Raw genomic sequence first — 57,671 nt, 5'->3', positions numbered from 1 at the left:
CAATGCACCTCCGCAGGTTCACGTTTGGCCGGTGCCGAAGGCTTTCCCGGCGCGGCGTCTTCGAGCAGCGCATCCGCCACCAGCTCGGCGATGTCCTTGATCAGTGGACGCGGTTCGACCACGCCTTCAAGCATCGCGGTGCACTGTGGACAACCCACGGCCACCAGTTCGGCGCCGGTTTCGCGGATGTCTTCCATGCGCATGTCAGGAATCCGCTGCTTGCCCGGAATGTCAGTGATCGGCGCACCGCCGCCGCCGCCGCAGCAGCGCGAACGGAAACCGGAGCGTTGCATTTCCTTGATCTCGATGCCCAGGGCGCGCAGCACTTCACGCGGCGCCTCGTATTCGCCGTTGTAGCGACCGAGGTAGCACGGGTCGTGATAGGTCACGCTGCTGCCTTTGTGCTGGCCGAGGTTCAAGGCACCTTCGCCAATGATCTCGGCCATGTAAGTGCTGTGGTGCTGCACGAGGTAGTTGCCGTCGAAGGCGCAGTACTCGTTTTTCAGTACGTGGAAACTGTGCGGGTCGCAGGTGACGATGCGGTTGAAGGTGTACTTGGCCAGGGTCTGGATGTTGCGTTTGGCCAACAGCTGGAAGGTCGCTTCGTCGCCCAAGCGTCGTGCCACGTCACCGCTGTCGCGTTCTTCAAGCCCCAGCACCGCGAAGTCGACCTTGGCCGCTTTCAGCACTTTGACGAAGGCACGCAGGGTGCGCTGGTTGCGCATGTCGAAGGCACCGTCGCCAACCCAGAACAGCACGTCGGTGGATTTCTTCTCGCTGAGCAGGTTCAGGTTCAAATCCGCTGCCCAGTTCATCCGCCCGCCCGGCGCGAAGCCGCCAGGGTTGTCGGTGGCAATCAGGTTTTCCAGGACTTCGGCGCCCTTGTTCGGGGTCGCACCTTTTTCCAGGGTCAGATGGCGGCGCATGTCGACGATGGCGTCGACGTGCTCGATCATCATCGGGCATTCCTCGACGCAGGCACGGCAGGTGGTGCAGGACCACAGGGTTTCAGCGTCCACCAGACCGTTGACGATCGGTTGATGCGGATTGCCGGCGTGCTCGCCAATCGCCTTGCCCGGATACGGGCTGCCGGCGAACTTGGCGTCGGTACCACCGGCCAGGCCAACCACCATGTCCTGAATCAGTTTTTTCGGGTTCAGCGGCTGGCCAGCGGCGAACGCCGGGCACGCCGCTTCGCATTTACCGCACTGTACGCAGGCGTCGAAACCGAGCAGTTGGTTCCAGGTGAAATCCTTGGGTTTTTCCACCCCCAGTGGCGCGTTCGGATCATTCAGGTCCAGCGGTTTCAAACCGGTGGAACGACCGCCACCAAAACGCTCGGCGCGACGGTGCCAGGCCAGATGCAAGGCACCGGCGAAGGCGTGCTTCATCGGCCCGCCCCAGGTCATGCCGAAGAACAGTTCCGACACGCCCCACAGCACGCCGACACCGAGGATCGCCGCCACCACCCAGCCACCGAAGTTTTCCGGGAGGATGCCCGCCACCGGCAGAGTCAGCAGGAAGAACGATGCCGAGAACGCCAGCAGGCTTTTCGGCAGGCGCATCCATGGGCCTTTCGACAAACGGGCCGGTGGGTTGCGCCGACGCATGTACACAAAGATCGCGCCGACGAACATCACTGCCGTCATCAACAGCAGCGCATAGCCGAGGATGCGGTTATGCAGGCCGAAACCATGAACCAGAATCGCCAGCACGATGGATGCCACCGCGCCACCCGCCGTAGCGACGTGGGTGTTGGCGATGTATTTGTCCCGCGCGACAACGTGGTGCAAATCGACCATGTAGCGTTTGGGCATGGCGAACAAACCGCCGATCAGGTCGACTTTCGAAGCCCGGCCCTGACGCCACATAGCCACCCGCCGCAACGCGCCCAGGACAGCCAGGCCCAGGGCAGCGAACAACAGGATTGGAAGAAGGGTGTTCAACATGGTGAAGCTCCCACCAGTACATCTTGGAGAAACACGGTCGGCGTAGGAGCTGCCGAAGGCTGCGATCTTTTGATCTTCAGGTCTGGCGATTTTCAAAGATCAAAAGATCGCAGCCTGCGGCAGCTCCTACAGGGGGCGCGTCAGTGGCTTAGAAATCCTTGCACAACCGCAACGCGTCATAGATCGCCGCGTGGGTGTTGCGCTGGGCCACGCAGTCGCCGATGCGGAACAGCAAGTAGCCGTCGCCCGCCTGACTCAGCGAAGGCTGAGGCTGAATCGCGAACAAAGCTTCGATGTCCATCTGGCCTTTGTTGCGCGAGCCTTCCTTCAGCGCGTAGTAGATCTCTTCGTCTGGACGCACGCCGTTTTCGACGACCACCTGGTCCACCACCCGCTCCTCTTTGGCGCCGGTGTATTCGTTTTCCAGGACCGCCACCAGCTTGTCGCCTTCGCGGTAGACCTTCTCCAGCATCATGTCCCCGGTCATGATCACTTCTTTCGGGTACATGCTGCGGTAGTACGTCGGGAACGATGTACCGCCGATGGCCACGCCCGGTTTGATGTCGTCGGTGACGATCTCGACCTGGCTGCCCTTGTCGGCGAGGAAGTCGGCCGTCGACATCCCGGTGAACTCGCAAATGGTGTCGTAGACCAGCACGTTCTTGCCTGGCGCAACCTTGCCGTCGAGGATGTCCCAGCTGCTGACCACCAGGCCTTCAGCCGCGCCCCAGTGCTCGTTCTGCTCCAGGAACGGATGGCCGCCGACGGCGAGCACCACCACATCCGGACGCAGGTCCAGAATCGTCGCCGCATCCGCCGCCACGCCCAGGCGCAGATCGACTTTCAAACGTGCCAGTTCCAGCTGGAACCAACGGGTGATGCCGGCGATCTGGTCGCGCTGCGGGGCTTTCGACGCGGTAGTGATCTGCCCGCCGATGAATTCTTTCTTCTCGAACAGGGTCACGTCGTGGCCACGTTCAGCCGACACGCGAGCGGCTTCCATCCCGGCAGGACCGGCACCGACCACCACGACTTTGCGCTTCACGCCGGTCGATTTCTCGATGATGTGCGGCACGCCCATGTATTCACGGGAGGTCGCGGCGTTCTGGATGCACAAGACGTCCAGGCCCTGGTACTGACGGTCGATGCAGTAGTTGGCGCCGACGCATTGTTTGATCTGGTCGACCTGGCCCATCTTGATCTTGGCGATCAGGTGCGGGTCGGCGATGTGGGCGCGGGTCATGCCGACCATGTCCACGTAGCCGCCTTCCAGAATACGGGTCGCCTGGTTCGGGTCCTTGATGTTCTGCGCGTGCAGCACCGGGGCCTTCACCACTTCCTTGATACCGGCGGCCAAATGCAGGAATGGCTCCGGTGGATAACTCATGTTCGGAATCACGTTGGCCAGGGTGTTGTGGGTGTCGCAACCCGAACCCACGACACCGATGAAGTCGATCATGCCGGTGTCGTCGTAGTACTTGGCGATCTGCTTCATGTCCTCATGGCTCAGGCCATCAGGGTGGAACTCGTCACCGCAGATACGAATGCCGACGCAGAAGTCCGGACCGACTTCCTTGCGCACAGCCTTGATCACTTCCAGACCGAAACGCATGCGGTTCTCGAAGCTACCACCCCATTCGTCGGTCCGCTTGTTGACTCGCGGGCTCCAGAACTGGTCGATCATGTGCTGGTGCACGGCAGACAGCTCGACGCCGTCCAGGCCACCGGCCTTGGCCCGTGCTGCTGCGCTGGCATAGTTGCCGATCACCCGCCAGATTTCTTCCGGCTCGATGGTTTTGCAGGTCGCGCGGTGCACCGGCTCACGGATGCCCGATGGCGAGAGCAAGGTTGGCCAATGCTCGCCGTCCCAACGGGAGCGACGCCCCATGTGGGTAATCTGGATCATGATCTTGGCGCCATGCTTGTGCATGGCATCGGCCAGGTTCTGGAAGTGCGGAATGATCCGGTCGTCGGCCAGGTTGACCGACTTCCACCAGCCTTGCGGGCTGTCGATGGCCACGCTGGAGGAACCGCCGCAAATCGCCAGGCCGATCCCGCCCTTGGCTTTCTCTTCGTAATACTTGACGTACCGGTCGGTGGTCATGCCGCCGTCGGTGGCGTAGACCTCGGCGTGCGCGGTGCTGAGCACGCGGTTGCGGATGGTCAGTTTGCCGATCTGGATCGGCTGGAACATTGCTTCGAAAGCCATGGCGGGGTCCTCGACTTACAACGGCTTGACGGTGAACAAACCGTCGTCGTGGCCTTCTTCGGAGCCACCGTAGACTTGTTCGGCGACCGTGCGGATCTTGCTGCCGCGAGCGGCCAGGATCTGGTCCATGGCGCCGGCGAACCAGCCGGTGAACATGTAGTCGACCTTGCGCCCGACCTTGCCGTACACGTAGACGAATGCGGAGTGTTCGAGCTTGACGCTGGCGGTGCCTTTGTCGAGGTCGATGTCCTGAATCTTGAACAAGCCCCAGCCGCGTTGCGACAGACGCTTCATGTAGTGCTCGAACACCGCGACGCCTTCCAGGCCGTGGCATTCAGCTTCTTTTTCACACCAGTGCCAAGCGGACTTGTAGCCGGCCTTGTAGAGGATTTCGGCGTAAGCGTCGGCGCCCAGCACTTCCTCGATGCCCATGTGGTTGTTGACGAAGAAATGGCGCGGCACATACAGCATCGGCAGGGCGTCAGAGGTCCAGACACCGGTTTCGCTGTCGACTTCGATTGGCAATTGCGGGGCGATCTTGGCCATGGAAACTTAACTCCAGAAAATTCGTTGTGTTGCCCCCGGCACGGACGGCCGGGGGAAAGGATTCTTCAGATGCGGCGGCTTATTCGCCCCAGACGTCCTTGAGGACGTTGACCCAGTTCTCGCCCATGATCTTGCGCACCACCCGCTCGGAATGGCCGCGTTTGAGCAGGGTCTCGGTCAGGTTCGGGAACTCGCCCACGGTGCGGATACCCAGCGGGTTGATGATCTTGCCGAAGCTGGTCAGACGGCGGGCGTAGCCCTTGTCATGGGTCAGGTATTCGAAAAAGTCCTGGCCATGGCCCTGGGTGAAGTCGGTGCCGATGCCGATGGCGTCTTCGCCGACGATGTTCATGGTGTATTCGATGGCTTCGGCGTAGTCGTCGATGGTCGAATCAATGCCCTTGGCCAGGAACGGCGCGAACATGGTCACACCGACAAAACCGCCGTGATCGGCGATGAACTTCAGCTCTTCGTCGGATTTGTTGCGCGGGTGAACTTTCAGACCCGACGGCAGGCAGTGGGAGTAGCAGACCGGCTTCTTGGATTCGAGGATGACTTCTTCGGACGTTTTCGAGCCGACGTGGGACAGGTCGCACATGACGCCGACACGGTTCATCTCGGCGACGATTTCGCGACCGAAACCCGACAGGCCGCCATCGCGCTCGTAGCAACCGGTACCGACCAGGTTTTGGGTGTTGTAGCACATCTGCACGATACCGACGCCGAGCTGCTTGAAGACCTCGACGTAGCCGATCTGGTCTTCAAACGCGTGAGCATTCTGGAAGCCAAAGAGGATGCCGGTCTTGCCCTGTTCCTTGGCCTTACGGATATCGGCGGTGGTGCGCACCGGAATCACCAGGTCGCTGTTCTCGCGGATCAGCTTCTGGCTGGCGGCGATGTTGTTGACAGTGGCCTGGAAGCCCTCCCACACCGACACGGTGCAGTTGGCCGCGGTCAGACCGCCCTTGCGCATGTCTTCAAACAGCTCGCGGTTCCACTTGGCAATAATCAGCCCGTCGATAACGATGCTGTCGGCGTGCAATTCGGCTGGGCTCATCAGGCTGTCCCCTATTAGCGATTCATGCGCCGAATCGTCTGCCGGCGCTTTGGGGCCAGCATATGCCTGAGGGACGGGGCAGCCGGGTGCAAAAACGACAGGGGGTTTGCCGAAAGCGTCAATCCGCGACAAAGGGTCGTCAACAGGCTTCATCGCCTACCTATCCAACGTCGCCCGCTTGGGCCAGAATTCGTCGCATCACTGGATGTTTCACTGGATTAAGGGCGGCGACGCAATGAAATCGATCTTCCTGGCTTTGGCACTGATAGCGACCGGCGTACAAGCAGCTGAAGAGGCCGACAACACCCCCTGCGACGCCGTCGAAAACGACGTCCAGACCCTGGAATGCTCGGTCTACAGCAGAACCACCGCCGAGCAATTGCTCAAAGACAACTACCAGAGCCTGACCGAGCGCATGCACACGGCCTACGGCAAGAATCCCGCGCAACTGACCGATATCACCGCCAAGCTCAAGGCCGCTCAGCAGCAATGGTTGAAGACCCGGGATGCCGATTGCGCGGTTGAAGCATTTCCGGCGACCAGTGGTAGCAAGGCATTCACCATTGCGCAGAATGATTGCGTGGCGAGGATGAGTGACGAGCGGTCGGAGTTTTTGGAGTCGATTGGGCAGGAGTAAAAAACATAGAAAAGGAGATTAATTTGATTCCCCACGAAGTAGTCAGCCGCATCGTCGATGGAGCACTCCCTATTCGCGCCTGGCGCGAACACCTGAACCTTACACAGGATGAAGTGGCCAAACGTATGGGCATCTCCCAACCGGCATTCGCCCAGCAGGAGACGGTTGCCAAGCCCCGCAAGGCCACCCGTGAGAAAATCGCCGCAGCATTTGGCATCACCGCCAATCAACTTGAGTTGTAAGCTGCACGCCAGCATCGGGAAAAGGGTTTGAAATGAAAATCTGCGGTATCGAAATCAAAGGCAGCGAAGCGATCATCGCCGTGGCCTCCCTCGACGATCAGGCCCTGAGCCACGTCGCCCTGGCCACCAAGAAAATCGCCCTCGACGATGACGACGAAGCCGCGAACGTCAAGGTCTTTGCCGCTCAGGTGGCGTCGTTTGTTCGGGAGAACTCCATCGACCGCATTGCGATCAAGAAGCGCAGCAAGAAAGGTGAGTTCGCCGGGGGGCCGACCACGTTCAAGATCGAGGGGGTTTTTCAGCTGCTGGAAAACTGCGAGGTGACGCTGCTGTCGCCGCAGACGATCAATGCGCAGAACAAGAAGTTCGACTTCGCCCTGCCGGATACGCTGAACAAGTATCAGCATGAGGCTTACAAGGCGGCGTGCTCGGCACTGATCAAGAAGTAAAAGTGAAAGTAGATCAAATGTGGGAGCGAGCCTGCTCGCGATTGCGGTCAGTCCATTCCAGTTGATGTCGACTGATCCACCGCTATCGCGAGCAGGCTCGCTCCCACATTTTGTTTTGCGTTTAGCTCATACCAGCTCTCGCCCATCCCCCAACCGTCGTCGATCCTCCCGCGGGCACCGCTCAAACCTCGCCCGATAACTGCGGGTGAAATACGACGGCGATTCAAACCCGCACGCGATGCTCACTTCCAACACACTCATGTTCGTCTGACGCAACAACTGCCGCGCCTTCTCCAGCCTTAAGCGCAGATAGAAATTGCTCGGCGTGTCGTTCAGGTGCAGGCGAAACAGGCGTTCCAGCTGACGCCGGGTGACCTTGATCGATTCCGCCAACTCCAGGGTACTGAGCGGCGGTTCGCTGTGCTGTTCCATCTCCCCGATCACCTGCACCAGTTTCTTGTTGCTGATGCCATACCGCGTGGCGACTTCCATGCGTTGGTGATCTTTGCGCGGGCGGATGCGCCCGAGTACGAATTGTTCGCTGACCTGGATTGCCAGTTCCGGGCCGTGGGCCTGGCCGATGAGGTCGAGCATCAGGTCGATGGAGGCCGTACCGCCAGCGGAGGTGATGCGTCGGCGATCGATCTCGAACAGTTCCTGGGTGACGCTCAGCTGCGGGTAGGACTCCTTGAACGCGTCGATGGCTTCCCAGTGCAGGGTCAGGCGATGGCCGTCGAGCAGGCCGGCTTCGGCGAGGACGAAGCTGCCGGTGTCGATGGCGCCGAGCGTCACGCCTTCGTTGTCCAAGCGACGCAACCAGTGCTCCAGTGCCGGAGTGGCGAACTTCAGCGGCTCGAAACCGGCGACCACCAGCAAGGTCGCGCCTTTCTTCAGGGGTTCCAGCGCTGCATCGGCGTTGACCGACATACCGTTACTGGCCAGCACCGCCCCGCCATCGACGCTCAAGACATGCCAGCGGTACAGCTCGCCGCGAAAGCGATTGGCGACCCGCAGCGGCTCGATGGCCGAGATGAACCCGATCGCCGAAAAACCCGGCATCAACAAGAAGTAGAAATCCTGGGACATGGAGCGCACTCGATGGCAGGTAGCGAGAGGGCGGGAAGCGTGTGGACGTTGATACGCCACTTGCCGACGGCATTCAAGTGCGCAGGTCGCCGCAGTGCAAGAGCTGGTCGCCGCAGTGCGTTTTCACGGGCCTTGAGCTGCGTAACTTGGCATCACCGGCGCATCAGACACCGGAACCCACAATAACGACCTGCCGAGGAACCCACCATGAAACGACTGATCAGCAGCTGTGTTCTTGCACTCAGCGGTACCGCTTTCTTGAGCGCCAGCGTCATGGCCGCCGAACCCGCCGCGTGCCAGAACGTGCGCATGGGTGTAGTGAACTGGACCGACGTGATCGCCACCAGCGCCATGACCCAGGTCCTGCTCGATGGCCTCGGCTACAACACCAAACAGACCAGCGCCTCCCAGCAAATCATCTTCGCCGGGATCCGCGACCAGCGCCTGGACATGTTCCTTGGCTACTGGAACCCGCTGATGACCCAGACCATCACCCCGTTCGTCGACGGCAAACAGGTCAAAGTGCTTGAAGCGCCAAGCCTCAAGGATGCTCGCGCCACCCTCGCCGTACCGACTTATCTCGCTGACAAGGGCCTGAAAACCTTCGCCGATATCGCCAAGTTCGAAAAAGAATTGGGCGGCAAGATTTACGGCATCGAGCCTGGCTCGGGTGCCAACACCCAGATCAAGGCGATGATCGCCAAAAACCAGTTTGGCCTGGGCAAGTTCCAGCTGGTCGAGTCCAGTGAAGCCGGCATGCTTGCGGCGGTGGATCGCGCCGTGCGGCGCAAGGAAGCCGTGGTGTTCTTCGGCTGGGCGCCGCACCCGATGAACGTCAACGTGCAAATGACTTATCTCACCGGCAGTGAAGATGCCCTCGGCCCGAACGAAGGCATGGCCACCGTGTGGACGGTCACCGCGCCGAAATACGCCGAGCAATGCCCGAACATTGGTCGTTTGCTGAGCAACCTGACCTACAGCGCCGAAGACGAGAGCCGGATGATGCAGCCGCTGCTCGATCACAAAGACGCCTTCGAATCGGCCAAGCAATGGCTCAAGGATCACCCGCAAGACAAGCAACGCTGGCTCGAAGGCGTGACCACCTTCGACGGCAAACCGGCCGCTGAAAACCTGAAACTGACCAGTAAATAAACCGATTGAAACACCGATTCGCAGCCTGATACGGGCTGCGAACGGAATCGTCACGCCCCAAGCCATACCCCAAAATCACGCCTGTAAGGAACCGCCTCATGAACCACGACGTCATCATCACCTGCGCACTCACCGGTGCTGGCGACACGACCGCCAGAAGCCCACACGTGCCGGTCACCCCGAAACAAATCGCCGCGGCCGCCGTGGAAGCCGCCAAGGCGGGCGCCACCGTGGTCCACTGCCATGTTCGCGACCCCGAAACCGGCAAGTTCAGCCGTGACGTGGCGCTGTATCGCGAAGTGATGGAGCGCATCCGCGAGGCCGACGTCGACATCATCGTCAACCTCACCGCAGGCATGGGCGGCGACCTGGAAATCGGTGCGGGCGAGAACCCGATGGAGTTTGGCCCGAACACCGACCTGGTCGGTCCGCTGACCCGTCTGGCCCACGTCGAAGAATTGCTGCCGGAAATCTGCACCCTGGATTGCGGCACCCTGAACTTCGGTGACGGCGACACCATTTACGTGTCCACCCCGGCTCAGCTACGTGCTGGCGCCAAACGCATTCAAGAGCTGGGCGTTAAGCCTGAGCTGGAAATCTTCGACACCGGTCACCTGTGGTTCGCCAAGCAGATGATCAAGGAAGGCCTGCTCGATAACCCGCTGTTCCAGTTGTGCCTGGGCATCCCGTGGGGCGCTCCGGCCGATACCACCACCATGAAAGCCATGGTCGACAACCTGCCAGCCGACGCGGTCTGGGCCGGGTTCGGCATCGGTCGCATGCAAATGCCGATGGCTGCGCAAGCGGTGCTGCTCGGCGGCAACGTGCGGGTCGGTCTGGAAGACAACCTGTGGCTGGACAAGGGTGTATTGGCGACCAACGGCCAACTGGTCGAGCGTGCCTCGGAAATCCTCAGCCGCCTCGGCGCCCGTGTTCTGACGCCAGCTGAAGGCCGGGCAAAAATGGGCCTGACCAAGCGCGGTTAAGCCTTACACACTTTCCCCCTGTGGGAGCGAGCCTGCTCGCGATAGCGGTTTACCTGCCTCAATTGATGCATCGGATGTACCGACGTCATCGCGAGCAGGCTCGCTCCCACAGTTTTTTCCGAGCCAAATTCAGGAATTGACCATGAGCTTTATCACCGAAATCAAAACCTTCGCAGCGCTGGGCAGCGGTGTCATCGGCAGCGGCTGGGTATCCCGCGCCCTCGCCCATGGCCTTGATGTAGTGGCCTGGGACCCGGCGCCCGGTGCCGAAACGGCCCTGCGCAAACGCGTGGCCAATGCCTGGGGCGCGCTGGAGAAACAAGGCCTGGCCCCCGGTGCGTCGCAGGATCGGCTGCGCTTTGTCGCCACCATCGAAGAATGCGTTCGCGATGCGGATTTCATCCAGGAAAGTGCTCCAGAACGACTGGAACTGAAACTGGAACTGCACAGCAAAATCAGCGCGGCGGCCAAGCCCAATGCGCTGATCGGCTCCAGCACCTCGGGCCTGCTGCCGAGCGAGTTCTATGAAGGCTCAACCCACCCGGAACGCTGCGTGGTCGGGCACCCGTTCAACCCGGTTTACCTGCTGCCCTTGGTGGAAGTGGTCGGCGGCAAAAACACTGCGCCAGAAGCGGTGCAAGCGGCGATGAAAGTCTATGAATCCTTGGGGATGCGACCGCTGCATGTGCGCAAGGAAGTACCAGGATTCATCGCCGACCGGTTGCTCGAAGCGCTGTGGCGTGAGGCGCTGCATCTGGTCAACGACGGCGTGGCGACCACTGGCGAAATCGACGATGCGATTCGCTTTGGCGCGGGTCTGCGCTGGTCGTTCATGGGCACCTTCCTGACTTACACCCTGGCGGGCGGCGATGCAGGCATGCGGCACTTCATGGCGCAATTCGGGCCGGCGTTGCAGTTGCCCTGGACGTATCTGCCGGCACCGGAGCTGACCGACAAATTGATTGATGATGTGGTGGAGGGCACCAGCGAGCAGTTGGGCAAGCACAGCATCTCGGCGCTGGAGCGCTATCGTGATGACTGCTTGCTGGCAGTGCTGGAGGCGGTGAAGACCACCAAAGAGAAGCATGGGATGGCGTTCGCAGACTAAACGCCCCACCACCTGTAGGAGCGAGGCTTGCCCGCGAAGGGAGCGATGTGGTCTGACTGAGACACCGCGCTATCGTTCTTCGCGGGCAAGCCTCGCTCCTACAGGTTTCCAACCATTTCGGATGTGACGACATGCCCACCCTCACCACCTACCAAACCAAAATCATCCCCGACTGGGTCGACTACAACGGCCACCTGCGCGATGCCTTCTATCTGCTGATTTTCAGCTACGCCACCGACGCGCTGATGGATCGGCTGGGCATGGACAGCAATAACCGCGAAGCCAGCGGCAACTCGCTGTTCACCCTCGAACTGCACCTCAACTACCTGCACGAAGTGAAGCTCGATGCCGATGTCGAGGTGCATACCCAAATCATCGGCCACGACCGCAAGCGTCTGCACCTCTACCACAGCCTGCATCTGGTGGGCGGTGACAAAGAGCTGGCGGGAAACGAGCAAATGCTGCTGCACGTTGACCTCGCCGGGCCGCGTTCCGCACCGTTCAGCGAAGAAACCTTGAGCAAACTGAAGGCCATTGTCGCCGAGCAAACCGATCTGCCCGCCCCCGCCTGGATCGGCCGAGTGATCGCTTTACCCCCCGAAAAATAACAAGGAGCTCGCCATGAACACCGCCGCCGCTTTTGCCGATTTCCGCACCTACCCATTGATTAGCGCGTTGACCGCCGTGCGTACCCTGGCGGACCGAATTCAAGTGACATGGGCGGACGGTCGGGTCAGCCCTTTTCATCATCAATGGCTGCGGGACAACTGCCCGTGCCCGCACTGCGTCTACACGGTGACCCGCGAGCAAGTGCTGGAAATCGTCGATGTCGCAGAGCACCTGACGCCTGAAAACGCCACGGTCGATGCCCAAGGTTGCCTGTGTGTCGATTGGCAGGGCGGCCACCTCAGCCGCTTCGATCCGGGCTGGCTACGGGCTCACGCCTATGACGATGAGTCCCGCGCTGAACGCCAGGCCGGCAAACCGAAAGCCAGGCTTTGGCACAGCGATTTGCAACTACCAGTATTCGAATACCAGGCCCTGATGGAGAACAACGACGCCTTGCTGCAATGGCTGCTGGCCGTGCGCGATACCGGCCTGACTCAAGTGCGCGGCGTACCCACCGAGCCGGGTTCATTGAAGCTGATCGCCCAGCGGATTTCGTTCATCCGCGAGAGCAATTTCGGCGTGCTGTTCAATGTGCAATCCAAGGCCGATGCAGACAGCAATGCCTACACCGCCTTCAACCTGCCGCTGCACAGCGATCTGCCGACCCGGGAGTTGCAACCGGGGCTGCAATTTCTGCATTGTCTGGTCAATGACGCCGATGGTGGCGAGAGCATTTTCGTCGACGGTTTTGCCATCGCCGAAGCCTTGCGCCAGGAAGATCCCGAGGCGTTTCAAGCCTTGTGTGAAATCCCCGTGGAGTTTCGCAACAAGGACCGCCACAGCGACTACCGCTGTCTGGCGCCGATCATCGCCCTGGATGCGTTCGGGCAGGTGTCGGAAATCCGCATGGCGAACTTTCTGCGTGGGCCGTTCGATGCTTCGGTGGAACAGATGCCCAGGCTGTATCGCGCTTACCGACGCTTCATTGCAATGACCCGCGAGGCGCGCTTCCGGGTGATGACGCGGCTCAATCCAGGCGAACTGTGGTGCTTCGACAACCGCCGCACTCTCCACGCCCGCAATGCTTTCGATCCCGCTACTGGTGCCCGGCATTTCCAGGGGTGTTATGTGGATCGTGATGAGTTGTTGTCGCGCATCCTTGTGTTGCAACGCTAGACCGCGTCATCGTTCATCGCGAGCAGGCTCGCTCCCACATTGGATTTGTGTCGTACACCAATATGAGACCGCTGCAGATCACCTGTGGGAGCGAGCCTGCTCGCGATGGCGGTCGCCCAGACACCACATTTCCTGCTGAGTCATAGACAAAAAAAGCCCCGATCAAGCCGTGACAGGATCGGGGCAGAGGGTACTGTTGAGGAGCTGTTGCGCGAGGGTGACCAAACCTTCGTGAAGCCAGCTGAATCCAGTGTGCCCACTCTTCCCGCTCGCAAGTTAGCCGAAAACGACCTGTTCATAGGTAATGCGGCCATTGCGACAAATCGTCCTTGCCGCCATCCCCGGCCCCTACCAGAATCGAGCCACGACACCGTTCCCTGAAGAAGGATTGCGTCATGATGCACGCCGATTTGATTGACCAGGAAGACCTGTTGGGCCAGCTGAAATCGTTGGGTTTTCAAGTGCCCAATGGCGCTACAGCCGAGCAGGCTTGCGAGTGTGCAGTGCGAGGCTTGAACGATGAGCGGGCGATGACGCTGCGGACCATGGTCAAGCAGATGTACACCAGCAGCGCGACCATCCTGCCGGCCGTGCGCCAGGCGATCGACAAGCAATTACTGCCCGCGTTGGCGGAGTATCAGCAAAGCCGTCGTGCCTGACAGGACGCCTTCGCGGGCAAGCCCGCTCCCACAGTGGTTTTGCGTCGTATACACAATTGATGCATCGACACAGAACCTGTGGGAGCGGGCTGCCCGCGATGAAGGCGCCTCGGTTTAAAGCCTTACGCTGGCAAAAGTCGACTCATTACGCGCCTGGCTCAACGCCGACAGAGGCCCGGACAACGGTGACAGCACCAAGGCTTGCGGCAGCGGCATCATCGCTACCTGCTGAGTCGTATTGGAACCTACACGTTCGTCACGCGGCGGAATGCCGAAGTATTCGCGGTAGCACTTGGAGAAGTGCGGCGTGGACACGAAACCACATACCGACGCCACTTCGATGATCGACATTGGCGTTTGCTTGAGCAGCTGCCGGGCGCGGATCAGGCGCAGTTTCAGGTAGTAACGCGACGGCGAGCAGTGCAGGTATTTCTGGAACAGCCGCTCCAGCTGACGACGCGACACGGCGACGTACACCGCCAGTTCGTCGAGGTCGATCGGCTCTTCGAGGTTGGCTTCCATCAACGCCACGATTTCCTGCAACTTCGGCTGGTTGGTGCCAAGCATGTGCTTGAGCGGCACGCGCTGGTGATCCTGCTCGTTGCGGATGCGCTCGTAGACGAACATTTCCGAGATCGCGGCCGACAGTTCACGACCATGATCGCGGCTGATCAGGTGCAGCATCATATCCAGCGGCGCGGTGCCGCCAGAGCTGGTGAAACGGTTGCGGTCGAGGGTGAACAGCCGTGTGCTCATCGCCACACGCGGGAAAGCTTCCTGCATCGACGCCAGGCATTCCCAGTGCACGCTGCAATCGAAACCGTCCAGCAGACCGGCGCACGCCAGGGCCCAACTGCCGGTGCAGACCGCGCCGAGACGACGGGACTGACGCGCCTGGCTTTGCAGCCACGACACGTGCTCGCGGGTCACGGTACGCTGAATGCCGATACCACCGCAGACGATGACGGTGTCCAGGGGAGGCGCTTTGTGCATGGAGGCGTCGGGGGTGATCTGCAGACCGTCACTGGCCCAGACCTGACCGCCGTCGACGGTGAGTGTGGTCCAGCGATACAGCTCGCGGCCGGACAATTGGTTGGCCATGCGCAGAGGTTCTACTGCGGAGGCCAGAGAAATAAGCGTGAAATTGTCCAGCAGCAAAAAGCCGATGGATTGAGGCGCACGGTTCTGGGGTTGGGCCCCGGAGTTGAACGTCGTCATCGCGGTATCTCCTCACACAAAGCGGGTGATGGCCTCAGGCGGAGGCTCTTTTTATTGCCATCGTTCTCGCGAGGGAGACGGGCTTTGTAATGACAGAGCAATTGCCATGCCTAAAATTGAATGCGCGTTCAATAACTCCTGAAAACGACGTCGCGATGTGTCTATATAAGCCACGCCGAGAGAGGGAGTAATAAGTGCCATCAAGGGTCGCAAACGCTCTGCCCCGTTGCGCGTGAGCAAATCGGTAGCACTTGTGGGAACAGGGCTGCGACGCTCCAGGGAAGAGTGTCACCGCAAGCACGGGTGACGGACGGTCAGGCTTGAATTGGATCCCCGACCTTGCGCGAGTCGCTTGTCTGTTTACGACGCGCCAAAAGGTGGCGCGTTTTGAATCGGGTGTTCACTTAGCGCGCAGTTTTGACTGGTCTGGCCCCTTCGCGGGCAAGCCTCGCTCCTACAGGATTGATGTCGATCATAAAAATATCGGCAAGCCCCGCTTTTGTAGGAGCGAGGCTTGCCCGCGATGGGGTCAACGGGGTCTCAGCACTCAACCGCGCTAACGGCCAACCCACCCCGCGATGTCTCTTTATATTTGTCGTGCATGTCGGCACCGGTATCACGCATGGTGCGGATCACCCGGTCCAGCGAGATAAAGTGCTGACCGTCGCCGCGCAATGCCATCTGCGCCGCATTGATGGCTTTTACCGCGGCAATCGCGTTGCGCTCGATGCACGGCACTTGCACCAAACCGCCCACCGGGTCGCACGTCAGGCCGAGATTGTGTTCCAGGCCGATTTCCGCCGCGTTGCACAGCTGCTCCGGGGTAGCACCGAGAATCTCTGCCAAACCGGCCGCCGCCATGGCGCAGGCTGAACCGACTTCGCCCTGGCAACCGACTTCGGCACCGGAGATCGAAGCGTTCTTCTTACACAGAATCCCCACCGCCGCGGCACTGAGGAAGTAATCGACCACATTGGCGTCGGTCACTGCTTCGCTGAATTTCATGAAGTAGTGCAGCACCGCTGGAATGATCCCGGCCGCGCCGTTGGTCGGCGCTGTAACCATGCGCCCGCCGGCGGCATTTTCTTCGTTGACCGCCAGGGCGAACAGGTTGACCCACTCCATGGCACTCAGCGTCGAGCCGATCACGTTGGGCTTGTTCAGTTCCTGCAGGCTGCGGTGCAGTTTGGCCGCGCGACGACGTACATTCAGGCCGCCGGGCAGGATGCCTTCGTGCTTGAGGCCTTGCTCGACGCAATCTTGCATGGCGCGCCAAAGCTTCATCAGGCCGCTGCGAATTTCCTCTTCGCTGCGCCAGACTTTCTCGTTGGCCATCATTAACTCTGCCACGCGCAGGTTGTGCTGCTTGCAGAGACTGAGCAGCTCGACGGCACTGGAAAAGTCGTAAGGCAGCACGGTGCGATCCAGGTCCACCACGCCGCTGGCAGCCTGTGCCTCATCGACAACAAAACCGCCGCCGATGGAATAGTAGGTGTCGCGATGCAGCTCACCCTGATCGCCCTCGACAATCAGGGTCATGGCGTTGGGATGGAATGGCAGGTTTTCGTCGATCAGGCGCATGTCCCGGGCCCAGATGAACGGCACCGACAAACGGCCGTCGAGCAACAGCGTATGGGTTTCGCGCAGGGTGTCGATGCGAATGCCGATTTGCGACGGATCGATCGCGTCCGGCCACTCGCCCATCAGCCCCATGATCACGGCGTTATCGCTGCCGTGACCGATGCCGGTGGCCGACAACGAACCATAAAGCTGAACTTCGACGCGCCTTACTTGTTCCAAAAGACCCTGCTCACGCAAACCTTGCACGAACAGCGCCGCCGCTCGCATAGGCCCGACGGTGTGTGAACTGGAAGGGCCGATGCCGATTTTGAACAGGTCGAAAACACTGATAGCCATTACTGCTGAACTCCTGGATGTGCCTGCTCCAGACGCAAAAGCGCCCAGTGACGGAGCTGCTACGCTCAAGCTGCAATCCGCCGAGATGGCCGCATCATCAGGCTTTTGCCATGTCGTTCGACGTCTCACACCGACGCACTCATGCCCACTAGCGCCGCAGGCCGCTCACGCTGTGTTTTCGCCGTTTTTTTGCGAATCAGAGGGGCAAAACGGGCTGAAAAAAGCTGTAAACGACGTTACCGACACTGGATGCGACCATCCCTGTACTGGTTACGACGCACCCTGTAGGCGTCAGATTTTCACTGGTACATGATCGTATCGACTCGATTGCAAGGCGCCGTGGTAGAGCTGTCTCCAAAACGCCATCCAACCGCAACACATAAGTGCGGTGGTCCAGTCGGAACACTGCCAAAAAAAACACCAAGGAGTCCCCCCTATGAAAGGTTCCCCATCGTTGTTGTTGGCCGCCATGCTGAGTCTGCCGTTCCTGGCTCAAGCCGCAGAACCGGCACAATGCAGCACCGTAAATTTCTCCGATGTCGGCTGGACGGACATTACCGCCACCACCGCCACCACCAGCGTCGTTCTCGATGCCCTGGGCTACAAGACCAAAACCACGATGATTTCCGTGCCGGTGACCTACAAGTCCCTGGCCGACGGCAAGAACATGGACGTCTTCCTGGGTAACTGGATGCCGACCATGGAAAACGACATCAAGGCTTACCGTGATGCCGGCACCGTGGAAGTCGTGCGAACCAACCTCACCGGCGCCAAGTACACCCTCGCCGTACCGCAGGCGCTGTACGACAAAGGGCTGCATGACTTCGCCGACATCGCCAAATTCAAAAAAGAACTCGACGGCAAGATCTACGGCATCGAGCCGGGTAACGACGGCAACCGTCTGATCCAGAGCATGATCGACAAGAACGCCTTCGGTCTCAAAGACGCCGGCTTCAAAGTCGTCGAGTCCAGCGAAGCGGGCATGCTGTCGCAAGTCGACCGCGCTCAGAAACGCGATACCGCCGTGGTATTCCTCGGCTGGGCACCGCACCCGATGAACAAGCGTTTCAAAATCCAGTACCTGACCGGGGGCGATGATTTCTTCGGCCCGGATTTTGGTGCCGCCACCGTTGCGACCAACACTCGCAAGGGGTATACCCAAGAGTGCAGCAACGTAGGCCAATTGCTGAAAAACCTGGAATTCACCGTCGACATGGAAAGCTCGCTCATGGGCAATATCCTGGACGACAAGATGAAGCCTGAAGCGGCCGCCAAGGCCTGGCTGAAAAAGAACCCACAGGTGCTCGATACCTGGCTCGCTGGCGTGACCACCATTGACGGTAAACCTGGCCTGGAGGCCGTGAAAGCCAAGCTCGCACAGTAAAATCGCTTACGCCGGGCGGGCTAGCCCGCCCGGGCTGTTTATTTCCTTGCATGCGGACGTTCACTACCATGCTGATTGATCAGAAAATACCCTTAGGCCAGTACATCGCGGGCTTCGTTGAATGGTTGACGCAACACGGCGCCAGCACTTTCGACGCAATCGCGGTGACACTGGAAACGATGATCCACGGCGTGACTTTTGCGCTGACCTGGTTCAACCCGCTGGCATTGATCGGCCTCATCGCGCTACTGGCACACTTCATCCAACGCAAATGGGGCCTGACCGTTTTTGTCATCGCCTCCTTCCTGCTGATCCTCAATCTGGGGTACTGGCAGGAAACCATGGAAACCCTCGCCCAGGTGTTGTTCGCCACCCTGGTCTGCGTGGTCATCGGCGTGCCGTTGGGCATCGTCGCCGCGCACAAACCGATGTTCTACACACTGATGCGTCCGGTGCTCGATCTGATGCAGACCGTACCGACCTTCGTGTACCTCATTCCTACCCTGACCCTCTTCGGTCTGGGTGTGGTCCCGGGTCTGATCTCGACGGTAGTGTTCGCGATTGCCGCGCCTATCCGCCTGACCTACCTGGGTATTCGCGATGTTCCGCAGGAATTGATGGACGCCGGCAAAGCCTTCGGCTGCTCGCGCCGTCAACTGCTTTCACGGATTGAACTGCCCCACGCCATGCCAAGCATCGCGGCCGGTATCACCCAGTGCATCATGCTGTCGTTGTCGATGGTGGTGATCGCGGCACTGGTGGGCGCCGACGGCCTGGGCAAACCCGTGGTCAACGCACTGAACACTGCTGATATCGCCCTGGGCTTCGAAGCAGGCCTGGCGATCGTACTGCTGGCGATCATGCTCGACCGTATCTGCAAACAACCCGAAGCTAAAGTAGGGGGTGACGCATGAGCATTATTCGCTTCGAAGACGTAGACGTGATCTTCTCCAAAGACCCGCGCGAGGCCCTCAAACTCCTCGACCAGGGCATGACCCGCGACCAGATTCTGAAAAAGACCGGGCAAATCGTCGGTGTCGAAAAAGCCAGCCTGGACATTGAAAAAGGCGAAATCTGTGTGCTGATGGGCCTGTCCGGCTCCGGCAAATCCAGCCTGTTGCGCTGCATCAACGGCCTCAACACCGTCAGCCGTGGCAAGTTGTTCGTCGAGCACGAAGGCAAGCAGATCGACATCGCCTCCTGCACCCCGGCGGAACTGAAAATGATGCGCACCAAGCGCATTGCGATGGTGTTCCAGAAGTTCGCCCTGATGCCTTGGCTGACGGTGCGCGAGAACATCAGTTTCGGTCTGGAAATGCAGGGTCGTCCCGAGAAAGAACGCCGCAAACTGGTGGATGAGAAGCTTGAGCTGGTGGGCCTGACCCAGTGGCGCAACAAGAAGCCCGATGAGCTCTCCGGCGGCATGCAACAGCGTGTCGGTCTGGCCCGTGCGCTGGCAATGGACGCCGACATTCTGCTGATGGACGAACCGTTCTCGGCCCTTGACCCGCTGATCCGCCAAGGCCTGCAAGACGAACTGCTGGAACTGCAAAGCAAGCTGAACAAAACCATTGTGTTCGTGAGCCACGACCTCGATGAAGCCCTGAAGCTCGGCAGTCGTATTGCGATCATGAAAGACGGCCGGATCGTCCAGTACAGCAAACCGGAAGAGATCGTGTTGAACCCCGCGGACGATTATGTGCGGACCTTCGTGGCCCACACCAATCCGCTGAACGTACTGTGCGGTCGCAGCCTGATGCGCACCCTGGACAACTGCAAACGCATCAACGGTTCGGTGTGCCTGGATCCGGGCGGCGATTCGTGGCTCGACCTGGCCGAAGGCAACACCATCAAAGGCGCACGCCAGAACGGCTCGAGCCTGGACCTGCAGAACTGGATACCGGGGCAAGCGGTTGAAGGTCTGGCTCGTCGGCCAACACTGGTGGACTCCAACATCGGCATGCGCGATGCGCTGCAGATTCGTTACCAGACCGGCAATAAGCTGGTGCTGCACGACAACAACAAGGTGGTCGGGATTCTGGGCGACAGCGAGCTGTACCACGCGCTGCTCGGCAAGAACCTGGGGTAAAAGCAGCAGACACAAAAACGCCGCGAGAGAATCGCGGCGTTTTTGTTTGTAGAAAGATCAAAAGATCGCAGCCTTCGGCAGCTCCTACAGGGGAATGCGTTCGGCGTAGGAGCTGCCGAAGGCTGCGATCTTTTCAAGCGGCGACGCGGTGCAACTGATACACCGCGCCCCTCCGCTCTTAGCTATAAACCCGGCCAAGAAGCTGGCGATGGCTTTCAAACTGATCGAGCACGTCACGGGTGATCTGATCCTGAGTGAAGCCCATCAAGTCGTAGTCCTGGCTGCCGTTGTGCAGGTACACCTCGGCACGGTAGTAACGTGCGCGCGGCTCATCGGCACTTTCGGCCGACACCGTTTCACTCGCCGCCGCCAGATAACCATCCAGGTTCACTTCGTAGACAAACGGGTTGCCCTCTTCCATCTCGATCCGCACGCCCATGCAGCGTTTCGACTTGCCCAGCAACGTCTGCACATCCAGACCCTGGGCACGCAATTGCACAGCCGCATCTTCCAGCGCCGGGCTGACTTGCTTGTCCATGAAACGCTGAACGATCGACTGGTTCGGTTGCAGGTCCAACTGAGTCAAACGCTCGCTGAAACCACGACGACCACGCGCCGCCAGCTCCGCTTGCTCCTGTTCGATCTGCACGTCCTGACGCATGGCCTTGTGCAAGCCGAACATGAAGAACACCAGCACCACCGAGAACGGCAGCCCGGCCAGCACCACCATGGTTTGCATGGCTTCGAAGTTACCGGCGAACAACAGACCGATGGTCACCAGGGTGATCACCACCGACCAGAAGATCCGCAGCCAGTGCGGCGCATCTTCATCAACGTTGCCGCCCTTGCAGGAAAGGTTGGCCATCATCACCGCGCCGGAATCCGCCGGGGTCAGGAACAGCACGAAGCCGACAAAAATCGACACGCCAATCACGATCTTCGACGCAGGGTAATGCTCAAGCAACTGGTAGATCGCCATCGACGGCTGTTCCAGCGCCGTCTTCCCGAGTTCCACCGCCCCATGGTTCATCACCAGGTCCAGGGCCGAGTTACCGAAGATCGACAGCCATGCCAAGGTGAAGCCCAGCGGAATCAGCAACACCCCGGCCACCAGTTCACGCACCGTGCGACCACGGGAAATACGCGCGATGAACATGCCGACGAATGGCGCCCAGGAAATCCACCAGGCCCAGTAGAACAGGGTCCACAGGCCCAACCAGCGGTCGGACTTCTCACTGTCGCCTTCATACACATAGAGGTCGAACGTTTTCAGCACCACACCGTTCAGGTAGTCGCCGATGTTCTGCACAAAGCCGTTGAGCAGGTGCAGGGTCGGGCCGAACAACAGCACGAAAATCAGCAGACCGCTGAACAGCACGATGTTCAGGTTGGACAGACGGCGAATACCGTTTTCCACACCGGACACAGCGGCGATGGTCGCCACGGTGCTCATCACGATGATCACGATCAGCAGGTTGGTGTTGCTGTGTTCCATACCGAACAGGTTTTCCAGCCCCGACGACACTTGCAGCGAACCGATCCCCAGGTTCGTCACCAGCCCCAGCAGGGTCACAAACATGCCGAAGCCGTCCACTGCATGACCGGCCGCGCCTTTGACCCAACGCTCGCCGACCAGCGGATACAGCGCCGAACGCAACGCCAGCGGCTGGTTATGACGATAAGCAAAGTACGCCACGGCGAGGCCGACCAAGGCATAGATCGCCCAGCCATGCAGGCCCCAATGCAGGAACGTCAGTTGCACTGCCTGACGTGCCGCAAGGTTGGTGCCGGCCACGCCTTCCGGCGGATTGAAGTAGTGGTCCAGCGGCTCGGACGCACCGAAGTACAACAACGAGATGCCGATCCCCGACGAGAACAACATCCCCGCCCAGGCGCCGTAGCTGAAATCCGGGGTGTCGTCCTTGCTGCCCAGTTTGAGTTTGCCGTAAGACGAAAACGCCAGGCCAACCACAAAAACCAGATAAGCGGCGATCACCACCATGTAGTACCAGCCGAAGCTGCGGGACAACCAGGCCTGGGCAATGCCGAGCATTCTGCCGGCCTCTTGCGGGGCGATGATCAGAATGGCGGTTAACAGCAAGATCAGCGCGGTAGAGGTGTAGAACACCCAACCGTTGACCGTCACCTTCTCGGGCGGGGTCTTTATTAGAGAGGCAGAACTCATGGCACAGATGCTCCAGGCAGTGCGAGAGAAGAACACAAGGCAACGCGATACCCGACCAATCGATTAGTTGGCAGCCGACCGGTGGGTGATATAAAGACACCCCGAAAAAAGCCCGAAACCCTTGGGACGCTACTGCGTATGGGTTTCGAGCATTTTTGGATGTCGTTTTTCCGCCAACTACACGTAGGAAAAACCTGTAGGCAGCGACGAATTGTCGCAGATCTTATTCTTTGTTGATTGAACGTTCAATCAAAACAAAATAGACTGGCCTTTAACCCGGTAGCCGTTTTTCGTCCACCGGAAGGCCTAAGGAGATGTGCAAGATGCCCAAGGTCGGTATGCAACCCATCCGCCGCCAGCAATTGATCGAAGCCACGTTACAGGCTGTCGATCGGGTCGGCATGGGGGACGCCAGCATTGCGCTGATCGCCCGTTTGGCCGGTGTCTCGAATGGCATCATCAGTCATTATTTTCAGGACAAGAACGGCCTGATCGCTGCCACGGCGCAGTACCTGATGAGTGTCCTCAGCGAGAACGTCACCGCGCGCCGTCAGGCGCTGGAGGACACCAGCCCACGGGCTCACCTCCAGGTGATTATCGAAGGCAACTTCGACGCCAGCCAGGTCAATGGCCCGGCAATGAAAACCTGGCTGGCCTTCTGGGCCACCAGCATGCACCACCCGTCATTGCACCGGTTGCAGCGGATCAACGATCACCGTCTGTATTCCAACCTGTGCTGCCAGTTCCGTCGTGTGTTGCCGCTTGATCAAGCGCGTAGCGCCGCCCGCGGCCTGGCAGCCCTCATTGACGGTTTGTGGTTGCGCGGCGCGCTGTCGGGAGATGCTTTCGACACCGAGCAGGCGCACCAGATCGCTTACGAATACATGGATTTCCAACTGGCCAAGCAGGTGAGTTAGAGCACACATAAAAGCGCTCAGCCCCTGAACCGCCACTGACCAGCGTCGCCCCCGGCTACACGGCACGCCCAGTGGTCAACGCCAACCACTTAATGCACTTGCGAGGACACTATGGCCCGTTTCGAACTGCAAAAACTCTACATCGACGGCGGTTACTCCGACGCCAGCGGCGACGCCACCTTCGAAGCCATCAACCCGGCTAACGGTGAAGTCCTCGCAACCGTACAGCGTGCGACCAAGGAAGACGTCGAGCGTGCAGTGGTCAGTGCTGAAAAGGGTCAGAAAATCTGGGCTGCGATGACCGCCATGGAGCGCTCGCGCATCCTGCGTCGCGCCGTGGACATCCTGCGCGAGCGCAACGATGAACTGGCCGCCCTGGAAACCCTGGACACCGGCAAGGCGTACTCCGAAACCCGTTACGTCGACATCGTCACCGGCGCTGACGTGCTGGAGTACTACGCAGGCCTGGTGCCGGCCATCGAAGGCGAGCAGATCCCTCTGCGCACCACCTCTTTCGTCTACACCCGTCGCGAGCCGTTGGGCATCGTGGCCGGTATCGGCGCGTGGAACTACCCGATCCAGATCGCTCTGTGGAAGTCCGCACCAGCGCTGGCGGCCGGTAACGCGATGATCTTCAAGCCAAGCGAAGTCACCTCGCTGACGACCCTGAAACTGGCCGAGATCTACACCGAAGCCGGCGTTCCGGCTGGCGTGTTCAACGTGTTGACCGGCAGCGGCCGTGAAGTCGGCACCTGGCTGACCGAGCACCCACGCATCGAGAAAGTCTCCTTCACCGGCGGCACCGACACCGGCAAGAAGGTGATGGCCAGCGCTTCCGCCTCGTCGCTCAAAGACGTGACCATGGAACTGGGCGGCAAATCCCCGCTGATCATTTTCGACGACGCCGATCTGGATCGCGCCGCCGACACCGCCATGATGGCCAACTTCTACAGCTCCGGTCAGGTCTGCACCAACGGCACTCGCGTGTTCGTACCGAGCCACCTGAAAGCCGTATTCGAAGCCAAGATTGTTGAGCGCGTTGCGCGCATTCGCGTCGGCAACCCTGAAGACGAAAACACCAACTTCGGTCCTCTGGTCAGCTTCGCCCACATGGAAAGCGTGCTGGGTTACATCGCCAAAGGTAAGGAAGAAGGCGCGCGCCTGCTGTGCGGCGGCGATCGTCTGACCGACGGCGAATTCGCCAAAGGCGCATTCGTGGCACCGACCGTGTTCACCGACTGCACCGACGAGATGACCATCGTTCGCGAAGAGATCTTCGGCCCGGTGATGAGCATCCTGACCTTTGATACCGAAGAAGAAGTGATCCGTCGTGCCAACGACACCGAATTCGGCCTGGCGGCTGGCGTCGTCACCAAAGACCTGAACCGCGCTCACCGCGTGATTCATCAACTGGAAGCCGGTATCTGCTGGATCAACGCCTGGGGCGAGTCCGACGCCAAGATGCCGGTCGGCGGCTACAAGCAGTCGGGTGTGGGCCGTGAGAACGGCATCAGCTCGCTGAACAACTTCACACGCATCAAATCGGTACAGGTCGAACTGGGCGATTACGCCTCGGTGTTCTAAGGCGATATTTGTTTCGCCTGCGAGGCCGCCTTCGCGAGCAGGCTCGCTCCCACAGGAGACTTCATTCCAATGTGGGAGCGAGCCTGCTCGCGATCGAGTGCGAAGCACTCGCCGACCTGACCAACTTCAAAGAGGGTGCATTCAATGTCCCAAGAATTCGACTACATCATCATCGGTGCCGGTTCGGCCGGTAACACCCTGGCGACCCGTCTGACTGAAGACGAAGGCGTCACCGTCCTGCTGCTCGAAGCGGGCGGTCCGGACTACCGTCTGGATTTCCGTACACAAATGCCGGCCGCGCTGGCGTTCCCGCTGCAAGGTCGTCGCTACAACTGGGCTTACGAAACCGATCCAGAGCCACACATGGACGGCCGCCGGATGGAATGCGGTCGCGGCAAGGGCCTGGGTGGTTCTTCGCTGATCAACGGCATGTGCTACATCCGTGGTAACGCGATGGACTACGACAACTGGTCGAAACTGCCCGGCCTGGAAGACTGGACCTACCTCGACTGCCTGCCGTATTTCCGCAAGGCGGAAACCCGTGACATCGGCCAGAACGACTACCACGGTGGCGACGGTCCGGTCAGCGTGACCACGCCGAAAGCCGGCAACAACCCGCTATTCCACGCGATGGTTGAAGCAGGCGTGCAAGCCGGTTACCCGCGTACCGAAGACCTGAACGGCTACCAGCAAGAAGGTTTCGGCCCGATGGACCGCACCGTGACGCCGAACGGCCGTCGGGCCAGCACCGCTCGCGGTTACCTGGACGTCGCCAAGAAGCGTTCGACCCTGACCATCGTCACCCACGCCCTGACCGACAAGATCCTGTTCGAAGGCAAACGTGCGGTCGGCGTGCGCTACCTGATCGGCGCCGCTGAAGAGCGCGTTGAAGCCCGCGCCCGCAAGGAAGTGCTGCTGTGCTCCGGCGCCATCGCGTCGCCGCAGATCCTGCAACGTTCCGGCGTCGGCCCGGCCGAACTGCTGAAGAAACTCGACATTCCGGTGGTCCACGACCTGCCGGGCGTCGGTGAAAACCTGCAGGATCACCTCGAGCTGTACCTGCAATACGCTTGCACCCAACCGGTCTCGCTGTACCCGTCGCTGCTGCTGCACAACCAACCGGCCATCGGTGCCGAATGGCTGTTCAACGGCACCGGTATCGGCGCCAGCAACCAGTTCGAAGCCGGTGGTTTCATCCGCACCCGTCCGGAATTCGATTGGCCGAACATTCAGTACCACTTCCTGCCGGTGGCGATTAACTACAACGGCAGCAACGGTGTGAAAGAACACGGCTTCCAGGCACACATGGGTTCCATGCGTTCGCCGAGCCGTGGTCGCATCCAGGCCAAGTCCAAAGATCCGCGCGAGTACCCGAGCATCCTGTTCAACTACATGGCCACCGAACAGGACTGGCAGGAATTTCGCGATGGCATCCGCCTGACCCGTGAAATCATGCAACAGCCTGCACTGGACGCCTTCCGCGGTCGCGAAATCAGCCCGGGTATCGATGTGCAAACCGACGAGCAACTGGATAAGTTCATCCGCGAGCACGCCGAAACCGCGTTCCACCCGTCCTGCTCGTGCAAGATGGGCACCGACGAGATGGCCGTGGTCGATGGCGAAGGTCGTGTGCATGGCATGCAGGCCCTGCGCGTGGTCGATGCCTCGATCATGCCGATCATCACCACCGGCAACCTGAACGCGCCGACGATCATGATGGCCGAGAAAATCGCCGACAAAATCCGCGGTCGCAAGCCATTGCCCCGTAGCAAGGCTGCTTACTACGTGGCCGGTGATGCACCGGTGCGTGGCAAGCCGTTGCGGGATGTGAGCCCTACTGCTCAGTAAGACAGTTAAGTTACACCGAGGCGCTGCCATCGCGAGCAGGCTCGCTCCCACAGAGGATCTTCAGTGAACACAGATTCTGTGAGCACCCAAGATTAAATGTGGGAGCGAGCCTGCTCGCGATGGGGCCCGATCAAATACCACACCTCTCCCGGTAATCCTTTCCTACACCGCTCCGCCCTTGATCCTACCCCCATGCAGGCCTAATCTAGTCCCCGCGCAAACGTTTCACCCTCCCCCTCGCAACATCGATTCGCCGCCGCTCCATACCAAGGAGGTTCCCGAATGTTCGATTTCCACCCCCAGCTCAAGCAGCGCTTCGCTGCCTTGCGCACGGGCGCTGAATTCTTTTCGCTGCGTTATGTGCGCGAGTCCGGCCAATACCTGTCGGTGCGCAAGAACGTCGCCGAACCGCCGAGCCTGAGCCGTGACGAAGGCGCGATGCTGACCGTCCGGGTCAACGGCGTCGAAGCCTATGCCGCGACCAACGACCTGTCCCAATCCGGCCTGCAAGCCGCGCTGGAGAAAGCCGAGCAACAAGCTCGTCGACTCAAGCCCCACGCCCTGCTCGACCTGCGCGAGCAAGCCGTCTCCAGCGACCGCGCCGACTATTTCTCGCCCAACCTTGACCTGCCCTTCCCGTCCCTGAGCGATTGCTACCAACTGCTCGGCGCCGAATCCGCCGCCGTGCCCAAGGACGAGCGACTGGTGAACTGGCAGGCAAGCATCGGCATCACCAACGTCGAGCAAATCTACCTCAACAGCGCCGGCGCCGAATTGCGTCAGGCCCAGCGCTTCGTCTACCCGAGCGTGGACGTCACCGCGTACGACGGCAGCGACAGCCAGACCCGCAGCCTTGGCCGCGAGAACTTCGGCCAGCAGGGCGGGTTTGATGTGATCAGCCGTTGCGGCCTGGTCGGTGCCGGCCCGAAAGTCGCCGATCAGGCACTGCAATTGCTGCTGGCGCCGAACACTCCGCAAGGCCCGCGCGACCTGTTGCTGATGCCTGACCAAATGATGCTGCAGATCCACGAGTCCATCGGTCACCCGTTGGAGCTGGACCGCATACTCGGCGACGAACGCAATTACGCCGGCACCAGTTTCGTCAAGGCAGAAGACTTCGGCAGCCTGCAATACGGCTCCGAACTGCTCAACGTGACGTTCGATCCAGACATCCCCGAACAGCTCGCCAGCTACGGCCATGACGACGACGGCAGCGCCGCCAGCAAGCAATTCCTGATCAAAGAAGGTCTGCTGCTGCGCCCGCTCGGTGGTGCGCTGTCGCAATTTCGCGCAGGTCTCGACGGCGTCGCCAACAGCCGCGCCTGTGGCTGGAACCGTCCGCCGATCGACCGCATGGCCAACCTCAACATCGAGCCCGGCGATCAGCCGCTTGAGCAACTGATCGGCAACATCGAGCACGGCATTTTGATGAGCACCAACCGTTCGTGGTCCATCGACGATGCGCGCAACAAATTCCAGTTCGGCTGCGAATGGGGCCAGTTGATTGAAAACGGCGAACTCAAGGGCGTGGTGAAGAACCCCAACTACCGGGCAATTTCCGCACAATTCTGGAAAAGCCTCAGCGCCGTCGGCGACGCCAACACCTTCAAGGTGCTGGGCACGCCGAACTGCGGCAAGGGCGAACCGAACCAGGTGATCCGCGTCGGCCATGCGTCGCCGGCTTGTGTATTCAGCAATGTTGATGTGTTTGGAGGAGACGCCTGATGACTACATCCACAAGCACTTCAAATAGCCAGGCCGAGTCGTTCAAGAAGCTGGTCAACTGGCTGCGCGATGCATTGCGCACGCCTGAGCAGTTCACCCTCAGCTATGCCGCCGAATCGTCGGCCTTCGTGCGTTTCAACCACGCCAGGGTCCGTCAGGCCGGGCAGGTGCAGCAGGCGAGCGTCGGTTTCAAACTGATCAACGATGGACGTCATGCCGACCTGAATATCACGCTGTCAGGCGACTCCGAAATCGACCTTCAGCGCTTGGCCGAAGGGCTGCAACAGTTGCGCGAAACCCTGCCACTGTTGCCTCAGGATCCGTACCTGCTACTCAACCAGAACGACTGGCAGAGCAACAACGTGCAGGATCATCCCCTGCCGGATACCGAGCAGGTGGTCGCTGAAATCACTCAGGCTGCCGAGGGATTGGACCTGGTGGGTTTCTATGCCGCCGGGCCGATCAGTCGCGGTTTCGCCAGCTCTTCGGGCGCGTTCGGCTGGCATCAGGCCAACAGCTTCAACTTCGATTTCAGCCTGTTCCATGAAAACGGTCAGGCGGTGAAAGCCAGCTACGCCGGGCACGACTGGAACAGCGAAGGGTTTGCCAGGCGCTTCCAGCAGGCCCGTGAGCAGTTGGCGTTTTTGGGGCGACCGTTGCGCACGCTGCCGCCCGGCGAATACCGCGCCTATCTGGCGCCGGCGGCGCTGGAAGAAATCATGGGCATGCTCAGCTGGGGCGGCTTTTCGGCCCAGGCAATTGCCAGCAAGCAGAGTCCGTTGCAGAAGTTCTACGCCAGCGAAACCTGCTTCAGCCCCAACGTATGGTTGAGTGAACAGGTCAGCGGTTCGTTGAGCCCGGCGTTTTCTGACGAAGGTTATCCCCGCGATGATCTGGGGTTGATCGCCAAAGGCATGGCCAATGCCCGACTGATCAATTCGCGGAGCGCCGCCGAATACGGCCTCACTGCCAACGGCGCCAGCAGCCATGAATACCCGACGGCACTGGTCATGAACGGCGGCAACCTGGAGCAGGCGGATATCCTCAAGCGCCTCGGCACCGGGCTCTACATCAGTAACCTCTGGTACCTGAACTACTCGGACCAACCAGCGGCACGCCTGACCGGCATGACACGGTTTGCGACCTTCTGGGTCGAGAACGGCGAGATTCAGGCACCGGTCAGCACCATGCGTTTCGATGACAGCGTCTACAGCCTGCTCGGTTCGCAGCTGGAAGCGTTGACCGAGGAACGCGAGCTGTTGTTGTCGGCCAGCACGTACAGTCAGCGGGCCACAGCCTCGGCGTTGTTGCCCGGTGCGCTCGTCAGTCGACTTACCTTGACGCTGTAAAAAAGCTTCGCGGGCAAGCCTCGCTCCTACAGGATCGGGGGTTGCCGTGAATTTTGCGGCTGGCTCCAAATCTGTAGGAGCGAGGCTTGCCCGCGAAGAAGTCACCACGGATTACCTGACTTACACCCACAAGAGGTCCCATGCCCAACCGCCCACCTCTCGACGCTGTCACCGCCCGCTGGGTACCGTGGGTCGTCGCCATTGCTTTCTTCATGCAATCCCTCGACGGGACAATCCTCAACACCGCCCTCCCCGCCATGGCCCGTGACCTGGCCGAAGACCCGTTGCGCATGCAAGGCGTAATCATCGCCTACATGCTCACCGTCGCCTTGTTGATCCCCGCCTCCGGCTGGATCGCCGACCGCTTCGGCACCCGGAAAATCTTCTTCGGCGCGATCCTCCTGTTCAGCTTCGGCTCATTGCTCTGCGCCTTGTCGAGCACTCTGAGCATGCTTATCGGCGCGCGGGTGATTCAGGGCCTGGGCGGCGCCTTGATGTTGCCGGTCGGGCGACTGGTGGTGCTGCGCGCGTATCCGCGCTCGGATCTGGTGCGGATCATGGGGTTCATTACCATTCCCGGTTTGCTCGGCCCGCTGATCGGCCCGACCATGGGCGGCTGGATGGTGCAATACCTGACCTGGCACTGGATCTTCCTGATCAACCTGCCGGTGGGTGTCCTCGGTTGCTACGCGGTGTGGAAGTTCATCCCCGACCTGCGCGGCAGCGAGCGCACCCGCTTCGATGGCATGGGCTTTTTACTGTTTGGCGCGGCGATGGTACTGATCACCATCGCCATGGAAGGCCTCGGCGAACTGCACCTGCCGCACTTGCGGGTGATGTTGCTGCTGTTTGGCGGCATGGCCTGTCTGGCGGCGTATTGGCTGCGGGCCGGGCACGTCGATAATCCGTTGTTCGCGCCGTCGTTGTTCAAAACCCGAACCTTTGCCGTGGGCATCCTCGGTAACCTGTTCGCTCGCCTCGGCAGCGGCGCATTACCGTTCCTGGTGCCATTGCTGCTGCAAGTGGCGCTGGGTTATTCGCCGTCTCAGGCCGGGATGAGCATGCTGCCCCTGGCCGCTGCCGCGATGGTCGCCAAGTCAGTGGCTCGGCCGCTGATCGAACGTTTCGGCTACCGCACCGTGCTGACCGGCAACACACTGGCGCTGGGGATCATGCTGGCAAGCATGGGCCTGGTCAGCGAGCAGACGCCGTATTGGCTGCTGCTGGCTCAGTTGGCGATTCTGGGGGCGATCAACTCCTTGCAGTTCACCGCCATGAACACCGTGACCCTGATCGACCTCGACGACGCCAGCGCCAGCAGCGGCAACAGTTTGCTGTCGGTGGTCGCGCAATTGTCCCTGAGCCTCGGTGTAGCCTGCGCCGGCGCCCTGCTCGGCGGCTTCACGGCAGAGATCGGCAATGACGGCGTGGACACGGTGCTGGGCGCGTTCCAGCTGACGTTTGTAACCGTCGGAATCATGGCGATGCTGGCTGCAACGATCTTCTCGCAGCTGTCCAGAACTGACGGACGGCGCGTCAAGCATCCGGAAGAACACATCGAGCCTTAGGGCGAATGGCCATAGGACTGATACACTGCGCGACATTTTGTTTTGCAGGCCAGTCCCGTGACCACCATCGCCACCGCTTTTAATACTTTGCCGCTGTCCGCCGCCATGCTGGCTAACCTCGACTCCCTCGGTTATGCCCAGATGACGCCGATCCAGGCGCAAAGCTTGCCGGTGATCCTCAAGGGGATGGACCTGATCGCCCAGGCCAAGACCGGCAGCGGCAAGACCGCCGCCTTCGGTATCGGCCTGTTGAACCCGATCAATCCGCGCTTCTTCGGTTGCCAGGCGCTGGTCATCTGCCCGACTCGCGAGTTGGCTGACCAGGTCGCCAAGGAAATCCGTCGTCTGGCCCGTGCCGAAGACAACATCAAGGTGCTGACCCTGTGCGGCGGCGTATCCTTCGGCCCACAGATCGGCTCGCTGGAGCACGGCGCGCACATCATCGTCGGCACCCCGGGGCGCATCCAGCAGCATCTGCGCAAGGGTTCGCTGGTGCTTCATGGCCTGAACACCCTGATCCTCGACGAAGCCGACCGCATGCTCGACATGGGTTTCTACGACTCCATCGAAGAAATCATCGCCCAGACCCCGGAGCGTCGCCAGACCCTGCTGTTCTCCGCCACATACCCGGTGGGCATCAAGCAACTGGCGTCGAAATTCATGCGCACTCCTCAGATCGTGAAGGCCGAGGCGTTCCACGACGATACGCAGATCGAGCAGCGCTTCTACGAAATCTCTCCGGAAGAGCGTATGGACGCAGTGGTCAAAGTCCTCGCGCATTTCCGTCCGGCGTCCTGCGTAGCTTTCTGCTTCACCAAGCAGCAGGTTCAGGAAACCGTTGATCACTTGACCTCCAAAGGCATCTCCGCTGTCGGTCTGCAGGGTGATCTGGAACAGCGTGACCGCGATCAGGTCCTGGCGATGTTCGCCAACCGCAGTACTTCGGTGCTGGTTGCTACCGACGTCGCCGCGCGCGGTCTGGACATCGATGCGCTGGACATGGTGATCAACGTCGAACTGGCCCGTGACTCGGAAATCCACATTCACCGCGTCGGCCGTACCGGTCGTGCCGGTGAAAAAGGCATTGCGATCAGCCTGGTCGCCCCGTCCGAAGCCCACCGCGCCCAAGCCATCGAGCAGCTGCAGAAGTCGCCGTTGAGCTGGGATCAGTTGGACAACCTCAAATCCCAGGGCGGCGCACCGCTGCTGCCGGTCATGAGCACGTTGTGCATCGGCGCTGGCCGTAAAGACAAGGTTCGTCCGGGCGACATTCTCGGCGCACTGACTGGCGATGCCGGCATCCCGGGTGTCCAGGTCGGCAAGATCGCGATTTTCGACTTCCAGGCCTATGTGGCCGTGGAACGCGGGATCGCCAAGCAAGCCTTGCAGCGCCTGAACGACGGCAAAATCAAAGGCCGCTCGTTGCGCGTGCGCATCCTGTAAGAGCAACGTATACCCCCTGTGGGAGCGAGCCTGCTCGCGATAGCGGACTGTCAAACAACATCTATGTTGAATGTGCAGCCCCCATCGCGAGCAGGCTCGCTCCCACAGTTTGTTTTGTGGCGACACATCAAGAGGACACCGTTTTGCGCTCTACCGAAGTCGTGATCATTGGCGCTGGCGCCGCAGGGTTGATGTGTGCGCTGACCGCCGCCGGGCGCGGGCGCAAGGTGATGCTGCTCGACCACGCGAACAAGGCCGGCAAGAAAATCCTCATGTCGGGCGGTGGACGCTGCAATTTCACCAACATGTACACCGAACCGAGCAATTTCCTCTCGCAGAATGAACACTTCTGCAAATCTGCCCTGGCCCGCTATACCCAGTGGGATTTCATCGGCATGGTCGCCAAACATGGCGTGCCGTACCACGAGAAAAAACTCGGCCAGTTGTTCTGCGATAACAAATCCAGCGACATCCTCGGCCTGCTGCTCGACGAATGCGATCAGGCCGGCGTCAGCCTGCACCTGGACACTTCGATCCAGCACATCGAGAAAATGGAAAGCGGCTACCTGCTGCAAACCACCCTCGACCAGATCACATGTGAATCCCTGGTGATTGCCACCGGCGGCCTGTCGATTCCGACCCTCGGCGCCACCGGTTTCGGTTATCAAGTGGCCAGGCAGTTCGGCCACGATCTGCTGCCAACCCGCGCCGGTCTGGTGCCGTTCACCATCACCGATCAGCTCAAGGAACTGTGCACCGAGCTGTCCGGCACGTCGGTGGATTGCCTGGTGAGCTGCAACGACCAGAGTTTCCGCGAGAACATCCTGTTCACCCACCGCGGCCTCAGTGGCCCGGCAATTTTGCAGATCTCGTCGTTCTGGGAATCCGGCGACACGGTGGAGATCAACCTGATGCCGGATCACGACGTGCCGAGCTGGCTGCAACAGCAGCAGGCCGAACGTCCCAACAGTGAGTTGAAAACCCTGCTCGGTGAAATCTTCACCAAGAAGATGGCCAACCTGCTGGCGGACAACTGGTTCGTCTCCAAACCGATGAAGCAGTACACCCACGCCGAACTGGCGGACATCGCCGAAAAACTGGCGAGCTGGAAAGTCGTTCCGGCCGGTACCGAAGGCTACCGCACTGCCGAAGTGACCCTGGGCGGCGTCGACACGCGTGAAGTGTCGTCCAAGACCATGGAATCGTTGAAAAGCCCCGGTCTGTATTTCATTGGTGAAGTGCTCGACGTTACCGGGCATCTGGGCGGCTTCAACTTTCAGTGGGCCTGGGCCTCCGGTTACGCTGCCGCGCAATTCGTCTGATCGAACCAATAACCTGTGGGAGCGAGCCTGCTCGCGATAGCGGTCTGACAGTCGACATAAATGTTGAATGTACCGGCCTCATCGCGAGCAGGCTCGCTCCCACATTCGTTATGCGTTGATCTTTAAAGGAACAGATTTTGCTGTCAGATGTGATCGGCGCCATTGCGTCGGCGTCATTACTGGCTCAATTTAGCGTCATTGCCTCGGAAGGCCTTCGCACTTCATGTCATCGACCACATTCCGTCAGTCTCTGCGTCGCCTCTGGGCGCTGGATAAATTCAGTTACAGCGTGCGGGTATTCATCGCCCTGACCGGCAGCATGGCGCTGTGTTGGTACAAGGACGAAATGGGTCTGCTGATCCCGTTGTTCCTGGGGATTATCGCCAGTGCCCTGGCCGAAACCGACGACAGTTGGCAGGGCCGCCTCAACGCACTGGCCGTGACGCTGATGTGTTTTATGGTCGCCGCCCTGTCCGTCGAACTGCTCTTCCCCTACCCCGTCCTCTTTATCATCGCCTTTGCCCTGGCCAGCTTCTGTCTGACCATGCTCGGCGCTCTGGGCGAACGGTATGGGGCGATTGCGTCGGCGACGCTGATTCTATCGGTCTACACCATGATCGGTGTGGACCAGCGCGGCGGCGCGGTCACTGATTTCTGGCACGAGCCGGTGCTGCTGGTGGCCGGTGCGGCCTGGTATGGCTTGCTCTCGGTGCTGTGGCAGGCGATGTTTTCCAATCAACCGGTGCAGCAAAGCCTGGCGCGGTTGTTCCGTGAACTGGGTTATTACCTGAAGCTGAAATCGTCGCTGTTCGAACCGATCCGGCAGATGGACGTGGAAGCGCGGCGACTGGAACTGGCCCAGCAGAATGGCCGGGTGGTGGCAGCCCTGAACGCCGCCAAGGAAATCATTCTGCACAGGGTTGGTGATGGCCGACCCGGTTCGAAGCTTAGCCGTTACCTGAAGCTGTATTTTCTCGCCCAGGACATCCACGAGCGCGCCAGCTCCTCGCACTACCCCTACAACGCGCTGGCCGAAGCGTTCTTCCACAGCGACGTGCTGTTCCGCTGTCAGCGCCTGCTGCGCCAGCAAGGCAAGGCTTGCCGCGCCCTGGCCGAATCGATCCAGATGCGTCAGCCATTCATCTATGACGCAAGCTTTGCCGAAGCCTTGAGCGACCTGCACGCCTCCCTCGAACACCTGCGCATCCAGAGCAATCCGGCCTGGCGTGGTCTGCTGCGTTCGTTGCGGGCATTGGCCGCCAACCTCGGCACCCTCGACCGTTTGCTCAGCGACGCCAGCAACCCCGATGCGCTCGCGGACGCCACCGACAGCAGCCTGCTCGACCGCTCACCCCGCAGCCTCAAGGATGTCTGGATACGCTTGCGCACGCAGCTGACGCCAACCTCGTTGCTGTTCCGCCATGCCCTGCGCTTGCCCCTGGCGTTGAGCATCGGCTACGGCATGGTGCATTTGATCCACCCGTCGCAAGGTTACTGGATCATCCTCACCACGCTGTTTGTCTGTCAGCCGAATTACGGCGCCACCCGCCGCAAACTTGGGCAGCGGATCATCGGCACCGCCATTGGCCTGACCGTGGCCTGGGCGCTGTTCGATCTGTTCCCGAACCCGTTGATCCAGTCGAGCTTCGCCATCGTTGCCGGGGTGGTGTTCTTTACCAACCGCACCACCCGCTACACCCTGGCGACTGCCGCGATCACGATCATGGTGCTGTTTTGCTTCAACCAGGTGGGCGATGGTTATGGGCTACTCCTGCCGCGACTGTTCGATACCTTGCTGGGCAGCCTGATCGCCGGGCTGGCTGTATTTCTGTTTCTGCCAGACTGGCAGGGTCGACGCCTGAACAAAGTGCTGGCCAATACCCTGACTTGCAACAGCATTTACCTGCGCCAGATCATGCAGCAATACGCCGCCGGTAAAAGCGACGACCTGGCTTATCGTCTGGCCCGACGCAACGCGCACAACGCCGATGCCGCGTTGTCGACGACGTTGGCCAACATGCTGATGGAGCCGGGGCACTTTCGTAAGGAAGCGGATGTCGGGTTTCGTTTCCTGGTGCTGTCGCACACCTTGCTCAGCTATTTGTCGGGACTGGGGGCGCATCGCGAAACCCAGCTACCATCGGACGTGCGCGAGCATTTGATCGACGGCGCCGGCGTGAACCTGGCCGCCAGCCTCGACGAAATCGCCCAAGGCCTGGCGAGCAAACAACCCGTTGCCATACAGAGCGACAAGGAAGAAGCGCTGGCCAATGCGCTTGAGCAGATGCCGGATGAGATCGATGAAGGGCAGCGGCTGGTGCAGACGCAACTGGCGTTGATTTGCCGGCAGTTGGGGCCGTTGCGGACGTTGGCGGCGCATCTCATTAAAGACACTAGCGAAGCCTGAGATTTTTGCTGATTGGGCGGGCCTCATCGCGAGCAGGCTCGCTCCCACATTGGATTTTGGGTCGGACACAGATCCGCTATGTACCGCAGCCCCTGTGGGAGCGAGCCTGCTCGCGATGAGGTCATCAGCCACCCACAAAACCCTCTCATTACATCCCATGCTGCTTGAGCAACTTGTCATAACTTCCATCAACCTTCATCGCCGCAATCTCGCGGTCAAAACCGGCGACGATCTGTTCATGCAGCGGGTTCTTCAGGCTCACCAGAATATGCAGGCTGTTCTCGCTCAACGGCTTGGGCAAAAACTCCACGGCATTGCGTACTTTGGGTGATTCACGAGCGAGGTAATACCGGGCGACGAACTCGTCTTCCAGAGTCAGTTTGACCCGATCAGCCGCGACCATCCGTACGGCCATGGCGAAGTTATGCACCGGGACTTTCTGCAACGACACATCGTCATCAAACTCGTGCGAATAGGCATAACCGCGTACCACCGCGATCGGGTAAGTGTGCAGTTGTTGCAGGTTGCTGAATTCGATCGGCGCATCTTTGCGCTTGAGAAAGCGCACCCGGTTGAGCAGATACTCACCGGAAAACTGCCCCAGCTTCGTGCGCTCGTCGGTGTACCAGGTGTTGACCAACACGTCGTAACGTCCCTCGCCCACCCCAAACAAGGCTCGCGCCCACGGCACCTGTTCGAAATCACTGGCATAACCGGCCCGGGCCAACGCAGTGCTGACGATGTCCGTGGCCAATCCGCCATTGACCAGCGTGGCGTCGGTAAAGGGTGGCCACGCATCGGCTACCAGCCGCAGCTTTTCCGCTGTCGCGCTCTGTGTCAGCAACAGCAATCCAATCAAAGCAAACGCTCGATGCAATCGCGGCATGCTTGAAAATCCTTAGCGGGCGAGCTGCCCGACGTGTTTTTCAGCCAAAACTCCAAGGCTCCCTACCGGCGAAACCCAGGTCCTAACATTAGCTTATTGAGGCCGTTGCGCAGTGCTTCATCGCAGATTACACAAAGAAGACAATCTCGCGAGAAATGAATGATGGCATTTTGGCCTTTATCACAGATTTCTCTTCATAAAGACATCCCGTGTCAGGACGCTTAGTATCGGAGCAACGTTGTTCAAGGAATCTGAAGATGACAATCGATTGGATCTGCAAACACCACAGCGACCTGGGTAAGGAGCAGCTGTATGCCATTTTGCAGCTGCGTGCCGAGGTGTTCATCGTCGAGCAGAAATGCCTTTATCAGGACATCGATGGTCAGGATCTGGAAGGTGATACCTGTCATTTGATGGGCTGGGACGGGGATCGATTGGTGGCCTACCTGCGATTGCTCGACCCACAGTTACAGGGCGGCGACGTGGTGATTGGGCGGGTGATTATCGCCCCCACTGCACGGGGCACCGGGCTGGGGCATGAAATGATGAGCCAGGCGTTGAAACAGGCCGAAAAGCACTGGCCTGAAGTGCCGATCTACCTCTCGGCCCAGGCGCATTTGCAGGGGTATTACGGGCGGTACGGGTTTGTGGTGGTAGGCGAGGAATACCTGGAGGATGACATTCCGCATATCGGGATGCGTCGCTCCTGAGGGCCTCTTCGCGGGCAAGCCTCGCTCCTACGGATTTACAGCGGACCTGTAGGAGCGAGGCTTGCCCGCGAAGGCGTCAGCCCTGTCACTGCAGGATTTCAGGGATATTCCAACACCGCTTTAATCTGCCGCAGATTACGCTCGATCCACCCCCGATCAATCGCCCCCCACTCGCGAATCCGATAGCGCCCTGCATGGTTACGCGCGCCTTCTTCCTGCTCGAACTCACAAACAATATCCAGATCCGCCAATGCCGCGATGGTGTCCTGGGCCGTGCGCCGGGGCATGCCAGTCACTTCAGTCAACGCCGGGACGCTGCTGGCCAGCCCGCTGTCGATCAGGTACGCCACGTATAACCGGCGGTAGAAGCTGCTCTTGGTCTTGCTCACGTCCATCCATGCGCCCCTTATTAGAAGATGCCCACAGGCGCGCAGGAGCTGCCGAAGGCTGCGATCTTTTGATCTTGATCTTTCAGTGCATATCCCGCCACGTCAGGTACACCCGCAAGTCAAACTCCACCTGGTGATACCCCGGCAACATGTGTTCGCACAGCTTGTAGAACGCCTTGTTGTGATCCGACTCCTTGAAGTGCGCCAGCTCATGCACCACGATCATTTTCAGAAACTGCGGCGCCGCGTCCTTGAACAGCGAGGCGATGCGAATTTCTTTCTTGGCCTTGAGCTTGCCGCCCTGCACCCGGGAGATCGCCGTGTGCAGGCCGAGCGCGCGGTGGGTCAGGTCCAGACGGTTGTCGAATAACACCTTGTCGATCGCCGGGGCGTTACGCAGGTATTCCTGTTTGAGGTCCAAGGCATAGGCATACAGCGCCTTGTCGCTCTGCACCCCGTGCTTTTCCGGATACCGCTGGCTCAGGTAATCGCCCAGCCGGCCTTCGGCAATCAGCTGGCGCACTTGATCCTGCAACGTAGCGGGATAGGCCTGGAGGTATTTCAACGCAGTCATTGGGGCGGCAACACAAATCACGGAATGGTCGCCAGTGTAGCGAATTCAACTCGTCAGCGCGTTCCAGTCGAACGGTTCCACAAAGTGACGGGTGTCTTCGGCCATCAACGGTCGCGCCACCAGAAAACCCTGCACGTACTGGCAACCGTTGGCTTGCAGCCATTCATATTGCGCCACCGTCTCCACCCCTTCGGCAATCACCAACAGACCGAACTGTTTGCACAGATCAATGACACTGCGTGCCAGCGCCGCATCCCGTTCGGAGCCCGGCAACCGGGCGATCAAATGCCGGTCGAGTTTGAGCGTGTCCAGCTGCAGGTCTCGCAAGTGCGCCAGCGAACATGCGCCGGAGCCGAAGTCATCCAGCGCCACCCGTACCCCAAGATTGCGCAGCAAACGCAATTGCTTGCGCGTTTCATCGGGGTTGAGCATCAAGGCTTCTTCCGTGACCTCGACTTCCAGCTGACGCGGCTTTAAACCATGGCGCTCCAGCACCTGACGCAGTTCGGTGACCAGGTTGGGCAAACCGAATTGCGTGCTGCTCAAACTGACGCCCAGTACCAGGTCTTCGGCAAACAAGGTTTCCCAGGCTTTTCGTTGCTTGGCCCCGCGATGGTAAATCCAGCTGCCCAGACGACTGATCAACCGCGCCTCTTCCAGCAACGGCAAAAACAGGCCCGGCGGTACATCGCCGACACTCGGATGCTGCCAGCGCAGCAACGCCTCGAACCCGCGAATCTGCCCGTCGGCGATGGCCACTTGAGGCTGATACACCAAATTGAAATCGCGGTTCTCGATGGCCGTGCGCACGCTCTCTTCAAGCATCAACCGCGAGCGCGCACGGCCATTCATTTCGTGATCGTAAAAGCGATATTGCTGACGCCCGGCACGCTTGGCTTCGTACATGGCGATGTCGGACGCCCGCATTAACCCGTCGAGATTGGCCCCGCAATCGGGGTAAGTGGCAATGCCGATGCTGGCGCCCAAGGCGATGTCCATGCCTTCGATTTGCTGACAGATCGACACCCGCTCGATGAGCTTCTCGGCAATCTTCGCCGCCTGCTCGGGGAGCTCAAGATCCAGCAGTGCGGTGAACTCATCGCCGCCCATCCGCGCCAGAATGTCGAAGGGCCGCAGACACGCCTTCAACTGCTCGGACACCCACCGCAGCACTCGGTCGCCAGCATCGTGGCCGAGGGAATCATTGACCCGCTTGAAGCCGTCGAGGTCCAGGTACAACAGCACCCAGGTGCTGTCGGAACGTTCGCCGCGCAGCAGGAGGTTTTCAACGGTCTGGTAGAAACCCCGGCGATTGAGCAGCCCGGTCAGCGGATCGGTCACGGCCTGGAACTCCAGCTGCTGATGCAGGTGGCGTACCACCGACATGTCCAGCACCGTCACCACCATGGCCTGCTGCTCGGCGGGCAAAGGCGCGCAGGACAACGCCACCGGCACTTGCTGGCCGGGCGCCGTACGCAGTAACGCATCGTGCAGGCGCAGGGTTTCACCGCGTTTGTAGCCGGCAAACAATTCGGAGTCGGCCCAGATCGGGATGTGCGGCTTTTGCAGGAAATCCAGAAATTCCTTGCCTTGCAGCTCGTGCACCGTGGCATTGAGCAGCCGGGACATCGCCGGGTTGGCAAAGCGAATCAGCCCCTCCTCACCCACCACCAGAATGCCTTCGGCGGCGTTATCCAGCACCGAGGCATTGAAGGCCCGGGCGGCTTCCAGGTCATGGCTCAACTGCTGCAAGGCGCGGCGACTACGCTGGTGCTCGAGCAGCGCCTGGACTTTGGGTTTGAGAATTTGCGGGTCGAATGGTTTGAACAGGTAATCCACCGCGCCACTGGCGTAGCCCTTGATCACAGCGTCCTGGGATTGTTCGTTGGCGGTCAGGAAAATGATCGGCGTGAGGCGGGTTCGCTGGCTGCCGCGCATCAGGCGCGCGACTTCAAAACCGTCCATGCCCGGCATCTGCACATCCAGCAACACCAGGTCGACTTCGTGTTCGAGTAACAGGCTGAGCGCTTCAAAACCGGAAGCGGCGGTAATGACCTGCCAGTCCTGGCGCTGTAACAACGCACGCATGCTAATCAGGTTTTCAGGGTAATCATCGACAATTAATAGGATTGAGCTGCCTTCAGCTGGCGTAGGTTGTGCGCATTCCATGCTGCATCTCTTGTTCGGGACTTCAGGCCGGTCTCTTGTGAAAACCGGACACATAGTGCGACTTCACTCTAGACCCGGATCCGCTAAAGCAGAAGCTGCCGGTATGCCATCACTTCAGTAAAGTTTCACATAGCCGACTAACGGTCAGTCCTGTAAGCCGCATAAACCGGGAAAGATGGCATTTCGACAGGTTGTTGACGCCAACTATTTGCCAGACGGGTGTTAACAAACAACCGTTCTACGCTTATAAAGAGGCCCCCGAAGGCGCGTGCTAGAGCTTCTGGTACGAGCGTGCAGCAATAAAATAAAGTGGAAGCTCTGACAATGATCGATCTCGCAACCTGGAACCTCAGCGTTCCTGTCGGTAGTCCGCCCTACACCGTTGAAACAGCCAAGCTGGTAGACGGCTTCAAGGATCAGTACTTCAACTCCGACTCTGGCACACTTTTTTTCTGGTCCCCGGTAACCGGCAGCCGCACTGAAAATGCGATCTACCCTCGCACCGAACTGCGCGAAACCTACAGCAATGGCACGCTGAAAAACTGGTACTACCCGGACGCGGACAATTCCCTGCGTGCGACCCTTTCGGTCAGCCAGGTCCCCAGCTCGGGCAAAATCGTCATTGGCCAGATTCACGCCTACAACAGCCAGAAGCCCTTGGTGAAGGTCGAGTTTCAATACAAAACCTACAGCTCGACCGGCAACATCGTCGCCAAGGTCCGCATGCACCCCGACGACGACACCCCCCGGATCATCACCATCGCCACCGGCGTGAAGCTCAATCAGGAATTCTCCTACCTCATCCACCTCAGCCCTGGCGGCGCATTGGGCATCAGTGCGGCGGGTTACCAATGGGATACCGACATCAGCACGATGTGGCGTGATAAGCCGTTGTACTTCAAGGCCGGGGTTTATGTGCAGGACAACACCGGGTACACCACCGAAGGCGGGGAAGTGACGTTCAGTCATCTGGATATTGATCACGACAGCTAGAGCGGCTTGATTGCCTGAACGTCGGTAAAGAGTCCAACCATTGCAGCATCTCCACCAGCCCCTGCAGGAGCTGCCGAAGGCTGCGATCTTTTGATCTTGAGTGTTTCGGGTGATCGAGCAGCGTGGGGTTTGACGATAAATCGAACCGTTGAAGCAGCGCGCGTCAAATCTCCGATCACAAAAAACCCGCCTCTCGGCGGGTTTTTCATCAACGCTATAAAACGCTCAGGCTTAGTTCACCTTGGCGTTCAACTCACCTTTGAGGTAACGCTGGTACATCGCTTCCAACGAGATCGGTTTGATCTTCGAAGCATTACCGGCAGTGCCGAACGCTTCGTAACGAGCGATACACACATCACGCATCGCCGTCACAGTCGCACCAAAGAACTTACGAGGATCGAACTCGCTAGGGTTGGTAGCCATCAAACGACGCATCGCACCAGTGGAAGCCAAACGCAGGTCGGTGTCGATGTTGACCTTGCGCACGCCGTGCTTGATGCCTTCGACGATTTCTTCAACCGGTACGCCGTAGGTTTCTTTGATGTCGCCGCCGTACTGGTTGATGATCGCCAGCCACTCTTGCGGAACCGAAGACGAACCGTGCATCACCAGGTGGGTGTTCGGGATGCGTTTGTGGATTTCTTTGATGCGGTCGATGGCCAGCACGTCGCCGGTAGGCGGCTTGGTGAACTTGTACGCGCCGTGGCTGGTGCCGATGGCGATGGCCAGGGCGTCGACCTGAGTGCGTTTGACGAAGTCAGCGGCTTCTTCCGGGTCGGTCAGCATCTGGCTGTGATCCAGAACGCCTTCGGCGCCGATGCCGTCTTCTTCACCGGCCATGCCGGTTTCCAGCGAACCCAGGCAGCCCAGCTCGCCTTCTACCGATACGCCGCAGGCGTGAGCCATGGCCACGGTTTGTTGGGTAACACGGACGTTGTAGTCGTAGTCGGTCGGGGTCTTGCCGTCTTCGCCCAGGGAACCGTCCATCATCACCGAGCTGAAGCCCAGTTGGATGGAGCGCTGGCAGACGTCAGGGCTGGTGCCGTGGTCCTGGTGCATGCACACCGGGATGTGCGGGAATTCTTCGATTGCCGCCAGGATCAGGTGACGCAGGAACGGGGCACCTGCGTATTTGCGAGCACCGGCCGAAGCCTGGACGATCACCGGGGAGTCAGTCTTGTCAGCGGCTTCCATGATGGCGCGCATCTGCTCAAGGTTGTTGACGTTGAAGGCTGGAACGCCGTAGCCGAACTCGGCTGCGTGGTCCAGCATCTGGCGCATGCTGATAAGTGCCATTGTGTGTGTCTCTCCCGGTTGAGGGTCGTTAATCGTGCCAGCCTGCCGTAGCGGCGGCGGCTATTCAAGTTATTGCAGATCGGGGGTTGGCCCGGGCTGCGAATTCGGTGTTGCCTAAATCTGAAGAACTACACGAATCCCTTGTGGGAGCGAGCCTGCTCGCGAAAGCGGCCTTGCAGTCAACAGTGCAGTGACTGTCAGACTGCTTTCGCGAGCAGGCTCGCTCCCACATTAGGTCCGTGGTGTGTCAATTACTGCGCTTTACAACCGCGGCCAATCAAATCATTGGTGGCGACCCAGTACACCAGGCCTTCCTCACCTTTTACGTGAAACGCCAGCATGTCGTTGCTGTACAGCGAACCTTCGGCGCCCGGTTCAAGCTTCAAGCGGTAGACCTGATCGGCGCCGCCCAGGCGAACGTCGACTTCCTTGCGGTTGATGTCAGTGTAGCGCCAGAGCACTTTGGCCTGACTGTCACAGGTCCAGGTGGTCCAACTGTCCGCCGGACCGGCAGTGTTGAACAGGTTCAAATTGGCGCAACCTGCCAGTAATGCCAGTGCCGCAACGGCGATAAAGCCTTTCATCCATGTTCCTCGACTGATGGCGCATGCCACCAGCCCTGAGTAAAGAGTCAGACCCGTCAAGGGCAGCCATGTTCCTTGGCCGGGGTCTGGGTCTCGTATTTATCCAGGCCATCGGGTCCGGAGCGCTTGTTGATCACCGGGTTGGTTTCCGCTTGCCAGTCGGCCTGGTAGCAGCCTTTTTCCTGTGTTTGCGGCGCGGGTTCCGGCGTGGCTTTCGGGTTACTCCCGCAAGCCGCCAACATACCCGCGGCGATCAACAGCACCAGGGTCCTGACCATGTGAACACTCCTTTGCCTGGTCAAATGCGCGGCCTCAGGCCTTGGCCCGGCTTTCCAGGACTTCAACGGCCGGCAGCACTTTGCCTTCGACGAATTCGAGGAACGCGCCGCCACCGGTAGAAATGTAGGAGATTTGATCGGCAACGCCATATTTATCGATGGCCGCCAGGGTGTCACCGCCGCCGGCGATGGAGAACGCCGAGCTTTCGGCGATGGCCTGGGCCAACACTTTGGTGCCGTTACCGAACTGGTCGAATTCGAACACGCCCACCGGGCCGTTCCACAGAATGGTCTTGGACGACTTCAACAGCTCGGCGAAATTCGCCGCGGTCTGTGGGCCGATGTCCAGGATCATGTCGTCGGCGGCCACGTCGGCGATCAGCTTGACGGTCGCAGTCGCGCTTTCAGCGAATTCCTTGGCAACCACCACGTCCACCGGCAGTGGCACGCTGACCTTGGCAGCGATTTCACGGGCGGTGTCCAGCAGGTCCGGCTCGTACAGGGATTTGCCGACCGGGTGACCGGCCGCAGCCAGGAAGGTGTTGGCGATGCCGCCACCGACGATCAACTGGTTGCAGATCTGGCTCAGGCTGTTGAGCACGTCGAGTTTGGTCGACACTTTGGAACCGGCAACGATAGCGGCCATTGGCTGCGCCGGGGCGCCCAGAGCTTTGCCCAGTGCGTCCAGTTCAGCGGCCAGCAACGGGCCAGCGGCAGCGACTTTGGCGAACTTGGCCACGCCATGGGTCGAACCCTCGGCGCGGTGAGCGGTGCCGAAGGCGTCCATCACGAATACGTCGCACAGGGCCGCGTATTGCTTGGCCAATTCGTCGGCGTTCTTTTTCTCGCCCTTGTTGAAGCGCACGTTTTCGAACAACACGATGTCGCCGGCTTTCACGTCGACGCCGCCCAGGTAATCGGACACCAGCGGCACTTCGCGGCCCAGGGCGCGGCTCAAGTAGTCAGCCACTGGTTTGAGGCTGTTCTCGGCCGAGAACTCGCCTTCGGTCGGACGGCCAAGGTGCGAGCAGACCATCACGGCCGCGCCTTTTTCCAGGGCCAGCTTGATGGTCGGCAGCGAAGCCAGGATTCGCGCATCGCTGGTGACAACACCGTCCTTGACTGGGACGTTGAGGTCTTCGCGGATCAGTACGCGCTTACCTTGCAGATCGAGGTCGGTCATCTTCAACACGGTCATGGGTCGCATTTCCTGGATAGCTGTTTTAGAGAGCAGGTTTTGGTTGTGGTGCAGCTGTTTGCAAATAGTGTTCTGCAACGTCCAGCATTCGATTGGCAAAACCCCATTCGTTGTCGAACCAGGCCAGGATGTTCACCAGCCGTGGGCCGGAAACGCGGGTCTGACTGGCATCGACGATGGCCGAATGTGGGTCATGATTGAAATCACAACTGGCGTGAGGCAACTCGGTGTAGGCCAGAAGGCCCTTGAGCGGGCCATGGGTGGCGGCCTCGCGCAGAATCCGGTTGACCTCGGTGGCGTCGGTATCACTTACGGTCTGCATCGTAATGTCGAGGCAGGACACGTTAACCGTCGGCACCCGCACGGCTTTGGCCTGAATTCGCCCGGCAAGTTCCGGCAACAGGCGTTCAATGCCTCGCGCCAGACCAGTGGACACCGGAATCACCGACTGGAACGCCGAACGGGTGCGGCGCAGGTCTTCGTGGTGATAGGCGTCAATCACTGGTTGATCGTTCATCGCCGAATGGATGGTGGTGATCGACACGTATTCCAGACCAATGGCCTGATCCAGCAGGCGCAACAGCGGCACACCGCAGTTGGTGGTGCAGGACGCATTGGATACCAGGAGCTCGTCGCCGGTCAGGCAATCCTGGTTCACGCCGTAGACGATGGTGGCGTCGACATCGGTCTCGCTGGCCATCGGCTGGGAAAACAGTACCCGTGGCGCGCCGGCGTCAAGGAAACGCTGGCCATCTTGACGGGTGTGGTAAGCGCCGGAGCACTCCAGCACCAGATCGACGCCCAGGGACGCCCAATCGATGCCTTCGGGGGTGGCACTGCGCAGGACCTTCACGCAGTCGCCATTAATATGCAGACAATCGCCCTCGACCTTCACTTCGCCGGGAAACCGCCCGTGAGTGGAATCGAAGCGTGTCAGGTATTCGATGCTGGCCATGTCGGCCAGATCGTTGATCGCCACAATTTCAAACCCGGCCGTCGAGCCTCGCTCAAACAACGCACGCAAGACGCAACGACCAATCCGGCCGTAGCCGTTGAGTGCAACTTTGTAAGGACGCGGTTGAGGCATGGGGTTCTCGATAGACGCAGGCAGACGAAGTCTCGTTAACAACACAATTCCCCTGTAGGAGCTGGTAGAAGCTGTCGAGTGAAACGAGGCTGCGATCTTTTGATCTTGTTTTTTAAGATCAGGATCAAAAGATCGCAGCCTCGTTTCTCTCGGCAGCTCCTACAGGGGAACGCGGCAGCCAGGGCCGCCGCGTCGTGTTTTAGTCTTCCAGCAGCTCTTCAGCCTGACCCAGAATGTTTTCCAGGGTGAAGCCGAACTCTTCGAACAAGGCCGGCGCAGGCGCCGACTCGCCGTAGGTGGTCATGCCGATCACGCGACCTTCCAGGCCCACGTACTTGTACCAGTAGTCCGCGTGAGCGGCCTCGATGGCGATACGCGCGCTGACCTGCAACGGCAGAACCGCTTGCTTGTAGCCGGCATCCTGGGCTTCGAAGACGCTGGTGCACGGCATCGAAACCACACGCACCTTGCGGCCTTGCTCGGTCAGTTTGTCGAAGGCCTGAACGGCCAGACCGACTTCCGAACCGGTGGCGATCAGGATCAGCTCAGGCTCGCCCGCGCAGTCTTTCAGCACGTAGCCGCCGCGATTGATGCACTCGATCTGCACGGCATCACGGGTTTGGTGCTGCAGGTTCTGACGGGAGAAGATCAGTGCCGATGGACCATCGTCACGCTCCAGCGCGCATTTCCAGGCCACTGCCGATTCAACGGCATCGGCTGGACGCCAGGTGTCGAGGTTCGGCGTGCAGCGCAGGCTGGCCAGTTGCTCGATCGGCTGGTGAGTCGGGCCGTCTTCGCCCAGACCGATGGAGTCGTGGGTGAACACATAGATGATGCGTTTCTTCATCAGCGCCGACATGCGTACTGCGTTGCGGGCGTATTCCATGAACATCAGGAAGGTCGCGCCGTAAGGCACCAGGCCGCCGTGCAGGGCCACGCCGTTCATGATCGCGCTCATGCCGAACTCGCGAACACCGTAGTACATGTAGTTGCCGCTGGCATCTTCGGCGGTGACGCCTTTGCAACCTTTCCACAAGGTCAGGTTGGAACCGGCCAGGTCAGCCGAACCGCCGAGCAGTTCCGGCAGCAGCGGGCCGAACGCATTCAGGGCGTTCTGGCTGGCTTTACGGCTGGCGATGGTTTCGCCCTTGGCCGCGACTTCAGCGATATACGCCGAGGCTTTTTCAGCGAAGTCTTCCGGCAGGTCGCCGCTCAGACGACGAATCAGTTCGTTGGCCAGCTCAGGGAAGGCAGCGGAGTAAGCAGCGAAACGTTGATCCCACTCGGCTTCGGCAGCGCGACCGGCTTCCTTGGCGTCCCACTCGGCATAGATATTGGCCGGGATTTCGAACGGGCCGTGGTTCCACTTCAGTGCTTCACGGGTCAGGGCGATTTCCGCGTCACCCAACGGGGCGCCGTGGCAGTCTTCCTTGCCTTGCTTGTTCGGCGAACCGAAACCGATGGTGGTCTTGCAGCAGATCAGCGTCGGTTGCTCGCTTTTGCGCGCCGTGTCGATGGCGATCTTGATTTCTTCCGGGTCGTGACCGTCGACGTTGCGGATCACCTGCCAGTTGTAGGCTTCGAAACGCTTCGGCGTGTCATCGGTGAACCAGCCTTCGACTTCGCCGTCGATGGAGATGCCGTTGTCATCGTAGAAGGCGATCAGTTTGCCCAGGCCCAAGGTGCCGGCCAGGGAGCTGACTTCGTGGGAAATGCCTTCCATCATGCAGCCATCACCCAGGAACACGTAGGTGTGGTGATCAACGACGTTATGACCGGGACGGTTGAACTGCGCCGCCAGGACTTTTTCCGCCAGGGCGAAACCCACGGCGTTGGCCAGGCCTTGGCCCAGTGGACCGGTGGTGGTCTCGACGCCCGGGGTGTAGCCGTATTCCGGGTGACCCGGGGTACGGCTGTGCAGCTGGCGGAAGCTTTTCAAGTCATCGATCGACAGGTCGTAGCCGGTCAGGTGCAGCAGCGAGTAGATCAACATCGAGCCGTGACCGTTGGACAGCACGAAGCGGTCACGGTCGGCGAACGATGGATTGCTCGGGTTGTGCTTCAGGTAGTCACGCCAAAGTACCTCGGCGATATCCGCCATACCCATAGGGGCACCGGGATGGCCGCTGTTGGCTTTTTGCACGGCATCCATGCTGAGGGCACGAATGGCGTTGGCACGCTCACGACGGCTGGGCATCGCTGTTCTCCTGCGGATATTGAGTGAATAAAACGAAACGGAAAAAAGGCGAGCATTTTCCCTCACCGACCGCCCTCGGGGCAATGACAGATAGTCATCCGAAGGCGTTTTTCCAATCGATAACGACGTATTCGACGGGTGAAACCTTTCCGCCGTTCGTTTGCTGACTGAACCTAACGCTGAGAAGTGCCATCCATCGAGCAATATCAAAACTTTTTGATATTGCTCTTGCGGGGATTTCTGAGCGTCACTAGACTGCTGGCCTTATGAATTTACGCGTGCCCTCCATTCGACATGACGATTGCGATGAGCTGGCGGCCCTATGCAAGGCCGGCGGCGATCCGCTGCGGCTGAATGTATTGCGCGCGCTGGCCAACGATTCGTTCGGCGTACTGGAACTGGCGCAGATCTTCGGCATCGGCCAGTCCGGCATGAGTCATCACCTCAAGGTTCTGGCCCAGGCCGACCTGGTGGCGACCCGCCGTGAAGGCAATGCGATTTTCTACCGTCGCGCCCTGCCCCATACCGATCTGCTGGGCGGCAAACTGCATGCCGCGCTGCTGGAAGAAGTGGACAACCTGACCTTGCCTGCCGATGTTCAGTCACGGATCGCTCAGGTCCACGGGCAACGGGCGGCGGCCAGCCAGGACTTTTTCTCACGGGTGGCGGAGAAGTTTCGCGCCCAGCAAGACTTGATCGCCGGCCTGCCGCAATACCGCGAAAGCGTGGTGGCATTGCTCGACAAGCTGAGTTTCGGTCCTGACGCCACGGCCATCGAAGTGGGCCCCGGCGATGGCGGTTTCCTGCCGGAGCTGGCGCGTCGTTTCGCTCAGGTCACGGCGCTGGACAACAGCCCGGCGATGCTCGATCTGGCCCGTCAGGTCTGTGAACGTGAAACGCTGGCTAACGTCAGCCTGCAATTGGCCGATGCATTGAACGGTGTAAGCCTTCAAGCCAACTGCGTTGTACTGAATATGGTGCTGCACCATTTCGCCGCGCCGGCCGAAGCACTCAAGCACATGGCCGACCTGCTGCAACCGGGCGGTAGCCTGCTCGTGACAGAGTTATGTAGCCACAACCAGAGTTGGGCCAGGGAGGCCTGCGGTGATCTCTGGTTGGGGTTTGAACAGGACGATCTGGCCCGTTGGGCCACCGCTGCGGGACTCGTTCCCGGGGAAAGCCTCTATGTAGGCTTACGTAATGGTTTCCAGATACAGGTCCGCCATTTTCAGCGACCGGCTGGCGACACTCACCATCGGTAAATTCAGGAAAAAATCGAGATGAGCGAATACTCCATCTTCACCTCCGAGTCCGTGTCCGAAGGGCATCCGGATAAAATCGCCGACCAGATTTCCGATGCGGTGCTGGACGCCATCATTGCTGAAGACAAGTTCGCCCGCGTGGCGTGCGAAACCCTGGTGAAAACCGGCGTGGCAATCATTGCAGGTGAAGTCACTACGTCGGCCTGGGTCGATCTGGAAGACATCGTCCGTAACGTGATTCTCGACATCGGCTACAACAGCTCCAATGTCGGCTTCGACGGTGCGACCTGCGGCGTGATGAACATCATCGGCAAGCAGTCCCCCGACATCAACCAGGGCGTCGACCGTGCCAAGCCTGAAGACCAGGGCGCCGGTGACCAGGGCCTGATGTTCGGCTACGCCAGCAACGAAACCGACGTGCTGATGCCTGCACCGATCACCTTCTCGCACCAGCTGGTTCAACGTCAGGCCCAAGCCCGTAAATCCGGCCTGCTGCCTTGGCTGCGCCCGGACGCCAAGTCGCAAGTGACTTGCCGTTACGAAGGCGGCAAGGTTGTCGGTATCGACGCCGTTGTACTGTCGACCCAGCACAACCCTGACGTGTCCTACAAAGACCTGCGCGAAGGCGTGATGGAACTGATCGTCAAGCACGTACTGCCTGCCGAGCTGCTGTCCAAGGACACCCAGTTCCACATCAACCCGACCGGCCAGTTCATCATCGGTGGCCCGGTTGGCGACTGCGGCCTGACCGGTCGCAAGATCATCGTCGACAGCTACGGCGGCATGGCCCGTCACGGCGGCGGCGCGTTCTCCGGCAAGGATCCATCGAAGGTTGACCGTTCGGCGGCCTACGCCGGTCGTTACGTGGCCAAGAACATCGTCGCTGCCGGCCTGGCCGAGCGTTGCGAGATTCAGGTTTCCTACGCGATCGGTGTTGCTCAGCCTACGTCGATTTCGTTGAACACCTTCGGCACCGGCAAAATCAGCGACGACAAGATCGTCAAACTGGTTCGCGAAGTGTTCGACCTGCGTCCATACGCGATCACCACCATGCTCGACCTGCTGCACCCGATGTACCAGGAAACCGCTGCGTACGGCCACTTTGGTCGCACCCCGGCCACCAAGACTGTGGGCGACGATACGTTCACTACCTTCACCTGGGAAAAAACCGACCGCGCCAACGACCTGCGTGTCGCGGCCGGGCTGTAAGACTTCCCCGGCGGTACCCAAAGCCCCGTACGGTTCGCCGTGCGGGGCTTTTTCATGAGGAAGATCAAAAGATCGCAGCCTTCGGCAGCGCCCACAGGTGTGTAGGAGCTGCCGAAGGCTGCGATCTTTTGATCTTCCTATCTCGAAACACGCAGAATTACACCCCTGCAACCCACACCCGAAAACTGACTAGCCTTGAAAGCATCCCAACGAGCAAGGACGCTCTCGATGCTGCCCAACCTGCGCCTGTTTTTCGGTTTCCTGCTGACCTGCACCTGCCTGACCGCCAACGCCGAGGAATGCCCCGACTGGCCACCCGCCCGCGCGCAGGAGGAAATCAGCACCCTGCAACAGCAGATCGATCGCTGGGACGACAGCTACCATCGTGAAGGCCAATCGCTGATCGCCGATGAACTCTATGATCAGTCCCGCGCACGACTGACCGAATGGCGCGAATGTTTTGACTCAGGTCCCTGGGCCGAACCATTGCGCACGGCCGGCGGCACGGTCGCTCACCCCATCGCCCACACCGGCCTGGAAAAACTGCGCGATGGGCGTGCCGTCGAAACCTGGCTGAAAGATCGGAGAGAGGTCTGGATTCAGCCCAAGGTCGATGGCGTGGCGGTGACTTTGATCTATCGCAGCGGTTTGCTGCACCAGGCGATCAGTCGGGGGGACGGGGTAAATGGCCAGGACTGGACTGCCTCGGCGCGCCAGATCGCCGCCATTCCTCAAAAACTTCCGCAACCGCTAAACCTGCTGCTGCAAGGCGAACTCTATTGGCGCCTGACCGAACATGTACAAGCCCAGTCCGGCAGCCTCAATGCCCGCACCACGGTGGCCGGGTTGATGGCGCGCAAGGCGCTGAGCGCCGAGCATGCCGCCGGTATCGGTTTGTTTGTCTGGGACTGGCCGCAGGGCCCGAAAAACCTGCCCGCCCGCGTCGCAGCACTGGATGAGCTGGGGTTCCCGAGCACGACGCCCTACAGTCAGCCGATCGAGACATTTGCCGATGCTGAACGCTGGCGCGATCACTGGTATCGCTCGCCCCTGCCCTTTGCCAGCGATGGCGTTGTCTTGCGCCAGAACCAACGCCCACCGGCCGAACGCTGGCAGGCGAAGACGCCTTACTGGAGCGTCGCCTGGAAATACCCTTTTGCCCAGGCGCTGGCCGAGGTGCGCAAGGTCCACTTCAAGATCGGACGAACCGGACGAATCACACCGGTACTGGACCTGGCACCGGTGATGCTCGATGACCGGCAGATCAAGCGCGTGAGTGTCAGCTCCCTGCAACGCTGGGAAACGCTGGACATTCGTCCCGGCGATCAGGTCGCCATCAGCCTGGCGGGGCTGACCATTCCCAGGCTCGATGGTGTCGTATTGCGCAGCACCGAACGACCTGAATTGAACGTACCGCGGGCAGCAGACTTTCATCCGTTAAGCTGCTGGCAGCCGACACCCGGATGCGAAAGCCAATTCCTCGCACGCCTGGCCTGGCTCAGCGGCAAACAGGGCCTGGCCTTGCCTCATGTCGGGACGGGCACCTGGGAGAAACTGCTCAAGGCCAAACGCCTCGGCAACCTGCTCGATTGGTTGACCCTCAATGAGCAAGAGCTTGCTACCATTGACGGCTTCGGCGAGCGCAGCAGTGCTCGTCTTTCGAACAGTTTCAACAGCGCCCGGCAACGCCCGTTCGCTCGCTGGCTCAAAGCCCTGGGTATGCCGCCGACCGGCCAGGCGCGCCTCGCCGACTCATGGCAGGCGCTGGCGCAACGAAACACCGAGCAATGGCAGGCCGAAGCCGGCATTGGCCCGGGACGCGCAGCGCAATTGAGCGCATTTTTCCGCGACCCGCAGGTCCTGGCCTTGAGTGAGACATTGCGTGTTGCCGGAATTGATGGTTTCTAGCCACCGGTGATGCCCGCCAGCCCGGGAACCCAAAGGTGCCGATGGGCTCAAACAGCCCATCGCTACATCGACTTTTTCACCTGGAGCTTTTATGAAATTTCTTTCACCGCTCGCCCTGTTGACTCTGTGCAGCGTGCTGGCCGCTCCATTGATGGCCGACGAAGAGGCCCCGGGCCTGACCGGCTGCGCCGCTAAAAAACAGGGCATCATCAATCAGATTGAACTGGCCAAGTCCCGCGGCAACGCCGATCAACAAGCCGGGCTGGAAACCGCCCTGAGCGAAGTCACTGCCAATTGCACCGACGCCTCCTTGAAGAGGGAGCGGGAAAACAAGGTGCTCGATGCCAAACACGAAGTCAGCACGCGGCAGGCCGACCTCGACAAGGCAATGAAAAAAGGCGACGCCGAGAAGATCAACAAACGCAAAGAAAAACTGGCCCAATCGCGCAAGGAATTGCAGGAAGCGCTGGATGAGCTGGATAAGTAAAAGATCGTTCAAGATCAAAAGATCGCAGCCTTCGGCAGCTCCTGCCCTGCGATCTTTTCTGGAATCAATGATCCCGAAACTCTTTATGGCAGGCACTGCAGGCATCTTCGACTTTCTGCACCGCCGGCCCCAGGTTACTGGCCTTGTAGGGCTGAACCTGGCTGGCAATCACCAGTTCACCGGTGGCGCCTTCAAGGGTGCGGGCCATTTCCTGGAAGCGTGCCTGCTTCTGCCAGACATCATCCTTGGCGCTGGTGTGATCTTCTTCGCGCACCGGCGGGAAATGTTTCCACGGCTCATGGGACAACGCGTCGAGCTTCACGGCGCCGTCGGCGAATTTCGGGCCATCGAACGGAATACGCCCACGCAACATGCCGCCCAGGTCTTCCCCAGCCTTGAGCATCTGCTTGAAGATCGCCTTGCGCTGACCCAGAGGCGAGTTCGGGTCGACACCGCCGCAGGCGGACAAGGTCAGGCAGGCCAGCAATACAACAGAAAGTCTTTTAAGAGTCATGGTGGCTTCAGATCACTGGAAACGGCGGCCAGTATCCTCGCGTCACCGGCAAAGACCAATAGCCCTATTATCAATACGGGTTGTTTGAGCGCATGGAGCACTCAGGCAACCGGCAAAGGAATTACTCCATGAACAGCCGTTTCAAGACATGGCGTCACAACCTGGCCTGGTCCCTTCCGATGGTGGCCGTGCTTGCAGGTTGCACCGGTGGCGACAGCAACACACCGAAAACCCACGCGCTGGCGACCTATTCCAGCGCCACCTGGGAAGCGCTTCCGGCGGTGTCGGACAACGACCTCGTCGCCGGTTTCGGCTCGTGGCGCAGTGCCTGCACCCGACTCAAGGCCGACCCGGTCTGGGGCAGCACCTGTGCGGCTTCCATCAATGTGCAGCCAACCGCCAATGACATCCGCGGCTTCCTCAAACAGAACCTGGACGTCTATGGCCTGCGTGCCGCCAATGACAACCCCAATGGCCTGATTACCGGTTACTACGAACCAGTGTACCCCGGCAGCCTGACCCAGACCGAGGAAGCCAACATCCCGGTGTACGGTGTGCCCGAGGACATGATCATCGTCTCGCTGGACAGTCTCTACCCGGAACTCAAAGGCAAACGCCTGCGCGGAAGACTCGAAGGTCGCGTGCTCAAGCCATACGACGACGCGGCAACCATTGAAACCAAAGGTGTGAAGGCGCCGGTGATTGCCTGGCTGACCGACCCGATGAACCTGCAATTTCTGCAAATCCAGGGGTCGGGTCGCATCCAGCTCGACGATGGCCGCCAACTGCGCATCGGCTATGCCGACCAGAACGGCCACCCTTACCGGCCCATCGGCCGCTGGCTGGTAGACCAAGGTGAGCTGAAGAAAGAAGACGTGACCATGGGCGCTATCAGCACCTGGGCCAAGGCCAATCCGACGCGCATTCCCGAACTGCTCGGCAGCAACCCAAGCTACGTGTTCTTCAATCGCAACCCGGACAGCAACGAAGGGCCACGCGGCTCGCTGAATGTGCCGCTGACCGCAGGTTATAGCGCGGCGGTGGATCGCAAGGTGATTCCGCTCGGCAGCCTGTTGTGGTTATCGACCACACGCCCGGACGGCAGCGCATTGGTACGCCCGGTGGCGGCTCAAGATACTGGCGGCGCGATTGCCGGCGAGGTCCGCGCGGATCTGTTCTGGGGCACCGGTGAGGCGGCCGGGCAATTGGCCGGCGACATGAAACAGCAGGGGCAGATCTGGATGCTTTGGCCTAAAGGGGCAGCGTTGCCACAAGTACCACAGGTGGCTGACAAACTTTAAAAAGCAAAAGATCGCAGCCTTCGGCAGCTCCTACATTGACCGTGTGCGCTGCAATATCGCGGATGAACATCGATCCCTGTAGGAGCTGCCGAAGGCTGCGATCTTTTGATCTTGCCGTTAAACAGACACAACAAAGAAACTGACGATCAGCCCCATGCCAACGGCCCACATCAGCGACCGCAGAATCGCCCAGTCCGCCAGATAGCAAATGATGTAGAGCAGCCGACTGGTAATAAACAACACCGAGAGCACATTGATCGTCACCAGTTCGGCATTGCCGGCCAGGTGCGCGACGATGACCGCCGCCGCAAACGCCGGGGTCACTTCGAAGCTGTTCAACTGCGCCGAATGTGCACGTCTGGCCACCCCTTCGAGCGAATCCAGAAACGCTCGCGGGTCATGATTCTGTTTCAGCCCGAACTTGCCACCGCTGAATTTGGCGACACCCGTGCACAGATATGGCAGGCAGATCGCGATCAAAATGCACCACAGAGCAACTGTCATAACGCAGTCCTTTCTTCAAGTTATAGAAAATCGAGTTCCATCAGGGGTGACTAAAACTTCATCACCAACATGCCGATCAGCACCAGCCCACAGGCTAAGAGCCGCGGCCTGCCGAAAGGTTCTTTCAGGTAGCGCATGCCGAACAGCACCACCAGAATCACGCTGATCTCGCGCAGCGCCGCTGCTTCGGCAATCGAACCGAGCTGCATGGCCCACAGCACCAGAGCGTAGCTGAACAATACGCAAAACCCGACCGCCAATCCCAGCCGCCACTGCTCACGCCAGAACTGCATGAACGCCGGGCGCTTGCTCACCAGCGCCAACAGCGGAAACGGCCAGGCACTGAACACGGTGACCCAAACCAGGTAATCCAGCGGATGAGACCAGCGCCGCAAGGCCTGACCATCAATGAAGGTGTAGCAACCGATGCACAACCCGATCAGTGCCACCACCGGCAGCATTGACCACGGCAGACGCACTCCGCCACCTCCTTGCCAGAGCAGGCACAACATGCCAAACGGGATCAGCAAAATGCCGAAGATTTGCTGAGTCGTCAGTACTTCCCCGGCGAAGATCAGCGTCAGTGCCAACACCACCAGCGGTGACAGGCCACGCATCAAGGGGTAGACAAGACCCAGATCGCCGACCCGATAGGCTTGAATCAACAGGTAGCGATAGAGCAACTCGAATGCTGCCGACGCGAGAATCCACGGCCACATCTCCAGTGGCGGCGACGCCACGAACGGCAGCATCAGCGCGACAAACAGCAGCGCCACGCTGTCCATGCAGGCCACCACCAACAGCCGTTCCGCGCTGAATTTGATCAGGGTATTCCACGCCGCGTGCAACAGCGCCGCCACCAACACCAGAACCGTCGCAAGCACGGCACACTCCTTATGTTGCCCCCTCCCTCGCAGGAGCTGCCGAAGGCTGCGATCTTTTGATTTTGATTTTCAGGATCAAGAGATCGCAGCCTTCGGCAGCTCCTGCAAGGGCGGGGCAGAGATTTGATTCGCCATATGTCCGCAGCTGTTTATACTGCAAGCGACCACGCCGCACTCAGTTGCGCACAGACAAATTCCAATAATTCCTGCCTCTGCCCGCTCTCATCGAGAATGGTCGTCGGCCTGCGTATGCCTGATCAAAGCGTCAAGACTACCGACAGAGACCTTGCGCATGCCACTCGCCTTGCTTGCACTGGCCGTTGCCGCTTTCGGCATCGGCACCACTGAGTTCGTCATCATGGGCTTGCTGCCCGATGTCGCCCGCGACCTCGCCGTGAGCATTCCTCACGCCGGCTTGCT

49 protein-coding genes and 1 pseudogene (2 of these 50 cut by a window edge) are annotated in these 57,671 nt (G+C 60.0%); 29 read left to right on the top strand and 21 right to left on the bottom strand.

The features are described from left to right. From dgcB to KGB14_RS07885, 4 genes are all read right to left on the bottom strand, one after another. Nucleotides 1-1,949, bottom strand: the 5' portion of a protein-coding gene (dgcB, locus tag KGB14_RS07900; protein WP_223485458.1) for a dimethylglycine demethylation protein DgcB. 1 nt of this gene lie to the left of the window's left edge; only the first 1,949 of its 1,950 coding nucleotides appear in the window; it begins with the start codon at nt 1,947-1,949; its stop codon straddles the left edge of the window (only 2 of its three bases are visible, at nt 1-2). Between the two features lie 148 nt (nt 1,950-2,097). Continuing rightward, the gene (dgcA, locus tag KGB14_RS07895) at nt 2,098-4,158 is read right to left on the bottom strand and encodes a dimethylglycine demethylation protein DgcA (protein ID WP_223485456.1); all 2,061 of its coding nucleotides are present in this window, start codon (nt 4,156-4,158) and stop codon (nt 2,098-2,100) included. A 15-nt stretch (nt 4,159-4,173) separates the two neighbouring features. Continuing rightward, nucleotides 4,174-4,704: a DUF5943 domain-containing protein gene (locus KGB14_RS07890; protein WP_007926354.1), complete on the bottom strand. Its 531-nt coding sequence runs from the start codon at nt 4,702-4,704 to the stop codon at nt 4,174-4,176. Nucleotides 4,705-4,783: 79 nt separating this feature from the next. Further along, nucleotides 4,784-5,761 carry a dipeptidase gene (locus KGB14_RS07885; RefSeq protein ID WP_007907542.1) on the bottom strand — a complete coding sequence of 326 codons (978 nt, stop codon included), beginning with the start codon at nt 5,759-5,761 and terminating at the stop codon, nt 4,784-4,786. A gap of 235 nt (nt 5,762-5,996) precedes the next feature. On the opposite strand from KGB14_RS07885, the gene KGB14_RS07880 reads away from it, so the two are divergent. The 3 genes and pseudogenes from KGB14_RS07880 (at nt 5,997) to KGB14_RS07870 (ending at nt 7,089) form a co-directional block, all read left to right on the top strand. Then, complete coding sequence (locus KGB14_RS07880) at nt 5,997-6,398, top strand: lysozyme inhibitor LprI family protein (protein WP_223485454.1); 402 nt, start codon at nt 5,997-5,999, stop codon at nt 6,396-6,398. A 14-nt stretch (nt 6,399-6,412) separates the two neighbouring features. Continuing rightward, nucleotides 6,413-6,640 (top strand): annotated as a pseudogene (locus tag KGB14_RS07875) (helix-turn-helix domain-containing protein); the annotation flags it as partial. A 32-nt stretch (nt 6,641-6,672) separates the two neighbouring features. Continuing rightward, entirely contained in the window at nt 6,673-7,089 is a 417-nt protein-coding gene (locus KGB14_RS07870; protein ID WP_223485452.1) for a DUF3010 family protein, read from the top strand. Nucleotides 7,090-7,215: 126 nt separating this feature from the next. On the opposite strand, the gene KGB14_RS07865 is transcribed toward KGB14_RS07870, so the two are convergent. After that, on the bottom strand, nt 7,216-8,175 hold the full coding sequence (locus KGB14_RS07865; RefSeq protein WP_223485450.1) for a GlxA family transcriptional regulator: 960 nt from the start codon (nt 8,173-8,175) through the stop codon (nt 7,216-7,218). A 207-nt stretch (nt 8,176-8,382) separates the two neighbouring features. On the opposite strand from KGB14_RS07865, the gene choX reads away from it, so the two are divergent. From choX to KGB14_RS07835, 6 genes are all read left to right on the top strand, one after another. Next, the gene (gene choX, locus KGB14_RS07860) at nt 8,383-9,327 is read left to right on the top strand and encodes a choline ABC transporter substrate-binding protein (protein WP_223485447.1); all 945 of its coding nucleotides are present in this window, start codon (nt 8,383-8,385) and stop codon (nt 9,325-9,327) included. A gap of 98 nt (nt 9,328-9,425) precedes the next feature. Continuing rightward, on the top strand, nt 9,426-10,313 hold the full coding sequence (locus KGB14_RS07855) for a 3-keto-5-aminohexanoate cleavage protein (protein ID WP_223485444.1): 888 nt from the start codon (nt 9,426-9,428) through the stop codon (nt 10,311-10,313). 142 nt (nt 10,314-10,455) lie between these two features. Continuing rightward, nucleotides 10,456-11,421, top strand: a complete 966-nt coding sequence (locus KGB14_RS07850; protein ID WP_223485442.1) for an L-carnitine dehydrogenase — start codon at nt 10,456-10,458, stop codon at nt 11,419-11,421. A gap of 131 nt (nt 11,422-11,552) precedes the next feature. After that, nucleotides 11,553-12,029, top strand: coding sequence for a thioesterase family protein (locus KGB14_RS07845; RefSeq protein WP_223485440.1), 477 nt, complete (start codon nt 11,553-11,555; stop codon nt 12,027-12,029). Nucleotides 12,030-12,042: 13 nt separating this feature from the next. Then, a complete protein-coding gene (locus KGB14_RS07840; protein ID WP_223485438.1) occupies nt 12,043-13,206 on the top strand; it encodes a gamma-butyrobetaine dioxygenase in 1,164 nt (387 codons plus the stop codon). A 395-nt stretch (nt 13,207-13,601) separates the two neighbouring features. Next, entirely contained in the window at nt 13,602-13,865 is a 264-nt protein-coding gene (locus tag KGB14_RS07835; RefSeq protein WP_223485436.1) for a hypothetical protein, read from the top strand. 114 nt (nt 13,866-13,979) lie between these two features. On the opposite strand, the gene KGB14_RS07830 is transcribed toward KGB14_RS07835, so the two are convergent. Beyond that, on the bottom strand, nt 13,980-15,083 hold the full coding sequence (locus KGB14_RS07830) for a GlxA family transcriptional regulator (protein ID WP_007937970.1): 1,104 nt from the start codon (nt 15,081-15,083) through the stop codon (nt 13,980-13,982). 540 nt (nt 15,084-15,623) lie between these two features. Further along, the gene (locus KGB14_RS07825; protein WP_223485434.1) at nt 15,624-17,000 is read right to left on the bottom strand and encodes an L-serine ammonia-lyase; all 1,377 of its coding nucleotides are present in this window, start codon (nt 16,998-17,000) and stop codon (nt 15,624-15,626) included. A gap of 436 nt (nt 17,001-17,436) precedes the next feature. Here KGB14_RS07825 and KGB14_RS07820 point away from each other — a divergent pair, with 436 nt between their 5' ends. The 3 genes from KGB14_RS07820 (at nt 17,437) to choV (ending at nt 20,473) form a co-directional block, all read left to right on the top strand. Next, nucleotides 17,437-18,384, top strand: a complete 948-nt coding sequence (locus KGB14_RS07820) for a choline ABC transporter substrate-binding protein (RefSeq protein ID WP_223485432.1) — start codon at nt 17,437-17,439, stop codon at nt 18,382-18,384. A gap of 68 nt (nt 18,385-18,452) precedes the next feature. Then, complete coding sequence (gene choW, locus KGB14_RS07815) at nt 18,453-19,298, top strand: choline ABC transporter permease subunit (protein ID WP_223485429.1); 846 nt, start codon at nt 18,453-18,455, stop codon at nt 19,296-19,298. Continuing rightward, nucleotides 19,295-20,473 carry a choline ABC transporter ATP-binding protein gene (gene choV / locus KGB14_RS07810; RefSeq protein ID WP_223485427.1) on the top strand — a complete coding sequence of 393 codons (1,179 nt, stop codon included), beginning with the start codon at nt 19,295-19,297 and terminating at the stop codon, nt 20,471-20,473. Before choW ends, choV begins: the two co-directional genes overlap by 4 nt. A gap of 178 nt (nt 20,474-20,651) precedes the next feature. Here the strand turns inward: choV and KGB14_RS07805 are convergent, their stop codons facing one another. Further along, complete coding sequence (locus tag KGB14_RS07805; protein ID WP_223485525.1) at nt 20,652-22,601, bottom strand: BCCT family transporter; 1,950 nt, start codon at nt 22,599-22,601, stop codon at nt 20,652-20,654. Nucleotides 22,602-22,981: 380 nt separating this feature from the next. Between KGB14_RS07805 and betI the strand changes: the two genes are divergently transcribed. The 9 genes from betI (at nt 22,982) to yccS (ending at nt 36,821) form a co-directional block, all read left to right on the top strand. After that, nucleotides 22,982-23,575, top strand: a complete 594-nt coding sequence (betI, locus tag KGB14_RS07800; RefSeq protein ID WP_223485425.1) for a transcriptional regulator BetI — start codon at nt 22,982-22,984, stop codon at nt 23,573-23,575. A 111-nt stretch (nt 23,576-23,686) separates the two neighbouring features. After that, nucleotides 23,687-25,159 (top strand): betaine-aldehyde dehydrogenase, encoded by a 1,473-nt coding sequence (betB, locus tag KGB14_RS07795; RefSeq protein WP_223485423.1) that lies wholly within the window; start codon nt 23,687-23,689, stop codon nt 25,157-25,159. Nucleotides 25,160-25,303: 144 nt separating this feature from the next. After that, a complete protein-coding gene (gene betA / locus KGB14_RS07790) occupies nt 25,304-27,007 on the top strand; it encodes a choline dehydrogenase (RefSeq protein WP_223485421.1) in 1,704 nt (567 codons plus the stop codon). A gap of 282 nt (nt 27,008-27,289) precedes the next feature. Continuing rightward, nucleotides 27,290-28,732, top strand: coding sequence for a TldD/PmbA family protein (locus KGB14_RS07785; protein ID WP_223485419.1), 1,443 nt, complete (start codon nt 27,290-27,292; stop codon nt 28,730-28,732). Beyond that, entirely contained in the window at nt 28,732-30,081 is a 1,350-nt protein-coding gene (locus tag KGB14_RS07780) for a TldD/PmbA family protein (RefSeq protein ID WP_223485417.1), read from the top strand. Before KGB14_RS07785 ends, KGB14_RS07780 begins: the two co-directional genes overlap by 1 nt. 140 nt (nt 30,082-30,221) lie before the next feature. Next, complete coding sequence (gene mdtD / locus KGB14_RS07775; protein WP_223485415.1) at nt 30,222-31,649, top strand: multidrug transporter subunit MdtD; 1,428 nt, start codon at nt 30,222-30,224, stop codon at nt 31,647-31,649. Nucleotides 31,650-31,754: 105 nt separating this feature from the next. Continuing rightward, a complete protein-coding gene (gene dbpA / locus KGB14_RS07770) occupies nt 31,755-33,092 on the top strand; it encodes an ATP-dependent RNA helicase DbpA (RefSeq protein WP_263294554.1) in 1,338 nt (445 codons plus the stop codon). Nucleotides 33,093-33,235: 143 nt separating this feature from the next. Further along, nucleotides 33,236-34,414: an NAD(P)/FAD-dependent oxidoreductase gene (locus KGB14_RS07765; protein ID WP_223485411.1), complete on the top strand. Its 1,179-nt coding sequence runs from the start codon at nt 33,236-33,238 to the stop codon at nt 34,412-34,414. 223 nt (nt 34,415-34,637) lie between these two features. Further along, nucleotides 34,638-36,821 carry a YccS family putative transporter gene (yccS, locus tag KGB14_RS07760; RefSeq protein WP_223485409.1) on the top strand — a complete coding sequence of 728 codons (2,184 nt, stop codon included), beginning with the start codon at nt 34,638-34,640 and terminating at the stop codon, nt 36,819-36,821. A gap of 148 nt (nt 36,822-36,969) precedes the next feature. On the opposite strand, the gene KGB14_RS07755 is transcribed toward yccS, so the two are convergent. Further along, nucleotides 36,970-37,707 carry a substrate-binding periplasmic protein gene (locus KGB14_RS07755; RefSeq protein WP_223485407.1) on the bottom strand — a complete coding sequence of 246 codons (738 nt, stop codon included), beginning with the start codon at nt 37,705-37,707 and terminating at the stop codon, nt 36,970-36,972. A gap of 257 nt (nt 37,708-37,964) precedes the next feature. Between KGB14_RS07755 and KGB14_RS07750 the strand changes: the two genes are divergently transcribed. Next, nucleotides 37,965-38,417, top strand: a complete 453-nt coding sequence (locus KGB14_RS07750; RefSeq protein ID WP_223485405.1) for a GNAT family N-acetyltransferase — start codon at nt 37,965-37,967, stop codon at nt 38,415-38,417. A 98-nt stretch (nt 38,418-38,515) separates the two neighbouring features. Here KGB14_RS07750 and KGB14_RS07745 read toward each other — a convergent pair whose 3' ends face one another. The 3 genes from KGB14_RS07745 to KGB14_RS07735 all read right to left on the bottom strand — a co-directional run bounded on the left by KGB14_RS07745 (nt 38,516) and on the right by KGB14_RS07735 (nt 41,549). Beyond that, entirely contained in the window at nt 38,516-38,812 is a 297-nt protein-coding gene (locus KGB14_RS07745; protein WP_007894945.1) for a helix-turn-helix domain-containing protein, read from the bottom strand. 76 nt (nt 38,813-38,888) lie between these two features. Then, on the bottom strand, nt 38,889-39,380 hold the full coding sequence (locus KGB14_RS07740) for a M48 family metallopeptidase (RefSeq protein ID WP_223485403.1): 492 nt from the start codon (nt 39,378-39,380) through the stop codon (nt 38,889-38,891). A 45-nt stretch (nt 39,381-39,425) separates the two neighbouring features. Continuing rightward, complete coding sequence (locus KGB14_RS07735; protein ID WP_223485401.1) at nt 39,426-41,549, bottom strand: putative bifunctional diguanylate cyclase/phosphodiesterase; 2,124 nt, start codon at nt 41,547-41,549, stop codon at nt 39,426-39,428. A 324-nt stretch (nt 41,550-41,873) separates the two neighbouring features. Between KGB14_RS07735 and KGB14_RS07730 the strand changes: the two genes are divergently transcribed. After that, a complete protein-coding gene (locus KGB14_RS07730) occupies nt 41,874-42,542 on the top strand; it encodes a polysaccharide lyase family 7 protein (RefSeq protein WP_223485399.1) in 669 nt (222 codons plus the stop codon). Nucleotides 42,543-42,773: 231 nt separating this feature from the next. Here KGB14_RS07730 and fba read toward each other — a convergent pair whose 3' ends face one another. The 6 genes from fba to tkt all read right to left on the bottom strand — a co-directional run bounded on the left by fba (nt 42,774) and on the right by tkt (nt 49,182). Next, nucleotides 42,774-43,838, bottom strand: a complete 1,065-nt coding sequence (fba, locus tag KGB14_RS07725; RefSeq protein WP_008081027.1) for a class II fructose-bisphosphate aldolase — start codon at nt 43,836-43,838, stop codon at nt 42,774-42,776. Nucleotides 43,839-44,089: 251 nt separating this feature from the next. Then, nucleotides 44,090-44,422, bottom strand: a complete 333-nt coding sequence (locus KGB14_RS07720; RefSeq protein ID WP_223485397.1) for an MliC family protein — start codon at nt 44,420-44,422, stop codon at nt 44,090-44,092. A gap of 56 nt (nt 44,423-44,478) precedes the next feature. Further along, complete coding sequence (locus KGB14_RS07715) at nt 44,479-44,700, bottom strand: hypothetical protein (protein WP_123719649.1); 222 nt, start codon at nt 44,698-44,700, stop codon at nt 44,479-44,481. A gap of 34 nt (nt 44,701-44,734) precedes the next feature. Further along, a complete protein-coding gene (locus KGB14_RS07710) occupies nt 44,735-45,898 on the bottom strand; it encodes a phosphoglycerate kinase (RefSeq protein WP_223485395.1) in 1,164 nt (387 codons plus the stop codon). A 25-nt stretch (nt 45,899-45,923) separates the two neighbouring features. Further along, nucleotides 45,924-46,985 (bottom strand): erythrose-4-phosphate dehydrogenase, encoded by a 1,062-nt coding sequence (gene epd / locus KGB14_RS07705; RefSeq protein ID WP_223485393.1) that lies wholly within the window; start codon nt 46,983-46,985, stop codon nt 45,924-45,926. A 199-nt stretch (nt 46,986-47,184) separates the two neighbouring features. Continuing rightward, nucleotides 47,185-49,182, bottom strand: a complete 1,998-nt coding sequence (gene tkt, locus KGB14_RS07700) for a transketolase (RefSeq protein WP_223485391.1) — start codon at nt 49,180-49,182, stop codon at nt 47,185-47,187. A 266-nt stretch (nt 49,183-49,448) separates the two neighbouring features. On the opposite strand from tkt, the gene KGB14_RS07695 reads away from it, so the two are divergent. The 4 genes from KGB14_RS07695 to KGB14_RS07680 all read left to right on the top strand — a co-directional run bounded on the left by KGB14_RS07695 (nt 49,449) and on the right by KGB14_RS07680 (nt 54,048). After that, a complete protein-coding gene (locus tag KGB14_RS07695) occupies nt 49,449-50,444 on the top strand; it encodes an ArsR/SmtB family transcription factor (protein ID WP_223485389.1) in 996 nt (331 codons plus the stop codon). Nucleotides 50,445-50,462: 18 nt separating this feature from the next. Beyond that, a complete protein-coding gene (metK, locus tag KGB14_RS07690; RefSeq protein WP_223485387.1) occupies nt 50,463-51,653 on the top strand; it encodes a methionine adenosyltransferase in 1,191 nt (396 codons plus the stop codon). Nucleotides 51,654-51,881: 228 nt separating this feature from the next. Next, the gene (gene ligB, locus KGB14_RS07685; RefSeq protein WP_223485385.1) at nt 51,882-53,561 is read left to right on the top strand and encodes an NAD-dependent DNA ligase LigB; all 1,680 of its coding nucleotides are present in this window, start codon (nt 51,882-51,884) and stop codon (nt 53,559-53,561) included. A gap of 91 nt (nt 53,562-53,652) precedes the next feature. Then, entirely contained in the window at nt 53,653-54,048 is a 396-nt protein-coding gene (locus KGB14_RS07680; RefSeq protein ID WP_223485383.1) for a DUF1090 domain-containing protein, read from the top strand. Nucleotides 54,049-54,112: 64 nt separating this feature from the next. Here KGB14_RS07680 and KGB14_RS07675 read toward each other — a convergent pair whose 3' ends face one another. Next, nucleotides 54,113-54,562, bottom strand: coding sequence for a c-type cytochrome (locus tag KGB14_RS07675; RefSeq protein WP_223485381.1), 450 nt, complete (start codon nt 54,560-54,562; stop codon nt 54,113-54,115). A 128-nt stretch (nt 54,563-54,690) separates the two neighbouring features. Here KGB14_RS07675 and KGB14_RS07670 point away from each other — a divergent pair, with 128 nt between their 5' ends. Then, the gene (locus tag KGB14_RS07670) at nt 54,691-55,863 is read left to right on the top strand and encodes a murein transglycosylase A (protein ID WP_223485379.1); all 1,173 of its coding nucleotides are present in this window, start codon (nt 54,691-54,693) and stop codon (nt 55,861-55,863) included. Nucleotides 55,864-55,980: 117 nt separating this feature from the next. Here the strand turns inward: KGB14_RS07670 and KGB14_RS07665 are convergent, their stop codons facing one another. After that, nucleotides 55,981-56,367, bottom strand: a complete 387-nt coding sequence (locus tag KGB14_RS07665) for an MAPEG family protein (protein WP_223485377.1) — start codon at nt 56,365-56,367, stop codon at nt 55,981-55,983. A gap of 50 nt (nt 56,368-56,417) precedes the next feature. Next, entirely contained in the window at nt 56,418-57,251 is an 834-nt protein-coding gene (locus tag KGB14_RS07660; protein ID WP_223485376.1) for an EamA family transporter, read from the bottom strand. A 292-nt stretch (nt 57,252-57,543) separates the two neighbouring features. On the opposite strand from KGB14_RS07660, the gene KGB14_RS07655 reads away from it, so the two are divergent. Continuing rightward, a protein-coding gene (locus KGB14_RS07655; RefSeq protein ID WP_223485374.1) for an MFS transporter crosses the window boundary here: on the top strand, nt 57,544-57,671 show its beginning. The gene runs 1,042 nt beyond the window's last position; 128 of the gene's 1,170 nt are visible here — the first part of the coding sequence; it begins with the start codon at nt 57,544-57,546; its stop codon lies beyond the right edge, outside the window.

Origin of the sequence: Pseudomonas sp. A-RE-19 (assembly GCF_019956555.1) — a bacterium.
Classification (GTDB): domain Bacteria; phylum Pseudomonadota; class Gammaproteobacteria; order Pseudomonadales; family Pseudomonadaceae; genus Aquipseudomonas.
The sequence above is the reverse complement of the archived record's forward strand: the minus strand, read 5'-3'. Positions and strand labels throughout refer to the sequence as shown.

What these genes read in the sequence shown, in the direction of transcription:
- choX (WP_223485447.1), top strand. Translation starts at nt 8,383, where the DNA reads ATGAAACGACTGATCAGCAGCTGTGTTCTTGCACTCAGCGGTACCGCT.
- KGB14_RS07735 (WP_223485401.1), bottom strand. Translation starts at nt 41,549, where the DNA reads ATGGAATGCGCACAACCTACGCCAGCTGAAGGCAGCTCAATCCTATTA.
- mdtD (WP_223485415.1), top strand. Translation starts at nt 30,222, where the DNA reads ATGCCCAACCGCCCACCTCTCGACGCTGTCACCGCCCGCTGGGTACCG.
- yccS (WP_223485409.1), top strand. Translation starts at nt 34,638, where the DNA reads ATGTCATCGACCACATTCCGTCAGTCTCTGCGTCGCCTCTGGGCGCTG.
- choV (WP_223485427.1), top strand. Translation starts at nt 19,295, where the DNA reads ATGAGCATTATTCGCTTCGAAGACGTAGACGTGATCTTCTCCAAAGAC.
- epd (WP_223485393.1), bottom strand. Translation starts at nt 46,985, where the DNA reads ATGCCTCAACCGCGTCCTTACAAAGTTGCACTCAACGGCTACGGCCGG.
- KGB14_RS07780 (WP_223485417.1), top strand. Translation starts at nt 28,732, where the DNA reads ATGACTACATCCACAAGCACTTCAAATAGCCAGGCCGAGTCGTTCAAG.
- KGB14_RS07890 (WP_007926354.1), bottom strand. Translation starts at nt 4,704, where the DNA reads ATGGCCAAGATCGCCCCGCAATTGCCAATCGAAGTCGACAGCGAAACC.
- KGB14_RS07835 (WP_223485436.1), top strand. Translation starts at nt 13,602, where the DNA reads ATGATGCACGCCGATTTGATTGACCAGGAAGACCTGTTGGGCCAGCTG.
- KGB14_RS07695 (WP_223485389.1), top strand. Translation starts at nt 49,449, where the DNA reads ATGAATTTACGCGTGCCCTCCATTCGACATGACGATTGCGATGAGCTG.
- KGB14_RS07740 (WP_223485403.1), bottom strand. Translation starts at nt 39,380, where the DNA reads ATGACTGCGTTGAAATACCTCCAGGCCTATCCCGCTACGTTGCAGGAT.
- KGB14_RS07715 (WP_123719649.1), bottom strand. Translation starts at nt 44,700, where the DNA reads ATGGTCAGGACCCTGGTGCTGTTGATCGCCGCGGGTATGTTGGCGGCT.
- KGB14_RS07745 (WP_007894945.1), bottom strand. Translation starts at nt 38,812, where the DNA reads ATGGACGTGAGCAAGACCAAGAGCAGCTTCTACCGCCGGTTATACGTG.
- choW (WP_223485429.1), top strand. Translation starts at nt 18,453, where the DNA reads ATGCTGATTGATCAGAAAATACCCTTAGGCCAGTACATCGCGGGCTTC.
- KGB14_RS07845 (WP_223485440.1), top strand. Translation starts at nt 11,553, where the DNA reads ATGCCCACCCTCACCACCTACCAAACCAAAATCATCCCCGACTGGGTC.
- KGB14_RS07680 (WP_223485383.1), top strand. Translation starts at nt 53,653, where the DNA reads ATGAAATTTCTTTCACCGCTCGCCCTGTTGACTCTGTGCAGCGTGCTG.
- KGB14_RS07750 (WP_223485405.1), top strand. Translation starts at nt 37,965, where the DNA reads ATGACAATCGATTGGATCTGCAAACACCACAGCGACCTGGGTAAGGAG.
- ligB (WP_223485385.1), top strand. Translation starts at nt 51,882, where the DNA reads ATGCTGCCCAACCTGCGCCTGTTTTTCGGTTTCCTGCTGACCTGCACC.
- KGB14_RS07820 (WP_223485432.1), top strand. Translation starts at nt 17,437, where the DNA reads ATGAAAGGTTCCCCATCGTTGTTGTTGGCCGCCATGCTGAGTCTGCCG.
- betI (WP_223485425.1), top strand. Translation starts at nt 22,982, where the DNA reads ATGCCCAAGGTCGGTATGCAACCCATCCGCCGCCAGCAATTGATCGAA.
- KGB14_RS07710 (WP_223485395.1), bottom strand. Translation starts at nt 45,898, where the DNA reads ATGACCGTGTTGAAGATGACCGACCTCGATCTGCAAGGTAAGCGCGTA.
- betA (WP_223485421.1), top strand. Translation starts at nt 25,304, where the DNA reads ATGTCCCAAGAATTCGACTACATCATCATCGGTGCCGGTTCGGCCGGT.
- KGB14_RS07670 (WP_223485379.1), top strand. Translation starts at nt 54,691, where the DNA reads ATGAACAGCCGTTTCAAGACATGGCGTCACAACCTGGCCTGGTCCCTT.
- dgcA (WP_223485456.1), bottom strand. Translation starts at nt 4,158, where the DNA reads ATGGCTTTCGAAGCAATGTTCCAGCCGATCCAGATCGGCAAACTGACC.
- KGB14_RS07850 (WP_223485442.1), top strand. Translation starts at nt 10,456, where the DNA reads ATGAGCTTTATCACCGAAATCAAAACCTTCGCAGCGCTGGGCAGCGGT.
- metK (WP_223485387.1), top strand. Translation starts at nt 50,463, where the DNA reads ATGAGCGAATACTCCATCTTCACCTCCGAGTCCGTGTCCGAAGGGCAT.
- KGB14_RS07885 (WP_007907542.1), bottom strand. Translation starts at nt 5,761, where the DNA reads ATGAGCCCAGCCGAATTGCACGCCGACAGCATCGTTATCGACGGGCTG.
- dbpA (WP_263294554.1), top strand. Translation starts at nt 31,755, where the DNA reads ATGCTGGCTAACCTCGACTCCCTCGGTTATGCCCAGATGACGCCGATC.
- KGB14_RS07665 (WP_223485377.1), bottom strand. Translation starts at nt 56,367, where the DNA reads ATGACAGTTGCTCTGTGGTGCATTTTGATCGCGATCTGCCTGCCATAT.
- KGB14_RS07675 (WP_223485381.1), bottom strand. Translation starts at nt 54,562, where the DNA reads ATGACTCTTAAAAGACTTTCTGTTGTATTGCTGGCCTGCCTGACCTTG.
- KGB14_RS07880 (WP_223485454.1), top strand. Translation starts at nt 5,997, where the DNA reads ATGAAATCGATCTTCCTGGCTTTGGCACTGATAGCGACCGGCGTACAA.
- tkt (WP_223485391.1), bottom strand. Translation starts at nt 49,182, where the DNA reads ATGCCCAGCCGTCGTGAGCGTGCCAACGCCATTCGTGCCCTCAGCATG.
- fba (WP_008081027.1), bottom strand. Translation starts at nt 43,838, where the DNA reads ATGGCACTTATCAGCATGCGCCAGATGCTGGACCACGCAGCCGAGTTC.
- KGB14_RS07720 (WP_223485397.1), bottom strand. Translation starts at nt 44,422, where the DNA reads ATGAAAGGCTTTATCGCCGTTGCGGCACTGGCATTACTGGCAGGTTGC.
- KGB14_RS07730 (WP_223485399.1), top strand. Translation starts at nt 41,874, where the DNA reads ATGATCGATCTCGCAACCTGGAACCTCAGCGTTCCTGTCGGTAGTCCG.
- KGB14_RS07840 (WP_223485438.1), top strand. Translation starts at nt 12,043, where the DNA reads ATGAACACCGCCGCCGCTTTTGCCGATTTCCGCACCTACCCATTGATT.
- KGB14_RS07830 (WP_007937970.1), bottom strand. Translation starts at nt 15,083, where the DNA reads ATGACGACGTTCAACTCCGGGGCCCAACCCCAGAACCGTGCGCCTCAA.
- KGB14_RS07755 (WP_223485407.1), bottom strand. Translation starts at nt 37,707, where the DNA reads ATGCCGCGATTGCATCGAGCGTTTGCTTTGATTGGATTGCTGTTGCTG.
- KGB14_RS07855 (WP_223485444.1), top strand. Translation starts at nt 9,426, where the DNA reads ATGAACCACGACGTCATCATCACCTGCGCACTCACCGGTGCTGGCGAC.
- KGB14_RS07870 (WP_223485452.1), top strand. Translation starts at nt 6,673, where the DNA reads ATGAAAATCTGCGGTATCGAAATCAAAGGCAGCGAAGCGATCATCGCC.
- betB (WP_223485423.1), top strand. Translation starts at nt 23,687, where the DNA reads ATGGCCCGTTTCGAACTGCAAAAACTCTACATCGACGGCGGTTACTCC.
- KGB14_RS07785 (WP_223485419.1), top strand. Translation starts at nt 27,290, where the DNA reads ATGTTCGATTTCCACCCCCAGCTCAAGCAGCGCTTCGCTGCCTTGCGC.
- KGB14_RS07825 (WP_223485434.1), bottom strand. Translation starts at nt 17,000, where the DNA reads ATGGCTATCAGTGTTTTCGACCTGTTCAAAATCGGCATCGGCCCTTCC.
- KGB14_RS07865 (WP_223485450.1), bottom strand. Translation starts at nt 8,175, where the DNA reads ATGTCCCAGGATTTCTACTTCTTGTTGATGCCGGGTTTTTCGGCGATC.